This window comes from Pseudomonas fluorescens, from assembly GCF_001623525.1.
GTDB classification, from domain to species: Bacteria; Pseudomonadota; Gammaproteobacteria; order Pseudomonadales; family Pseudomonadaceae; genus Aquipseudomonas; species Aquipseudomonas fluorescens_Q.
In genome coordinates, this window is the sequence record NZ_CP015225.1 from 1 (window position 1) to 57,671 (window position 57,671).

General features: G+C 63.1%; 23 protein-coding genes and 2 pseudogenes (1 of these 25 running past the window's edge). 13 read left to right on the forward strand and 12 right to left on the reverse strand.

All coding sequences use genetic code 11. The features are described 5' to 3' along the window. Positions 1–89: 89 nt before the first annotated feature. On the reverse strand, positions 90–860 hold the full coding sequence (gene tam, locus TK06_RS00005) for a trans-aconitate 2-methyltransferase (RefSeq protein ID WP_063320261.1): 771 nt from the start codon (positions 858–860) through the stop codon (positions 90–92). Positions 861–1,005: 145 nt separating this feature from the next. On the opposite strand from tam, the gene TK06_RS00010 reads away from it, so the two are divergent. The 6 genes from TK06_RS00010 (at position 1,006) to TK06_RS00030 (ending at position 34,336) form a co-directional block, all read left to right on the forward strand. Next, on the forward strand, positions 1,006–1,740 hold the full coding sequence (locus tag TK06_RS00010) for a thioesterase II family protein (RefSeq protein ID WP_063320262.1): 735 nt from the start codon (positions 1,006–1,008) through the stop codon (positions 1,738–1,740). A gap of 273 nt (positions 1,741–2,013) precedes the next feature. After that, positions 2,014–14,454 carry a non-ribosomal peptide synthetase gene (locus tag TK06_RS00015; RefSeq protein WP_063320263.1) on the forward strand — a complete coding sequence of 4,147 codons (12,441 nt, stop codon included), beginning with the start codon at positions 2,014–2,016 and terminating at the stop codon, positions 14,452–14,454. Continuing rightward, complete coding sequence (locus TK06_RS33280; protein ID WP_428993584.1) at positions 14,454–20,954, forward strand: amino acid adenylation domain-containing protein; 6,501 nt, start codon at positions 14,454–14,456, stop codon at positions 20,952–20,954. The genes TK06_RS00015 and TK06_RS33280 overlap by 1 nt, the downstream gene beginning before the upstream one ends. Before the next feature lie 50 nt (positions 20,955–21,004). After that, on the forward strand, positions 21,005–27,997 hold the full coding sequence (locus TK06_RS33285; protein WP_428993590.1) for an amino acid adenylation domain-containing protein: 6,993 nt from the start codon (positions 21,005–21,007) through the stop codon (positions 27,995–27,997). Next, on the forward strand, positions 27,994–31,221 hold the full coding sequence (locus tag TK06_RS00025; RefSeq protein ID WP_063320264.1) for a non-ribosomal peptide synthetase: 3,228 nt from the start codon (positions 27,994–27,996) through the stop codon (positions 31,219–31,221). Before TK06_RS33285 ends, TK06_RS00025 begins: the two co-directional genes overlap by 4 nt. A 640-nt stretch (positions 31,222–31,861) precedes the next feature. Then, positions 31,862–34,336: a TonB-dependent siderophore receptor gene (locus TK06_RS00030; RefSeq protein ID WP_063320265.1), complete on the forward strand. Its 2,475-nt coding sequence runs from the start codon at positions 31,862–31,864 to the stop codon at positions 34,334–34,336. Positions 34,337–34,540: 204 nt separating this feature from the next. On the opposite strand, the gene TK06_RS00035 is transcribed toward TK06_RS00030, so the two are convergent. The 6 genes and pseudogenes from TK06_RS00035 to pvdM form a co-directional block, all read right to left on the reverse strand. Beyond that, positions 34,541–38,686: a non-ribosomal peptide synthetase gene (locus TK06_RS00035; RefSeq protein WP_063320266.1), complete on the reverse strand. Its 4,146-nt coding sequence runs from the start codon at positions 38,684–38,686 to the stop codon at positions 34,541–34,543. Between the two features lie 37 nt (positions 38,687–38,723). Further along, on the reverse strand, positions 38,724–40,382 hold the full coding sequence (locus TK06_RS00040) for a cyclic peptide export ABC transporter (RefSeq protein WP_063320267.1): 1,659 nt from the start codon (positions 40,380–40,382) through the stop codon (positions 38,724–38,726). A gap of 353 nt (positions 40,383–40,735) precedes the next feature. After that, a pseudogene (locus TK06_RS31380) lies at positions 40,736–40,867 on the reverse strand (formylglycine-generating enzyme family protein); the annotation flags it as partial. A gap of 165 nt (positions 40,868–41,032) precedes the next feature. Further along, positions 41,033–41,908 (reverse strand): formylglycine-generating enzyme family protein, encoded by an 876-nt coding sequence (locus TK06_RS00045; RefSeq protein WP_063320268.1) that lies wholly within the window; start codon positions 41,906–41,908, stop codon positions 41,033–41,035. 24 nt (positions 41,909–41,932) lie between these two features. After that, entirely contained in the window at positions 41,933–43,213 is a 1,281-nt protein-coding gene (locus TK06_RS00050; protein WP_063320269.1) for an aminotransferase class V-fold PLP-dependent enzyme, read from the reverse strand. Beyond that, positions 43,210–44,580, reverse strand: a complete 1,371-nt coding sequence (gene pvdM / locus TK06_RS00055) for a pyoverdine-tailoring dipeptidase-like protein PvdM (RefSeq protein WP_063320270.1) — start codon at positions 44,578–44,580, stop codon at positions 43,210–43,212. Before pvdM ends, TK06_RS00050 begins: the two co-directional genes overlap by 4 nt. Before the next feature lie 177 nt (positions 44,581–44,757). On the opposite strand from pvdM, the gene TK06_RS00060 reads away from it, so the two are divergent. After that, positions 44,758–46,380 carry a PvdJ/PvdD/PvdP-like protein gene (locus TK06_RS00060; RefSeq protein WP_153044813.1) on the forward strand — a complete coding sequence of 541 codons (1,623 nt, stop codon included), beginning with the start codon at positions 44,758–44,760 and terminating at the stop codon, positions 46,378–46,380. Positions 46,381–46,582: 202 nt separating this feature from the next. On the opposite strand, the gene TK06_RS00065 is transcribed toward TK06_RS00060, so the two are convergent. Further along, positions 46,583–46,909 carry a DUF6124 family protein gene (locus tag TK06_RS00065; protein ID WP_063320272.1) on the reverse strand — a complete coding sequence of 109 codons (327 nt, stop codon included), beginning with the start codon at positions 46,907–46,909 and terminating at the stop codon, positions 46,583–46,585. 559 nt (positions 46,910–47,468) lie between these two features. Here TK06_RS00065 and TK06_RS32340 point away from each other — a divergent pair. The 3 genes and pseudogenes from TK06_RS32340 to TK06_RS33290 form a co-directional block, all read left to right on the forward strand. Next, positions 47,469–47,729 (forward strand): hypothetical protein, encoded by a 261-nt coding sequence (locus TK06_RS32340; protein WP_139211689.1) that lies wholly within the window; start codon positions 47,469–47,471, stop codon positions 47,727–47,729. 188 nt (positions 47,730–47,917) lie between these two features. After that, the gene (locus TK06_RS00070; protein ID WP_063320273.1) at positions 47,918–48,544 is read left to right on the forward strand and encodes an immunity protein Imm33 domain-containing protein; all 627 of its coding nucleotides are present in this window, start codon (positions 47,918–47,920) and stop codon (positions 48,542–48,544) included. 742 nt (positions 48,545–49,286) lie between these two features. Further along, positions 49,287–49,465 (forward strand): annotated as a pseudogene (locus TK06_RS33290) (IS4 family transposase); the annotation flags it as partial. Positions 49,466–49,526: 61 nt separating this feature from the next. Here the strand turns inward: TK06_RS33290 and TK06_RS30420 are convergent. Beyond that, positions 49,527–49,730 carry a DUF6124 family protein gene (locus TK06_RS30420; RefSeq protein ID WP_086936534.1) on the reverse strand — a complete coding sequence of 68 codons (204 nt, stop codon included), beginning with the start codon at positions 49,728–49,730 and terminating at the stop codon, positions 49,527–49,529. Between the two features lie 661 nt (positions 49,731–50,391). Here TK06_RS30420 and TK06_RS32345 point away from each other — a divergent pair. Then, the gene (locus TK06_RS32345) at positions 50,392–50,781 is read left to right on the forward strand and encodes a hypothetical protein (protein ID WP_139211690.1); all 390 of its coding nucleotides are present in this window, start codon (positions 50,392–50,394) and stop codon (positions 50,779–50,781) included. Between the two features lie 293 nt (positions 50,782–51,074). Here TK06_RS32345 and TK06_RS00085 read toward each other — a convergent pair whose 3' ends face one another. From TK06_RS00085 to TK06_RS00095, 3 genes are read right to left on the reverse strand one after another with little or no spacing between them, the layout of a single operon-like run. After that, entirely contained in the window at positions 51,075–52,469 is a 1,395-nt protein-coding gene (locus tag TK06_RS00085) for an efflux transporter outer membrane subunit (protein ID WP_063320275.1), read from the reverse strand. A gap of 10 nt (positions 52,470–52,479) precedes the next feature. Then, the gene (locus tag TK06_RS00090) at positions 52,480–54,450 is read right to left on the reverse strand and encodes a MacB family efflux pump subunit (RefSeq protein ID WP_063320276.1); all 1,971 of its coding nucleotides are present in this window, start codon (positions 54,448–54,450) and stop codon (positions 52,480–52,482) included. After that, positions 54,451–55,602, reverse strand: a complete 1,152-nt coding sequence (locus tag TK06_RS00095; RefSeq protein ID WP_063320277.1) for an efflux RND transporter periplasmic adaptor subunit — start codon at positions 55,600–55,602, stop codon at positions 54,451–54,453. Between the two features lie 531 nt (positions 55,603–56,133). On the opposite strand from TK06_RS00095, the gene TK06_RS00100 reads away from it, so the two are divergent. Next, complete coding sequence (locus tag TK06_RS00100; RefSeq protein ID WP_058546861.1) at positions 56,134–56,616, forward strand: sigma-70 family RNA polymerase sigma factor; 483 nt, start codon at positions 56,134–56,136, stop codon at positions 56,614–56,616. A 145-nt stretch (positions 56,617–56,761) separates the two neighbouring features. Beyond that, a protein-coding gene (locus TK06_RS00105; protein ID WP_063320278.1) for a lysine N(6)-hydroxylase/L-ornithine N(5)-oxygenase family protein crosses the window boundary here: on the forward strand, positions 56,762–57,671 show its 5' portion. It continues 425 nt past the right edge of the window; only the first 910 of its 1,335 coding nucleotides appear in the window; the start codon lies at positions 56,762–56,764; the stop codon falls past the right edge of the window.

Consider the following 57,671-nt stretch of genomic DNA (forward strand, 5'->3'; position numbering starts at 1 on the left):
CGGTCACTCTTGCGGGTTTTTGGTCTTAGCAGGTAACGAGGGCCTGGAGCAGAAATTTAGCCCCCATCGCTGCGTCATCGACCGTCGCCCTAGCGCGTCGCGACCATGAACACCCGAGGAAACGGCAGCAGCACGGTGCCATCGTCCAGGGCGGGATAAGCCTGTTCGATCGCCTTGAGGTACTGCGCCAGATACTGCTCGCGTTGCGCCTCATCCAGCGGTTCGAGAAACGGGCGCAAGCCGCTGCCCTTGAACCACTCCACCACGCCTGCGGCGCCACCGGCCAAGGGGTGATGGTAGGTGGTGCGCCACACATCGACGCGGCTGCAGTGGGGCTTGAGAATCGCGTAATAGGTGCTGGCGTCCTCTACCTCGGTCCGTGAATCACCCGCCCCGGCCAGTTGACTGGCCCACGGGCCGTTGGCGGCGATTTCCCGCATCAGGCGGTGGGAGGGCTGGTGCAGGGTGTCGGGCATCTGGATCGCCAGGCTGCCACCGGGGGCGAGTTTGCCCACCAGCGAGGGTAGCAGGGTGGCGTGGTCGGGCAGCCATTGCAGCACGGCGTTGGCGAAGATCACGTCGAACGGCCCGGGTTCATCCCATTGGCTGATGTCGGCGGTGTCGAACGCCACGGCGGGCAGGCGTTTGCGTGCGGCCTCGACCATGTCGCTGGAACTGTCCAGGCCGCGCACCGTGGCACCGCTGAAATGTTCCACCAACAGTTCGGTGGAATTGCCCGGGCCACACCCCAGGTCGATCACCGAACGGGCCTGTGTGGGGGGAATGGCGGCGAGCAGGTCCCGGGACGGACGGGTGCGTTCCTGTTCGAAGGTGACGTATTGCTTGGCGGACCAGCCCATGGCGTTCTCCTGTGCGGCGCAGTGAGTCGAGGTGCCGCCAGTATAAGGTCGGGCGAAGACGATGTAGCGAACGTAACGGTTTTGACTAATTCTGTAGGTTACGATTTCGTTATCTTCCCTACACGACCGATCGGAGAAAACCGCAGTGACCCAACTGACCCTGCTGTGCCTGCCTTATTCCGGCGCCAGCGCGATGGTGTACAGCCGTTGGCGGCGCACATTGCCGCAGTGGCTGCATGTGCAACCGGTGGAACTGCCGGGGCGCGGGGCGCGCTTCGACGAGCCGCTGCACACCGACATGGGCCCGTTGGCGATGCAACTGGCGCGGGAGCTGTCCGCGACGCTCCAGGCCCCTTACGCCTTGTTCGGTCACAGCCTGGGCGCGCTGCTGGCCTGCGAAATCGCCCATGCCCTGCGTGAGCTCGGCTGCCCGGAGCCGGTGGCGCTGTTTGCGTCCGGCACCGCGGCACCGACGATGCGGGCCGACTACGACCGCGGTTTCGCCGAACCGAAAACCGACGCTGAACTGATCGAGCAACTGCGCACCCTCAACGGTACCAGCGAGGAAATATTGGCCAACGAAGAGCTGATGGCCCTGACCTTGCCGGTCCTGCGAGCCGACTTCCTGCTGTGCGGACGTTTCCAGCCGCGAATCCGACCGCCGCTCAACTGCCCGGTGCATGTGCTCGGTGGCGCCGCCGACAAGGCCACCACGGAGCAACTGATTGGCTGGCGCCGGGAAACCACGGGCAGCTTTTCGGTGGACATGCTGGCCGGTGGGCACTTCTTCATTCATGAGCACGAGGCCAAGGTGTTGCGGCTGATCAAGGATCAGTTGAGCGTGCATCATCGGCGGCATGGGTTGGCGATCAGCGCCTAATCCGCGAATTCACAAGCAACCTGCTTTTGTGGCGAGGGAGCTTGCTCCCGCTGGGTTGCGAAGCGACCCTCCCTGCCAGACCAGGCGCCCGTTCTTTCGAGGCTGGCAGATTTTGCGACTGCTGCGCAGCCGAGCGGGAGCAAGCTCCCTCGCCACGGTTACTCCTTCCCTCCTGATATCCATTCTCAAACGCTAATTTTTCCGGTCTGCATTCGTTTTATAGGGACGACTTGCCTTTGTGCCTTGTGCCCACTGATTCCGGATACCCCAGAAATGAATGCTGAAGACGCCTTGAAACTTGCTCGCCGGTTTATCGGGTTGCCCCTGGACAAGCGCCGGATGTTCCTCGCGGCGTTGGCCAAGGAGGGCGTGGAGTTCAGCGGTTTTCCTATCCCCCAGGGCGTCGAGGCCGAGGATCGCCAGGCGTTGTCCTATGCCCAGCAGCGCATGTGGTTCCTTTGGCAACTGGAGCCGGACAGTGGCGCTTACAACCTGCCCGGGGCGGTGCGGCTCAGCGGTGTGTTGAGCTTGCCGGCCCTGGAGCAAGCCTTCGCCAGTCTGGTGGCGCGGCATGAAACCCTGCGCACGGTGTTCCAGCGCCAGGCCGACGACCGTCTCCTGCAGGTGCCGGCCAGCGCGCCGCTGGTGATCGACCACGCGGACTTCAGTGCCATACCGGCCGACGAGCGCGAGCAGGCGGTTCGCCTGGCCGCCGAGGCCCAGTCGATGCGGCCCTTCGACCTGGCCTGCGGCCCGTTGCTGCGGGTCGAATTGCTCAAGCTCGATGAGCAGGAGCACGTGCTGCTGCTGACCCTGCACCACATCGTTTCCGATGGTTGGTCCATGAACGTGTTGATCGATGAGTTCATCCGTTTCTACGACGCCCATGAGGCGGGCGTTGCACCGCAGTTGGCCGACTTGCCGATCCAGTACAGCGACTACGCCCTGTGGCAACGCCGTTGGCTGGAGGCCGGCGAGCTGCAGCGGCAACTCGATTACTGGCAAGCGCAACTGGGCGACGAGCATCCGGTGTTGGAGCTGCCCCTCGACTACCCACGCCCGATGCTGCCGAGCTATCGCGGTCGTCGCCTGGAACAGGTGGTGGAGGCCGAGCTGGTCGAGCAACTGCGTGGCGTGGCCCGGCAACAGGGGGTGACCTTGTTCATGCTGTTGCTGGGTACCTTCAGTATCCTGCTGCACCGTTACACCGGACAAGACGACCTGCGGGTCGGGGTTCCGGTCGCCAACCGCAACCGCCAGGAAATCGAAGGGCTGATCGGTTTCTTCGTCAACACCCAGGTGTTGCGGGTGCAACTGGATGGCCAGGCCCGCCTTGGCGACCTGTTGCGTGACGTCAAGGAAACCGCCCTCGGCGCCCAGGCCCACCAGGACCTGCCCTTCGAGCGACTGGTCGAGGCGCTGAAGCTTGAGCGCAGCCTGAGCTACAACCCATTGTTCCAGGTGATGTACAACCACCAGCCGGAGGTGGCCGACGTCACCACGCTGAAAGTCGGCAGCGGTCTGGAGCTGGGCGTCATCGAATGGGAATCGCGCAGCACCCAGTTCGACTTGAGCCTGGACACCTACGAAAAGGGCGGCCAATTGCACGCGGCGTTCACCTACGCCAGTGACTTGTTCAACCCCGAAACCATCGAGCGCATGGCCCGGCACTGGACGCTGTTGTTGCGCAACATCGTCAACGACCCGCAGCAGCGTGTCGGTGAACTGGCGTTGTTGGCGCCGGCCGAGTATCGGCAGTTGGTCACCGAGTGGGCGCGCCACGACACGACCTGGCCGAGCGAGCGCCCGGTACACGAGCTGTTCGAGGCGCAAGCTGAACGCAGCCCGGACGTCATCGCCTTGATCTGCGACGGACAACGATTGACCTACGGCCAGCTCAACGCCCAATCCAATCGCCTGGCGCGCACGTTGGTGGCGGCGGGTGTCGGTCCTGATGTGCTGGTGGGCATTGCCGTCGACCGCAGCCTGGAACTGGTGGTCGCCATTCTTGCCGTGCTCAAGGCCGGTGGTGCGTACGTGCCGCTGGACCCTCAGTACCCGGTTGATCGCCTGCGGTTCATGATTCAAGACAGCGCCAGTCGCCTGCTCCTGACCCAAAGCCATTGGCTTGAACGCCTGCCTGTGCCCGAGGGCGTGCGTTGCTTGTGCCTGGATCAGAGCCCGTCTTGGGAAGACGCCGAGCCCGGCAATCTGCAACGCCAGGTGTGGGCCGACAGCCTGGCCTACGTCATGTTCACCTCCGGCTCGACCGGGCGCCCGAAAGGCGTCGGCATCAGCCACGGCGCGCTGAGCAAGCATGCGTTCGCCTCGCAGCACTATTACGGCTTGAGCAGTGCCGACTGCGTGCTGCAATTCGCCACGTTCAACTTCGATGCCTTTGGTGAGCAACTGTTCGGGCCGCTGACCTGCGGCGCCTCGGTGCTGCTGCGTGGCAACGAGGTGTGGGACAGCGAAACCCTGTACCGCCACATCGTCGAGCAGGGCATCACGGTCATGGACCTGACCACCGCCTACTGGAACATGATCGCCAAGGAGTTCGCCGCTGCCGGCCCGCGTGACTACGCGGCGCTGCGCCAGGTGCACAGCGGTGGCGAGGCGATGCCGCCCGAAGGCGTGCAGGCCTGGCGTCGGGCCGGGCTCGAGCGGGTCAAGCTGCTCAACACCTACGGCCCGACCGAAGCCACGGTCACCGCCACCACCCTTGATTGCAGCGACTACGTCTTCAATCGCCGGCCGCTGCCGCTGACCTTGCCCATTGGTCAACCGCTGCCAGGCCGGCATACCTATCTGCTCGATGGGCACCTCGAACCCACACCTGTGGGCGTGGTCGGCGAGTTGCTGATTGGCGGCGAGCTGCTGGCGCGCGGTTACTTCCAGCGTCCGGGTTTGACCGCCGAACGGTTCATTCCCGATCCGTTTTCCACCACCGGCGCGCGCCTGTATCGCACCGGCGACCTGACACGTTTCAACACCTTGGGCCAGATCGAATACGTCGGGCGCGTTGATCATCAAGTAAAGATCCGCGGTTTGCGCATCGAGCTGGGCGAAGTCGAAGCACGCCTGCTGGAATTGGACGCGGTAAACGCAGCCGTCGTGCTGGCGGTGCAGGGTGGCAGCAGCCTGCAACTGGTGGGCTACGTGGTGCCCCAGGATGCATCGCTGGTGTCGGCCTCGGCCGAGGTGCAGGGCGCGGCGCGGGACACCCTGAAGGCGCAGCTCAAGGAACACCTGCCGGATTACATGGTGCCCGCGCAATGGCTGTTCCTGGCGCAGTTGCCGCTGAGCCCCAACGGTAAGCTCGACCGCAAGGCCTTGCCTTCAGCCGATGCCAGCCAGTTGCAGCAAGCCTTCATCGCGCCCCGCAGTGAGCTGGAACGAGGCATCGCGGCCATCTGGCAAGACGTACTCAAGCTTGAGCAGGTCGGCCTGACCGACAACTTTTTCGAGCTGGGCGGCGACTCGATCATCTCGATCCAGGTGGTCAGCCGTTCGCGACAGGCGGGGATCCATTTCACCCCCCGTGACCTGTTCCAGCATCAAACCGTACAAGGCCTGGCGAGTGTCGCGCAGCAGGGCGGCAGTGGCCTGCAGATCGATCAAGGACCGGTCAGCGGCGAGCTGTCGTTGCTGCCTATCCAGCAGGTGTTTTTCGAGGACGTCATTGCCCAGCGTCACCACTGGAACCAGGCTGTCCTGTTGCGCAGCCACCTGCCGTTGCAGGCGCCAGCGCTGATGCAGGCCCTCAACGCCTTGGTGGCGCATCACGATGCCTTGCGTTCGCGCTTCACCGAAACCCCGACGGGCTGGCGTGCCGACGTGGCGCCAGTGGCGATCGACCCCGAGCTGCTGTGGACCGCAGACAACCTGAGCGCCGCTGAGCTGCAAGACCTCTGTGCCAAGGCCCAGCGCAGCCTCGACCTGCAAAAGGGCCCGCTGCTGCGTGGGGTACTGGCGAACATGGCCGATGGCAGCCAGCGTCTGTTACTGGCCGTGCACCACCTGGCCGTGGACGGCGTGTCGTGGCGCATCCTGCTGGAAGACCTGCAACGGGCTTATCAACAGGCCAGTGCCGGAGCCACCCTCCGGTTGCCGGCCAAGACCAGCGCCTACAAGGCCTGGGGCGAACATCTGCAGGCCTACGCGAGCACTGAAACGCTGCGCGCCGAATTGACCTTCTGGCAGCAACAACTGCAAGGCGCCGTGGTGGATCTGCCCTGGGACAACCCCCAAGGCAGCCGGCAAAGCCGATACGCAAAAGTGCTGCACAGCCGACTCGACAAAACCCTCACCCAGCAACTGCTGCAACAGGCCCCCGCGGCGTATCGCACCCAGGTCAACGACCTGCTGCTGACCGCCCTGGCGCGGGTGATCTGCCGCTGGACCGGGCATGCCGACACACTGATCCAACTGGAAGGCCATGGCCGCGAAGAGCTGTTCAGCGACGTCGATCTGACCCGCACGGTCGGCTGGTTCACCAGCCTGTTCCCGGTGCGGCTGACTCCTGCCGATAGCGTGGGCGCCGCGATCAAGCAGATCAAGGAGCAGTTGCGGGCGATCCCGAACAAGGGCATAGGTTTTGGTGTGCTGCGCTACCTGGGCGACGACGCGGCACAAGCCTGTCTCAAGGCCTTGCCATTGCCGTGCATCACCTTCAATTACCTCGGTCAGTTCGACGGCAGTTTCGATGCCAGCGAGGGTGCGCTGTTCAGCCCGGCGGGCGAAAGCGCCGGGCTCGAGCAGAGCCTCGATGCGCCGCTGGACAACGGGCTGGGCATCGAGGGCCAGGTCTACGACGGCGAGCTCGACTTGCGTTGGACGTTCAGCAGTGAGCAATTCAACGAGGCGACCATCGCCCGTCTGGCCGATGACTATGCCCGCGAACTGGAAGCGCTGATCGACCATTGTTGCCTGGCCGATGCCATGGGCGTCACGCCGTCGGATTTCCCGCTGGCGCGTATCACCCAGGCGCAGTTGGACGCGATCCCAGTGCCGGCTGCCGCTATCGAGGACATCTACCCGCTGTCGCCGATGCAGCAAGGCATGCTGTTCCACACCTTGTACGAGCAGGGCACCGGCACCTACATCAACCAACTATGCGTGGATGTCGATGGCCTCGACCCCGAGCGTTTCCGTGCCGCATGGCAGGCGACCCTGGACGCCCACGAGATCTTGCGCAGCGGCTTCATCTGGCAGGGTGAGTTGCAGGAGCAGTTGCAGATCATCCATCGCCGCCTGGCGCTGCCTTACACCCTGCTCGATTGGCGCGGGCGCAATGATGTTGCCCAGGCCCTCAAGGATTTCACCGCCGCCGACCTGGCCAAGGGGTTCGACCTGACTCAGGCCGGACTGCTGCGGGTCACGCTGATTCAGTTGAGCGATGAGCGTCATCACCTGATTTTCACCAACCATCACATTCTGATGGACGGCTGGAGTAGCGCGCAGATGCTTGGCGAAGTGCTGCAACGCTACGCCGGTCAACAGCCGCCGCGTCCGGTCAGCCGCTATGCCGATTACATCCAATGGTTGCAGCGCCAGGACACGGCCCTCAGCGAAACGTTCTGGCTGGGGCAACTGGCCGATCTCCAGGAGCCGACGCTGCTGGCGAACGCCGCCGCGGCGAGTGCTGAAGTGCGCAGCGAAAGCGCTCACGCGCTCAGGCATTACACGCTGGATGCGCCGCGCACGGGCCGTCTCAACGCATTCGCCCGCCAGCAGAAAGTCACGGTCAACACCTTGGTGCAAGCGGCGTGGTTGCTGCTGTTGCAGCGTTATACCGGCAGCGATTGCGTGGCGTTCGGCACCACCGTGGCCGGGCGACCGGCAGAACTGGTTGGCATCGAGCAACAGGTCGGCCTGTTCATCAACACCTTGCCGGTGATCGCAGGCTCGCGTCCGGACCAGACGGTCGCCGCCTGGTTGGCTGCCGTGCAGGCCCGGAACCTGAGCCTGCGCGAGTTCGAGCACACGCCGCTGGCAAACATCCAGCGCTGGGCCGGGCAGGGCGGGGGAGCGCTGTTCGACAGCCTGCTGGTGTTCGAAAACTTCCCGATCTCCGCGGCGTTGCAACGTGGCACCGCCCAAGGCGTGGTGTTCGGAGAGGTCGCCAACCAGGATCAGACGCACTACCCGCTGACCCTGGGCGTGACCTTGGGCGAGACGCTGGCGCTGCACATGAGTTTTGACCAGGCGCATTTCAGCGTCGCGACCATCGAGCGCTTGAGTGCGCAATTGCTGCACCTGCTGGAACGGTTTGCCGAATCCGCCGAGCGTCGCCTCGGCGAGATCGCCCTGGCCAGCGCTGAGGAACACCAGGCGCAACAGGCTGCCAACCACCCGCAACCGTACCCGACCGACATCGCCGTGCATCAACGCATCGCCCATCTGGCGGCGCTGAAACCGCACAGCACCGCGGTGATCTTCGATGGACAACGTTTCAGCTACGGCGACATCGACCGTCGGGCCAACCAATTGGCTCATGCACTGGTCGCCCGTGGCGTGGGCCCGGAAACCCGCGTCGGCGTCGCCCTACCGCGCAGCGAGGGGGTGATCGTCGCGCTGCTGGCGGTGCTCAAGGCCGGCGCTGCCTACGTGCCGCTGGACACCAGTTACCCCCGTGAACGCCTGGCGTACCTGATCGAGGATTCGGGGCTGGCGCTGTTGCTCACTGATTCCCGGGTGTCGGAGCAACTTCCCCTGGAAGCCGCCGCCCAGGTGCTGGAACTCGATCGCCTGGACCTGAGCCTGCAACCGGCGGATGCACCGTCGATCACCGTCGATCCACAGAACCTCGCCTACGTGATCTACACCTCCGGTTCCACCGGCAACCCCAAGGGCGTGAGCGTGGCCCATGGTCCGCTGGCGATGCACTGCCAGGCCATCGGCGAACGTTATGAAATGCAGAGCAGCGATTGCGAATTCCATTTCATGTCCTTCGCCTTCGACGGTGCCCATGAGCGCTGGCTCACCAGCCTGACCCATGGTGCCTCGCTGCTGATTCGTGACGACAGTCTGTGGACCCCGGAGCAGACCTATAACGCGATGCGCGAGCACGGCGTGACGGTGGTGGCGTTCCCGCCGGTGTACCTGCAACAACTGGCCGAACACGCCGAGCGCGAGGGCAACCCGCCCAAGGTGCGCATCTATTGCTTCGGCGGTGATGCGGTGCCCAACGCCAGTTTCGAACGGGTCAAGCGCGCCCTTGATCCGGACTTCATCATCAATGGCTACGGCCCGACCGAAACCGTGGTCACGCCGCTGATCTGGAAGGCCGGCCGTGACGTGACGTGCGGCGCCGCGTATGCGCCCATCGGCAGCCGCATCGGCGACCGCAGCGCCTACGTGCTGGATGCTGACTTGAACCTGCTGCCCCAAGGCATGGCCGGCGAGTTGTACCTGGGCGGCAGCGGCCTGGCCCGGGGCTACCTGAACCGCCCGGGGCTGACGGCCGAGCGGTTTGTCGCTGATCCATTCAGTGCTGAAGGCGGCTTGCTGTATCGCACGGGCGACCTGGTGCGCCAACGCGCCGACGGCACCTTCGATTACCTGGACCGTATCGACAACCAAGTGAAGATCCGCGGTTTCCGCATCGAACTGGGCGAAGTCGAGGCCAGCCTGCAAGCCCTGGATGGCGTGCGCGAAACGGTCGTCGTGGCTCAAGAAGGCCCGGCTGGTAGCGGCAAGCGCCTGGTGGCCTATGCGGTGGCCGATGAACCCGTGCGCAAGGATTTCGCCGAGCACCTGCGCGAACAGCTCAAGGCGACCCTTCCGGCGCACATGGTCCCGGCCTATCTGCTGCTGCTTGAACGCTTGCCGCTGACCCCCAACGGCAAGCTTGACCGCAAGAACCTGCCCAAGCCCGACGTCAGCCAGTTGCAGCAAAACTACATGGCCCCACGCAGCCCGTTGGAGCAGCAATTGGCCGCCATCTGGCAGGACGTGCTCAAGCTCGGGCAAGTCGGCCTGCAGGACAATTTCTTCGAATTGGGTGGCGATTCCATCGTCTCGATCCAGGTGGTCAGTCGCGCCCGCCAGGTCGGTATCCAATTCACGCCGAAGGATCTGTTCCAGCACCAGACCATCGAGGCCCTGGCCGCCGTGGTCCAGACCGGCGCACCGCTGCAACCGATCGACCAGCAACCCGTGACCGGCGAAACCGCACTGCTGCCGATCCATCAATGGTTCTTCGCCCAACCGATCCCCGACCGCCATCACTGGAACCAATCGGTGATGCTCAAGCCGACGCAGGCGCTGGATGCACAGGCGCTGGAGCAGGCCTTGGGCGCGCTGATCGAGCACCACGACAGCTTGCGCCTGGACTTTATCGAGCAGGGCGAAGGCTGGACCGCGCGTTACCGTGACGTCGAGGCGCAGGCCGCTGGCACGCTGCTGTGGCAGGCCGACGTCGCCGATCTTGCTGAGCTGGAAGTGCTGGGCAACCAGGCCCAGCGCAGCCTGCAACTGGACGGCGGCCCGCTGCTGCGCGCACTGCTGGCGAACCTCGCCGATGGCACGCAGCGGTTGTTGCTGATCGTGCATCACCTGGTGGTGGACGGGGTGTCCTGGCGGATTCTGTTCGAAGACCTGCAAAGCGCTTATCGGCAGATGCTCGCGGGCACGGCGGTGCAACTGCCGGCCAAGACCAGTGCGGTCCAAGCCTGGACCGCCGCGTTGCAGGACTACGCGGCCAGCGCACCCTTGCAGGCCGAACTGGGCTTTTGGCAGCAACAGTTGCAAGGCGCTTCGGTGGGGTTGCCGTGGGACAATCCCCAGGGCGGGCAGCAACACAGCCAAGCCGTGACGATCCGCTCGGCACTGGATAAAACCCTCACCCGGCAACTGTTGCAGCAGGCCCCGGCGGCCTACCGCACCCAGGTCAACGACCTGCTGCTGACCGCACTGGCGCGGGTGATGGTGCGCTGGACCGGCGACGACAGCGTGTGGGTGCAACTCGAAGGCCACGGCCGCGAAGAGTTGTTCGCCCACGTCGACCTGACTCGTACCGTCGGCTGGTTCACCAGCCTGTTCCCCGCGAAGCTGACCCCGGCTGCCGATCTCGGCGCCTCGCTGAAGCAGATCAAGGAGCAACTGCGCGCCATCCCCAACAAAGGCATTGGCTTCGGCGCCTTGGCGCACCTGGGCGATGACTCTGCGCGCCAAACCCTGCAAGCCTTGCCGAAACCGCAACTGACCTTCAACTACCTCGGCCAGTTTGACGGCAGCTTCGATGGGGCCGACGAGGCCTTGTTCGTGCCGACCACCGAGCGCGGCGGCGAAGAAGTGAACCTGCAAGGCCCGCTGGGCAGCCCGCTGGCCCTCGACGGCCAAGTGTTCGGCGGCGAGCTGGACTTGAGCTGGACCTTCAGCGGCGACAGGTTCGACGCCGCGACCATCCAGCGCCTGGCCGATGACTATGTACAGGAACTCACCGCGCTCATCGCCCATTGCTGCGACGACAACAGCCGTGGCGTGACGCCGTCGGATTTCCCCTTGGCGCGGCTGACCCAGGCGCAACTCGACACCCTGGTCCAACACCCCCAGGCCATCGACGACATCTACCCGCTGTCACCGATGCAGCAGGGCATGCTGTTTCATACCGTGCTCGAGCAGGGCAGTGGCGACTACATCAACCAGATGCGCCTCGACGTCGAGGGCATCGACCCACAGCGTTTCCGCGCCGCCTGGCAAGCCGTGGTCGATGCCCATGACATCCTGCGCAGCGGCTTCTTCTGGCAGGGCGACCTGGCGCAGCCGGTGCAGATCGTGCAGCGTCAGGTCGAGGTGCCGTTCCGTGTGCTCGACTGGAGCGGGCGCACTGATATTGATGATGCCCTGCAAACCCTCGCCGACGCAGAACGTGCCCAAGGCGTGGACCTGACCCGGGCGCCGCTGATGCGCCTGGTGCTGGTGCGCACCGCCTCCGACCGTCATCACCTGATCTACACCAACCATCACATCCTGATGGACGGCTGGAGCAGCGCGCAGTTGCTCGGCGAAGTCTTGCAGCATTACCGGGGTGACAGCGTGGCCCGTCCGGCCGGTCGTTATCGCGATTACATTGCCTGGCTGCAACGCCAGGACGAGGCCGCCAGCGAAGCGTTCTGGACGCCTGCGCTGCGACGCCTGGAGACCCCGACGCGCCTGGCCGACGTCATGGCGAAGCCGGCCCAGGCCCAGGCCGGTCATGGCGATCATGTCCAGGTGCTGGACGAAGCGCTGACCCGACGCCTGGAGGCCTTTGCCCGCGCCTCGAAAGTCACCGTCAACACCTTGGTGCAGGCGGCATGGTTGCTGCTGTTGCAGCGTTACACCGGTCGAGACACGGTGGCCTTCGGTGCGACGGTCGCCGGCCGCCCGGCGGATGTTCCCGGCATCGAGCAGCAGATCGGCCTGTTCATCAACACCTTGCCGGTGATCGCCAGCCCGCGGGCCGAGCAGTCCCTGGACAGTTGGTTGCAAACGGTGCAAGGGCAGAACCTGGCGCTGCGGGAGTTCGAGCACACCGCGTTGCTGGACATCCAGCGCTGGGCCGGGCAGGGCGGTGAAACGCTGTTCGACAGCCTGCTGGTGTTCGAGAACTACCCGATTGCCCAAGCCTTGGAGCAAGGCGCGCCGGACGGCCTGCGCTTCGGCCCGGTGGCCACCCAGGAGCAGACCAACTACCCGCTGACGCTGTTGGTGGGCCTCGATCGGCAGCTGTCAGTGCACATGAGCTACCAGCGGGCCAGTTTTGAGCCCGCCAGCGTGGCACGGCTGGCGGCGCACCTGGCTCAACTGTTGGGGCAGATGACCGCCCATGGCGAGCGCTGCCTGGGTGAACTGTCGATGCTTGAGTTCGATGAGCATCAGCGTCTGACCCATGACTGGAACCCGATGGACGCCCCGTTCGAGCAAACGCTGTGCATTCACCAGATGATCGCTCGTCAGGTCGAAGCCACGCCAGAGGCCCTGGCGGTGACTTTCGCCAACACCCGTCTGAGCTACCGCGAATTGGACGGCCAGGCCAATCGCCTGGCCCATAGACTCATCGAACTGGGTGTGGGCCCGGAAGTGCGAGTGGGCGTGGCAATGCCGCGTTCCGAGCAGTTGCTGATCGCCTTGCTGGCGGTGCTCAAGGCCGGTGGCGCCTACGTCCCGCTGGACCCGGACTATCCGGCCGAACGTGTGGCCTACATGCTCGACGATAGCGGCGCGCGGGTGCTGCTGACTGAGCAAGCGGTGGCGGCGACGCTGACCGTTGCGGCCGAGACCGCTGTGTTGATGCTGGATCAACTCGACCTGACGCACTACCCGCTGAGCACACCCCACACCCAGGTCATGCCAGACAACCTCGCCTACGTGATCTACACCTCCGGCTCCACCGGCCAGCCCAAGGGCGTGGCGATTGCCCATCGCAACGTGCTGGCGCTGATCGACTGGTCGAAATCGGTCTACAGCCGCGACGATATCCAAGGCGTGCTCGCATCGACTTCCGTGTGTTTCGACTTGTCGGTGTGGGAGCTGTTCGTGACCCTGGCCAATGGCGGCTCGCTGATCATCGCTCGTAACGCGTTGGAGTTGCCGCACTTGCCGGCCCGGGATCAGGTGCGCCTGGTCAACACCGTGCCGTCGGCCATTGGTGCGTTGCAGCGCAGCGGTGAAATCCCGGCCAGCGTGCGCATCATCAACCTGGCCGGTGAGCCGTTGAAGCAGAGCCTGGTGGAAGCGCTGTACCAGTGTGGGATTGAGCATGTCTACGACCTCTACGGCCCATCGGAAGACACCACCTATTCCACCTGGACCCGCCGCACTTCCGGCGGCACGGCAAACATCGGCCGACCCCTCAAGCACACCGCTAGCTACCTGCTGGACGCCGACCTGCAAGCCGTGCCCCAAGGCGTCTCAGCCGAGCTGTACCTGAGCGGCGCGGGCATCACCCGTGGCTACCTCGGCCGTGCCGCGATGACCGCCGAGAAGTACGTGCCCAACCCGTTTTCCAGAAACGGCGAACGCTTGTACCGCACCGGCGACCTGAGCCGTTATCGCGTCGATGGCGTGCTCGAATATCAGGGCCGGATTGACCATCAGGTGAAGATCCGCGGCTTCCGTATCGAGCTGGGGGAAATCGAAGCGCGGCTGTTGCAACAACCCGAGGTGCGGGAGGTGGCCGTCCTGGCCCAGGACGCGGCGGGAGGCCAGCAACTGGTGGCCTACGTGGTCGCCCCAGCGCTGAACCTGGACGCCACCGAAGCGCAGCGCGCCCTGCGCGACCAGCTCAAGGCCGGCCTCAGGGAACACCTACCCGACTACATGATTCCGACCCATCTGCTGTTCCTCGATCAACTGCCGCTGACCCCCAACGGCAAACTCGACCGCAAGGCCTTGCCGGCCCCGGAGACCGGCTTGCTGCAAACCGGTTATGTCGCGCCGGCCAGTGAACTCGAGCAGCAGGTCGCGGCGATTTGGGCCCAGGTGCTCACGGTGGAACGCGTGGGCCTGAACGATCACTTCTTCGAGCTGGGCGGCCATTCGCTGCTGGCGGTCAATGCCGTCTCGCGCCTGGCCCTCGAACTGGGGCTGACGCTGACCCCACAACTGATTTTCCAGCATCCCGTCCTGGGGGATTTTGTCGCGCAACTGGACACCGGGGACGGGCCAATCAACGAACAGAAACTGAACAAGCTGGAAGCCCTGCTTGATGAAATGGAGGAAGTCTGATGGATAAGAGTGTTGCTTTGAGGATTGCCAAGCGCTTTATCACTCTGCCGCTGGACAAACGCCGGCTGTACCTGGAAAAAATGCTTGAAGAAGGCGTCTCGCCGGCCAACCTGCCGATCCCCGAGGTGCGCTCCGGGTTCGAACACATCGCGCTGTCCTATGCCCAGGAACGTCAGTGGTTCCTGTGGCAGATGGACCCGCACAGCTCGGCCTATCACATCCCCAGTGCCTTGCGCCTCAAGGGGCCGTTGGACGTGGCCGCCCTGGAGCGCAGCTTCAACGCCCTGGTCGAGCGCCACGAGAGCTTGCGCACCACTTTCATCGAGCATGGCGAGCAGGCCGTGCAGGTCATCCACCCGCACATGCCGCTGCGTATTGCGGTCCACGCGTTGCCCGCCGGTTCGCCGGCCAGCCAGGACGACAGCATCAAGGCCTTCGTCGAGGCGCAAAGCGCGCGCCCATTCGATCTGCGCCAGGGGCCGCTGCTGCGGGTTTCACTGTTGCAAATCGCCGAAGACGACCATGTGCTGGCGCTGATCCAGCACCACATCATCTCCGATGGCTGGTCGATGCAGGTGCTGGTGGATGAACTGGTGCGCTACTACGCCGCCGACACTGCCGGCCAGCCACTGGAACTCCCGGAACTGACCGTGCAGTACGCCGACTACGCCATCTGGCAGCGCCACTGGCTCGAGGCCGGTGAGCGCGAGCGGCAACTGGCCTATTGGCTCCAGACCCTGGGTGGCGAACAACCAGTTTTAGAGCTGCCCCTCGATCACCCACGCCCACCCGTGCGGAGTTTTCGCGGTGCGCGCCTGGACCTGAACCTGTCGCCGGAACTGGGCGCGGCGCTCAAGCAACTGGCCCAGCGTGAAGGGGCCAGTCTGTTCATGGTGCTGCTGGCATCGTTCCAAGCGTTGCTGCACCGCTACAGTGGCCAGCCACAGATCCGCGTCGGCGTGCCCGTGGCCAACCGCAACCGGGTCGAGACCGAGGGCCTGATCGGCTTTTTCGTCAACACCCAGGTGCTCAGCGCCGATGTCGATGGGCAGTTGCCGTTCGATCGCTTACTCGCTCAGGTCAAGCAGTCGGCCATGGCCGCCCAGGCTCATCAGGACTTGCCCTTCGAGCAGTTGATCGAAGCCCTGCAACCGGAACGCAGCCTGAGCCACAGCCCGATCTTCCAGGTCATGTTCAACCACCAGACAGCCAGTGATACCCAGGACCGGCAGTTGCAGCTGCCACGGCTGAGCATCGAGGACCTGGTGTGGGAAGGGCGCACCGCCCAGTTCGACCTGACCCTGGGCACCTATGAAACCGAGCAGGGTGTTGCCGCCGAGCTGACCTACGCCACCGACCTTTTCGAAGCGCAGACCATCGAACGCCTGGCCCATCACTGGCAGAACCTGCTGCAAGGCATTGTCGAGACGCCGCAACAACGTATCGGTGAGTTGCCGTTGCTTGACGCCGCCCAGCAGCGCCTGACGCAGCAAGACTGGTACCGCGTGGCCGACCACGGTGCCGGAACCGGATGCGTGCACTGGCGCATCGCCGAACAAGCGCGCCAGACCCCCGACGCGCTGGCGCTGACCATCGATGGACAGACCCTGACCCATGGGCAACTGGACGCGCGCGCCAACCAGCTCGCCCACCGCTTGATGGCCCTGGGCGTGACGCCTGACCAGCCAGTGGGCATCGCGGTGGAGCGCAGCGTCGAGATGATCGTCGGCCTGCTGGCGATCCTCAAGGCCGGTGGCGCCTACGTGCCCCTGGACCCGGCGTATCCCGAGGATCGCCTGGCCTACATGATCGAGGACAGCGGCATCGAACTGCTGTTGACCCAGGCCCGTTTGCAGGCGCTGCTGCCGATTCCGGCCACCCTGCAGACCCTGTTGCTGGACCAGCCCGACGCCGCGCTGCAGGCCGCACCGCGCAGCTGTCCGGTGGTGCCACTGACCGCCGAGCATCTGGCCTACGTCATCTACACCTCCGGTTCCACCGGCAAACCCAAGGGCGTGATGGTACGCCACGGTGCGCTGAGCAATTTCGTCGTCAGCATGATCGCCCAGCCAGGCCTTGTGGCCAGCGATCGCATGCTTTCCCTGACGACGTTTTCCTTCGACATTTTTGGCCTGGAAATCTACGGCCCGTTGTCGGCCGGGGCCAGCATCGTACTGACCGGCCAGAACGTCCACCAGGATCCGCAAGCGGTGCTGGCGCTGATCGAGCGCCATGACGTGACCGTATTGCAAGCCACCCCTTCGAGCTGGCGCATGCTGCTGGATCACGAGCAGTCTGCGCTGTTGGCCGGGCGCACGTTCCTGTGTGGCGGCGAGGCGTTGCCCCTGGAACTGGCGCAACGCTTGTTGGCCCTTTCGCCGAAGGTCTGGAACCTCTACGGCCCGACCGAAACCACGATCTGGTCGGCGGTGCACCCCTTGAGCCCGGAAAGCAGCCGTCCGTTCCTGGGCAAACCCCTGGACAACACCGCGCTGTACATCGTTGGCAGCGACCTGACGCTCAACCCACCCGGTGCGCCGGGTGAGCTGCTGATTGGCGGTGAAGGCCTGGCCCGCGGCTATTTCCAACGCCCGGCCCTGACCGCCGAACGTTTCGTGCCCGATCCGTTTTCGCGCACGGGCGAGCGGCTGTACCGCACTGGCGACTTGACCCGTTATCGGGCCGAAGGCGTGGTCGAGTACATCGGCCGTATCGACCATCAAGTGAAGATCCGTGGCTTGCGGATCGAACTGGGGGAAATCGAAGCGGCGTTGCTGGCCCAGACGAGCGTGCGTGAAACCGTGGTGGTGGCCCATGAAGGCCCGACCGGGGCGCAACTGGTGGGCTACGTCGTACCCGCCACGGCTGAAGTGCTGGGCGCCGAGGCCGAGGCCGAGGCCGCGTTGCGCGCCTCGCTGAAAACCGCGCTCAAGGCGCAGCTACCCGAGTACATGGTTCCGGCGCACCTGTTGTTCCTGGCGCAACTACCGCTGACGCCCAACGGCAAGGTCGATCGCAAGGCGTTGCCGGCCCCGGATGCCAGCGAGTTGCAACGTGCCTACGTGGCGCCTCGCAGCCAGCGCGAGCAGCAAGTGGCGCAGATCTGGCAGGAGGTCCTCAAGCTTGAGCGCGTGGGGCTGCACGACAACTTTTTCGAGTTGGGCGGGCACTCGTTGCTGGTGACCCAGGTGGTTTCGCGGGTCCGTCGGCTGCTGGATATCGAGGTGCCGCTGCGCAGCCTGTTCGAATACAGCACGTTGCAGGATTTTGTCGCGGCCCTCGACGCCGGGTCGGGCCCGCAGCCGCAGGCCATGGTCGCCGTGGCGCGGGACCAGCCGCTGGCGCTGTCGTTTGCCCAGGAGCGCCAGTGGTTCCTGTGGAAAATGGACCCGGACAGTGCCGCCTACAACATTCCCACGGCGCTGCGATTGCGCGGCACCTTGGACAAAATCGCCCTGCGCCGCAGCTTTGAAGCGCTGGTGCAACGGCATGAAAGCTTACGCACCGTGTTCGTGGAAGACGATGGACGCACCTGCCAGGTGATTCGCCCGCAGGGGCACGTCAGCTTCGTCGAACAACGGCTGAGCGCAGCGGATGAGGCCAGCATTCAGGCCTTCCTCGAAGAGCAGACACAACGCCCGTTCGATCTCTTGAACGATGCGCTGCTGCGCGTGGCATTGCTGGAACTGGGTGAGCAGGACCACGTCCTGGCGCTGACCCTGCACCACATCGCTTCCGACGCCTGGTCGTTGCAGGTGATGGTCGATGATCTGATGAGCCTGTATTCGGCGTTCACCCAGGGGCTGCCCGCGCAGTTACCCGTGCTGGAAGTGCAATACGCCGACTATGCCGTCTGGCAGCGCCAATGGATGGCCGCCGGCGAACAGGATCGGCAACTGGCCTACTGGACCGCGCAACTGGGCAGCGAGCAACCCCTGCTGGAACTGCCCACCGACCATCCGCGCCCGGCCCAGCAAAGCCTGCGCGGGGCGCGGCTGCCGATTGTGCTGGATCCTGCGTTGAGCGATGCCCTCAAGGCCCTGGCCCGGCGGGAAAACGTCACGCTGTTCGTGCTGTTGCTCGGTTCCTTCCAGGCCCTGCTGCACCGCTACAGCGGCCAGGCCGACATCCGCGTCGGGGTGCCGATTGCCAACCGTCAACGCCTGGAAACCGAACGGTTGATCGGTTTCTTCGTCAATACCCAGGTGCTGCGCGCCGAGTTCCACAGCGATCTGACCGGTGCCGATTTGCTGCAACAACTCAAGCAGACGGCCATGGCGGCGCAGATGCATCAGGACCTGCCGTTCGAGCAATTGGTCGATGCCTTGCAGCCCCAGCGTAACCTGAGCCACAGCCCGTTGTTCCAGGCCATGTTCAACCACCGCAACGAAACCGCCTCGGTCTTTGAAGACGCATTGCCGGGCCTGGCGGTCGAACCCCTTGGCTGGGCGCAGCGCACCGCGCAGTTCGACCTGAGCCTGGAGACCACCGACAGCCCGCAGGGCCTGCACGCTGCGTTGATCTACGCGACGGACCTGTTCGAGCCGGCCACTCTCGAACGCATGGGCCAGCATTGGCTCAACCTGTTGCACGGCTTGGTGCAGGACCTGCATCGCCCGGTTGCGCAGTGGACGTTGCTGGACGCTGTCGAGCGTCGGCGCCTGCTCGTCGACTGGAACGCGACGGCGGTTGCGTACCCGCTCGATCGCAGTGTCCAGGGGTTGATCGAAGAACAGGTACGCCGGACGCCGGATGCCCCGGCGCTGGTGTTCGGCGAGCAACGCCTGAGCTACGGCGAGCTCAACGCCCGGGCCAATCGCCTGGCTCACACCTTGATTGAGCATGGCGTCGGCCCGGATGTGTTGGTGGGCATCGCCGTGGAACGTTCGGTGGAAATGGTTCTGGGGCTGTTGGCGATTCTCAAGGCCGGTGGTGCCTATGTGCCGCTGGACCCGGAATACCCACGGGATCGCCTGGCCTACATGTTCGAGGACAGCGGCATTGGTTTGCTGCTGACCCAGCAGCATTTGCTCGATCAGTTGCCGATTCCGCAAGGGATCGACAGCCTGGTGCTGGACCTGCCTGATGACGGGGTGTACGCAGGTCGCGACACAAATCCGGACGTGGTGGTCGACGGCGAGAACCTGGCCTATGTGATCTACACCTCCGGTTCCACCGGCAAGCCCAAGGGCGCGGGCAACCGGCATTCGGCGCTGGTCAACCGGCTGTGCTGGATGCAGCAGGCCTACGGGCTCGATGCCACCGACAGCGTGCTGCAAAAAACGCCGTTCAGTTTCGACGTGTCGGTGTGGGAATTCTTCTGGCCGCTGCTGACCGGCGCGACGCTGGTGATGGCCGCGCCGGGGGCGCATCGTGACCCGGCGCAACTGATCGAGTTGATCACCGCACAGCGCATCACCACGCTGCACTTCGTGCCATCGATGTTGCAGGCTTTTGTGCAAGACCCCCACGTGGCCGAATGCACCAGCCTCAAACGCATCGTTTGCAGCGGTGAAGCCCTGCCGGTGGACGCGCAGCAGCAGGTGTTCGCCAAACTGCCGAACGCCGGCCTGTACAACCTCTATGGCCCGACCGAGGCGGCCATCGACGTGACTCATTGGACCTGTGTCGAGGAAGGTCGCGACAGCGTGCCGATCGGCCAGCCGATCGCCAACCTGGGCACCTACATCCTGGATGACGAGCTTTCGCCGGTTCCGGTGGGCGTGATCGGCGAACTGTACCTGGCGGGCGAGGGACTGGCCCGTGGATACCACCGCCGCGCCGCGCTGACGGCCGAGCGGTTCGTGACCGGCCCCTTTGGCCACGGCCAGCGGCTGTACCGCACTGGCGACCTGGCGCGCTACCGCACCGACGGTGTGATCGAATACGCCGGGCGCATGGACCATCAGGTGAAAATCCGTGGCCTGCGCATCGAACTGGGGGAAATCGAAGCGCGCCTGGCCGAGCACGATGACGTGCGCGAAACCGTGGTGATCGCCCAGGGCGGTAGCCTGCTGGTGGCCTACGTGGTGCCGACACACGCTGAATTACTGAGCGCCGAAGAGGCCGTGCGCCAGGCGCTGCAAGGCCGGCTCAAGGCGCATTTGAGCCAGTCCTTGCCCGACTACATGGTGCCGCAGCACTGGTTATGGCTGGAAAAAATGCCGGTCAGCCCCAACGGCAAATTGGAGCGCAAGGCGCTGCCCCCCAGCCGATCTCAGCGCCAGCCCCAAGGCTTACGTCGCAGCGCATACCGCCATGGAACAGGCGCTGGCCGGTATCTGGCAAAGCGTGCTCGGGCAAGCGCAAGTGGGTGTCAGCGACAACTTCTTCGAACTGGGGGGGCGATTCGATCATCTCCATCCAGGTGGTCAGCCGGGCCCGTCAGGCCGGGATCCATTTCAGCCCCAAGGATTTGTTCGTCCACCAGACCATCCAAGGTCTCGCCAGCGTGGCGACCCTGGATGACAGCCGCCCCGGCATCGACCAGGGCCCGGTGACGGGGAACGCGGTGTTGCTGCCGTTCCAGCAATTGTTTTTCGAACAGGACATGGCCGAGCCTCATCACTGGAACCAGTCGGTACTGCTCAAGGGCCTGCGACCGATCCACGGCGGGCACCTGGAGCAGGCGCTCCAGGCCTTGGTGATCCACCATGATGCCTTGCGCCTGGCCTTCAAGTGCGAAAATGGCAGCTGGACCGCGCACCATCAAACCCTCGCCGAGCAGCAGGCGGCTTGGCAACGTTCACCCCTGTTATGGACCGCCGAAGTGGCCGACGCCCCGGCGCTCGAACGCTTGGCCGAACAAGCCCAGCGCAGCCTGGCACTGGAAAGCGGCGAGTTGCTGCGTGGGGTATTGGCTAACCTCGCCGACGGCAGTCAACGGCTGTTGCTGGTGATTCATCACTTGGTGGTGGACGGTGTGTCCTGGCGCATTCTGCTGGAAGACCTGCAACAGGTTTACCAGCAGTTGCAAGCCGGCCAGCCCCTGAAACTGCCGGCCAAGACCAGTGCCACGCAGGCCTGGGCGCAACGCTTGAAGCTGCACGCCGACAGTGCGGCGTTGCAGGTGCAGATGGCTTACTGGCAAGCGCAACTGGAGGGCGCTCGTCACGATCTGCCTTGCGACCGGCCTCAGGGCGAATTGCGCAGGTGCGATGGGATGCAGGTTCAGACGCGACTGGACAAAGACCAGACCCGCCGGCTCTTGCAGCAAGCGCCAGCGGCCTATCGGACCCAGGTCAACGATCTGCTGTTGACGGCCCTGGCCCGGGTCATCGGTCGATGGACCACCGACGGCTCGACCTTGATTCAACTGGAAGGCCATGGCCGTGAAGCGCTGTTCGATGACGTGGACCTGAGCCGCAGCGTTGGCTGGTTCACCAGTCTGTTCCCGGTGCGTTTGACACCGGCAGCGACCGCTGGGGAATCGATCAAGGCCATCAAGGAGCAGTTGCGGGCGATCCCCGACAAAGGCCTCGGATTCGGTGTGTTGCGCTACCTGGGCGATGAGCAGACGCGGCGTACCCTTGAGGCGCTGCCGAAGCCGCGGATCACCTTCAACTACCTGGGCCAGTTCGACAGCGGTTTTGCCGAGGAGGCCGACGGGCTGTTCAGCCCGGCCAGTGAAGCGGCAGGCGAGCCGCAGAGTCCCCTGGCGCCGCTGGACAACTGGTTGACGCTCAACGGCAGTGTCTACGCCGGCGAGCTGAGCATCGACTGGACATTCAGCGCGCAGATGTTCGACGCCTCGACGATCCAGGCGCTGGCGGTGGACTACGGTCAAGAGTTGCAAGCGCTGATCGAGCACTGCTGCCAGGCGCAACACCAGGGCTTCACACCGTCGGACTTCCCCCTGGCCGGGTTGACCCAGGCGCAACTGGACGCCTTGGCGCTGGCGCCGCGACAGGTCGAGGACATCTATCCGTTGTCGCCCATGCAGCAGGGCATGTTGTTCCACACGTTGCTTGAGCAACAGGCCGGCAACTACATCAATCAGTTGCGGGTAGATGTCGAAGGCTTGGACGTCGAGCGCTTCCGCCAGGCCTGGCAGGCGGCCATGGACGCCCATGACGTGCTGCGCAGCAGTTTTGTCTGGGAAGGCGAATTCAAGCGCGCCTTGCAGGTGGTGCACAAACGCTTGGACGTTGCGTTTGTGTCCCATGACTGGCGCGCCAGGACGGATTTGTCACAGGATCTTGAAGCCCTTGCATGGGCGCAGCGCCAGGGCTTTGAACTGGATGCGGCGCCGTTGCTGCGACTGGTGGTGGCGCGCGTGGCAGAGGACCGCTATCACTTGATCTACACCAGCCATCACATCCTGATGGATGGCTGGAGCAACTCGCAGTTGCTCGGCGAAGTGCTGCAACGCTACAGCGGCCAGGTCCTGGCCCGGCCATCCGGACGCTACCGCGACTACATCGAGTGGCTGTCGGCTCAAGACCCACGGGCCAACGAGCAATTCTGGCAGGCGCAACTGGCCGAACTGGACGAGCCGACGCTGCTGGCGGGGGCTTTTGCCCGGGACAACCGCACCGATGCCCGCCATGGCCACGGTGAACACGAGCAGTTGCTCGATGCCCAAGTCACGGCGCGGCTGCAGCGCTTTGCCCGTGAGCAGAAAGTCACGGTCAACACGCTGGTGCAAGCGGCCTGGCAGTTGTTGCTGCAACGCTGTACCGGACATTCCACCGTTGCCTTCGGCGCCACCGTGGCCGGGCGTCCGGCACAGATTCCCGGCGTGGAGCAGCAGATCGGGCTGTTCATCAACACCTTGCCGGTCATTGGCCAGCCACGGGCCGAGCAGAGCGTCGGCCAATGGTTGCAGGAGGTCCAGGGGCGCAACCTGAGCCTGCGCGAACACGAACACACGCCGCTGTTCGATATCCAGCGCTGGGCCGGGCAGGGCGGTGCGGCGCTGTTCGACACGCTGCTGGTGTTCGAGAACTACCCGGTTGCCCAGGCGTTGCAAGAGGGGGCGCCGGCCACGTTGCGCTTCGGCGAGGTGGCCAATCACGAACAAACCAACTACCCGCTGACCCTGGCGGTGAACCTGGGGGAAACGCTGTCGTTGCTCTTGAGTTACAGCCACGACAGCTTCACGCCGGCCGACGTGAGTCGTATCGGCGGGCACCTGCGCCATCTGCTGGAGCAACTGACCCTGGGCGGCGAGCGCCCGGTCGGGCAATTGGCATTGCTCGATGCCGAACAGCAACAGGTCCAGCAGGGTTGGAACGCCACCGCGATGGATTACCCCCTCGATTGCAGTGTGCATCGACTGATTGAAGCGCAGGTGGCTAAAACCCCCGATGCCTGTGCCCTGGTTTTTGCCTCTCAACGGCTGAGTTATGCCGACCTCAATGCCCAGGCCAACCGCCTGGCCCATGTGCTGATCGAGCACGGCGTCGGCCCGGATGTGCTGGTGGGCATCGCCGTGGAGCGCTCGGTGGAAATGGTGGTCGGCCTGTTGGCGATCCTCAAGGCCGGCGGCGCCTACGTGCCGCTGGACCCGGAGTATCCCCAGGATCGCCTGGCCTACATGTTCGACGACAGCGGCATTGGCTTGCTGCTGACCCAACATCATTTGCTGGAACGCTTGCCGGTGCCGTCGGGCCTGCGCAGCCTGGTGCTGGATCAGCCCGGCGACTGGCTGGCCGGTCGCAGCGACAGCAATCCAGCGGTCGTGGTCGATGCTGAAAACCTCGCCTACGTGATCTACACGTCGGGCTCCACCGGCAAACCCAAGGGCGCGGGTAACCGTCACTCGGCGCTGGCCAACCGATTGTTCTGGATGCAGGACGCCTATGGGCTGGAGGCGAGCGACCGGGTGCTGCAAAAAACCCCGTTCAGTTTCGACGTGTCGGTCTGGGAGTTCTTCTGGCCATTGTTGACCGGTTCGACCCTGGTCATGGCGCCGCCCGGCGCCCACCGCGACCCGGCGCAGATGATCGAGCTGATCAGCGCGCAGCAGATCACCACCTTGCACTTCGTCCCGTCGATGTTGCAGGTGTTCATGCAAGACCCGGCGGTGGGTCGTTGCCAGAGCCTGAAACGGATCATTTGCAGTGGCGAAGCCTTGCCGGTGGATGCCCAGTTGCAGGTGTTCGCCAAACTGCCCGCCGCCGGCCTGTACAACCTGTACGGCCCCACCGAAGCGGCCATCGACGTGACGCATTGGACCTGTGTCGACGAAGGCCGGGACGCGGTGCCGATTGGCCAACCGATCGCCAACCTGAGTACGTTTATCCTCGACCCGGACCTGTCGCCGTTGCCGGTGGGGGTCACCGGCGAGCTGTACCTGGGGGGCGAAGGCCTGGCGCGGGGTTACCACCGTCGCCCGGCGTTGACCGCCGAGCGCTTCGTCACCAGCCCGTTTGGTGACGGCGCGCGCCTGTACCGGACCGGCGATCTGGCGCGCTACCGGGCCGACGGTGTGATCGAGTACGCCGGGCGCCTGGATCATCAGGTGAAAATCCGTGGCCTGCGCATTGAACTGGGCGAGATCGAGGCGCGCCTGGCCGAACATGCCGAGGTCCGCGACAGCGTCGTGATCGCCCAGGACGGCACGTTGCTGGTGGGCTATGTGGTGCCGCAATCCTCGGCGCTGTTGAATGCCGAGGCCAGTATCGGCCTTGCCTTCGAGCAGGCCTTGAAGACCCACCTGGGCCAGCACCTGCCGGACTACATGGTCCCGCAGCATTGGGTATGGCTTGAGCGCATGCCGGTGAGCCCGAACGGCAAACTGGAGCGCAAGGCGCTGCCCCGATTCGACGCCAACCAGTCGCAGCAAGGCTTCGTGCCGCCCGAGGGTGAGCTGGAGCAACGGATTGCCTGCATCTGGCAAGAAGTACTGGAGGTAGAGCAGATCGGGCGCAACGATCATTTCTTCGAACGCGGCGGCCATTCGTTGCTGGCCACCCAGGCCGTCTCACGACTGCGCAAGCTGACGGACTATCCGCTGAGCCTGCGGGACCTGTTCAATCATCCGCAGCTCAAGGCGCTGGCGGCCCTGATGGCTGGGAGTGCGGATGGAGCGGTTCGGGCGGGCGACTCCAGTGGAATCCGGCTCAAGGCCCATGGGCCGCGACGTTCGGCTCCGTTGTCGCTGGTGCAGCGGCGCCTGTGGATCGCCGAACAATTGTCCGGCGGCACCTCGGCCTATGGCATGCCCCTGGCGTTGCGCTTGTCTGGCGAGTTGTCGGTGGAACACCTGTTGAGCAGCTTCGCCGAAGTGGTCCGCCGCCATGACGTGCTGCGCACGGCGTATACCCAGGACGACGAAGGCGATCCGCTGGCGCTGATTGCCGATGAGATCGAAGGGGACTTCCCGGTGATCGATTTGTCGGGCCTCTCGCCCAGCGCCCAGCAAGAACAGGTGGCCCGGGCGACGCTGGAAAACGCGCGCACGCCGATTGACCTGCAACAGGCTCCGCTGTGGCGCGGGCGGATCCTGCACCTGGGACCGACCGAGCATGTGTTGTTGTATGCCATGCACCACATCATCTCCGATGGCTGGTCGATGGGGCTGTTGATCAACGAACTGGTGCAAGTTTACGAAGCGTCCCTCAACGGCCAACCGATGCCGCTGCCGCCCCTGGACGTTCAGTACTACGACTTCGCGTTGTGGCAGCAGGCGCTGGAAGACCAGGGCGTGCTGGCGCGTCAGGCCGACTACTGGAAACACCGGCTCAGTGGCTATGACGGTCGCCTGAGCCTGCCACTGGAAAACCCGCGGGGGCTGACAGCGTCCTATGACGGCGATGCGTTGCAATTCCACCTTTCCCCCGGGTTGACGGCGGCATTGCGGCGCTTGTCGAGTGAGGCCGGTGTCACGCTGTACAGCACGCTGCTGGCGTCGTTCCAGGTGTTGTTGCACCGGGTCTGCGCGGCGCAAGACATCGTCGTGGGTGCCGACGTGGCCGGTCGTGAACAGCCTGAGCTTGAGCGCCTGATCGGTTTCTTCGTCAACGTGTTGCCTCTGCGTTCGCGTTTTGACGCCGAACTCACGTTTGCGGCGTTCCTGGCCCACACCCAGGACAACCTGCTCGGTGCGCTGGAGCATCAGGACCTGCCATTCGACCAGATTGTCGAAGCGTCGGGCGTACCGCGACACAAGGGGATGAATCCGTTGCTCCAGGTGTTGTTCGTGATGAACAACGTACCGGTACGCAGCCGAACCGTGGCCGGATTGAACGTGGAAGCCCTGCCAGCCCTCGAGACCCATTCTAAATTCGACATGGCGTTGTTCGTTGACGAAGAAGAAGGGCAACTGCGCGGTAATTGGCAGTTCGCCACAACCTTGTTCGGACATGAGCGCATTCAGCACCTGATTCAGGCCTGGACAGCCCTGTTGGAACAGATCGTCGCTGATCAGGACATTCAATTGGGAGCTATCCGCATGCCAGTCAACCACTCGGCAGCAGCCGCCAGGCCTGCCACCGTCCCGGGGCCCAAGGCCGATAAACTGGGCAAGTTTCTCAAGCGTTCCGCGACCCCGGTCGCCAGGCCCCGGCCAACACGGGTGCGCGAATCTCTGGTGGCGGCGCCGCAGCGATTCCCGCTGATGCTGGAGCCGGGCGAGCCCCATCTGGATGTCATCGAGTGGATCCAGCAGAACCGGGCGTTCATCGAACAGAAGCTGGCCGAGCATGCGGGCATCCTGTTTCGCGGTTTCCAGCTGGACGGCATCCAGGGCTTTGAAGCGTTCGCCGAAGCGATCCAACCGGGCCTTTATGGTCAGTACGGCGACCTGCCCAAGAAGGAGGGGGGCAAGAACACCTACCGTTCCACGCCGTACCCCGAGCGCAAGATGATCCTGTTCCACAACGAGAGCTCCCATCAGGACCGCTGGCCGCGCAAGCAGATGTTCTATTGCGAGCAAGCCGCGCCCGTGGGCGGCGCGACCCCGGTGGTGGATTGCCGCTTGATGTACGAAAAGCTGCCGGCGGACCTTCGTGAAAAGTTCGAGGACAAAGGCCTGCTCTACGTGCGCACCTTCACCGACAAACTCGACGTGTCGTGGCAGCACTTCTTCAAGACCGAAGACCGCGGCGAAGTGGAGGCCCGCTGCCGGGCGGGTGGCATCCAGTGGCGCTGGCTCGATAACGACGAGTTGCAAACCCGCACGCCGGGCCCGGCGATCATCACCCACCCGATCACCGGCGAGAAGTCGTTCTTCAACCAGGTGCAGTTGCACCACATCTACTGGCTGGAGCCGGATGTACGGGAAGACCTGCTGTCGATGTTCGGCCTCGAACGCATGCCACGGCAGGTGTATTACGGCGATGGGACACCGATTGAGGATGAGGTGATGGCGCGTATCGGTGAGCTGTACGAAGCCTGTGCGGTGCGTTTCGACTGGCAGAAAGGTGATGTGATCCTGCTGGACAACATGCTGGTGGCCCACGCCCGCGACCCGTTCGAGGGGCCGCGCAAGATCGTGGTGGCCATGGGCGATATGTATGACCACAGCAGTCTTGAGCACCGGCCTGCCGCCGGGCAAACCACCCAGGGCGCACTCAACACCGAGGAAAGCGGAGCATGAACGAGGTCACGATGGACGCGCACGATTCAGGTTTCGCCCTGACGCCCGAGCAACAAACCGTGCTTGAGCAACTGTCGACCACGGCGACCTGTGGCGACGCCTTGCGCTGGCTGAACGTGGTCATTGACGGCGACCTCGATCCGCAGCGCTTGCAGGTGGCGTTCGATACGCTACTGGCGCAGCAGCCGATGCTGCTGGCGCAACTGGGCAAAGTCGCCGGGTTCCACGGTTTGCGTCAGGCCGCCGCTGGTGCCGGGCGCTTCCCACTGACGGTGCAGGCCGGTGAGCAACGGGCCGAGGAAGTCCAGGCGCAGATTAAGGAATCGATGGGCCGCGCGTTTGTGCCTGGCGAATCGGCCAGCGTCCAGGCCGTGCTATATCGCTTGGGGCCCCAGCAATGGCAACTGCGGCTGGGCATTGCCCGCTTCAGTGCCGATGGGCAATCGCTGAATCTGCTGCTTGAGCAAGTACAGCAGGCGTACGCCGGGGGTCTGGCATCGGAAGACGAAGCACCGGGCGAGTTTGCCCAGTACCTGGAGTGGCGCAGTGAAGTGGTGCTGGATGAGGATGCCGCCAGCGCACGCAGCTACTGGCAGCAACACCTGCAAGGCCAGCAGACGGACATCGCCACGCCATGGTTGGCCGGCCGCAGCGCCAGCCGCGAGACCCGCGCCGCCGACGCCTGCGTGGCCCTGACACTGGAGCCTGCCCAGCGTGAGGCTTTGCAACGTCTGGCCACGCAGCTCGGGCAGCCGCTTGCCACGCTGCTGCAAGGCGCCTGGTGGGTGTTGCTGGGCCGTTTGAGTGGGCGTGAGCAGGCGCTGGTCGGTGTGCGCCATGACAGCCGCAGCGACTACGAATACTTCGCCAGTGCCGTGGGCGTGTTCGAGAAAACCTTGCCGCTGTGCGTTTCGTTGCCCGCCACCCAGTCGTTCAATGAGTGGCTGGTGGCGCTGGCGGCTCGTCTCGAAGAACACCGCACCTGGCAGGAATACTGGACGCCGGAACTGAGCCCTGACGCGGCGCGCCCGGCCTACGGTTTTACGGTGGCTCAGGCGAGTCGTGCCCAGGACAGCAGCGGTCTGCACTGGGCTCCAGTGTCGGTGCCTGTGCGGGCCGATGGGTTCGAGTGCTTGTTGCAGGTGCAATTGAACGGTGCCGAGCAGCTTGCCGGGGTTGATCTGTACTACGCCAGCGCGCTGTATTCGCCAGCCTCGGCCAATGCCGTGCTGGAGCAGTACGGCGTGCTATTGGCGTCGATCCTTGCGGCCGGGCACACCCCACTGGCGCAGCTCAGCCTGCTGAGTCGCGCCGAAGAACAGCGCTTGCGAGCGATCAACCCGCCGATGCAGGCCTTGGTCGATGGACGTTATCTGCCCCGGCGCATCGCCGATTGGGCGACTCATACGCCGGATGCCATCGCCCTGACGGACGCCCATCAGTCATTGAGCTATGGCCAGTTGCAAACCCGGGTCGACAGCCTGGCCCAGGGCTTCAAGCAACAAGGCCTGGGCAAGGGTTCGATTGTCGCGCTGGCGTTGCCGCGCTCGGCGGAGCTGGTGATTGCAATGCTGGCGAGCTGGCGCGTGGGGGCGGCGTATCTGCCCCTTGATGTGCAATGGCCCCAGGCGCGCCAGGCGCTGATGCTGGAGCAGGCTGGCGCGGCTATGTTGCTGACCGATGCGGCGCATCTGCCGGCCTGGCAGGATCAGCCGTACACGGCGCTGACCGTGGCGCAGCTGAGTCAGTCGGCGGGGGCATTGCCAGACCTGGTCACTCAGGGCAACGACATGGCCTATGTGTTGTTTACATCCGGCTCCACCGGGGTGCCCAAAGGCGTGGTGATCGAGCATCGGCAATTGCTCAACTACACCGCCCAGGCCAGCCAGGCCCTGGGACTTGAGCAATGCAAGGACGTCGGTTTCACGTCCACTGTGGCGGCGGACCTGGGCAACACGACGTTGTTTGGCGCGTTGTTCAATGGCGCGACCCTGCATGTGGCCAGCGATGAGCAGATGCAGGACGGCGCGTTGTTTGCCGGGTACCTGCAGCAGTACCGGATCGACTGCCTGAAAATCGTGCCATCGCACCTTGCGGCGCTGCTCGACAGTGAGCACGCGACCCTGCCGCGTACGCTGGTACTGGGTGGCGAGCCGATTCCGCCGCCGTTGATCGAGCGCATCGCCCGGTTGCGCAGCGATTGCCGGGTGTTCAACCACTATGGGCCGACCGAAGCCACGGTGGGGGTGATGATCCATCCGTTGTCGCTGCACGGCACGGTCGACGATTGTTCGGCGCTGACTCAGGTGCTGGGCAACAACCAGGTTTACGTGCTGGACGCCGATCTGCGCTTGGCGCCGGTGGGCGTGCTGGGTGAGGTGTACCTGGGCGGCGCGCAGTTGTGCCGGGGTTATCTGAATGCCAAGGCGGATGAGCAAACGTTCATCCAGAGCCCGTTCGATCCGGCCCAGCGCTTGTATCGCAGCGGCGACCTGGCGCGTTACCGCGCGGACGGGGCGATCCAGTTGCACGGTCGGCGTGATCAGCAGGTCAAGGTGCGTGGGTTCCGTATTGAGTTGGCGGAGATCGAGGCCGAGCTGCTGCGTGTGCCGCAAGTGGCCGAAGCATTGGTGCTGCCGGCAACGTCGGCCGAGCAGGGACTGTTGGCCTTTGTCGTGGCGCAGCAGGGCAGGTCGGCGGGTCTGCTGGACGCCGTCCGTGCTGAGCTGAGCGCTCGCCTGCCCAGTGTGATGGTGCCGCAGCAGTTGCAACTGATCGAACGGTTCCCGCGTCTGGCGAACGGCAAGATCGATCGCAAGACGTTGCAACAGTGGGCGGGTGCGGCGATGGCGGACGAAGACGCGGCCCCACGGGATGCACTGGAGCAATTGCTTGCCGCGCGCATGGCGCAATTGCTTGGGCTTGAGCGATTGGGCATCGATCGCGACTTCTTTGCCGCCGGTGGTCATTCGTTGCTGGTGATCAAGCTGGTGGCCGGTATTCGCAAGTTGTTGCAGTGCGACATCCACCCGGGGCTGGTCTTCGATCATCCGACCGTGGCGTCGTTGGCACTGGCCCTGCGGGCAGTGGAAAGCAGTCCGGGGCAGCTGGAAAAAATCGCCCAGGTGCGCCTGCGCATGGAAGCGATGAGCCCCGAGGAAAAGGCCCTCCTGACCGAACAGGCCCGCCAGCTACAAGCTGCCAGGACGGCGCCGCTGGGCTGATTCCGGGGCGGATCAAATCTTAAAAACCGAGCAGAACCCTGTGGTGAGGGGGATTTATCCCCTCGCCACAAAGGCCGAGTTGCCAATGAATAGGTCTGCCCGACGCTGACGAATCCGAATAACCCACCATCAATCCCGCCATACACCAACCCCCGTGGCGAGGGAGCTTGCTCCCGCTGGACTGCGTAGCAGTCCTGAAACAGGCTGCCGCTATTTGTCTGGCTCACCGCGTGAGGGCTTTTGGGGCTGCTGCGCAGCCCAGCGGGAGCAAGCTCCCTCGCCACATTTGTGTTCACAGCTTTGGTATTGGCGGTGTTCATTAAAAAAGCCGGCGCCCATCAGCGTCGGCCTTTTTTTAACTTTTTGCGCGAATGATAAATAAACTCATTCCGGTTTTTGGCAGGTGCTGCGTCTTACTTAGGTATGTGGGCAAATCGGGTCGGGCAGGACGCCCAGGCACCGGGTTTGTCCAGTAAAGATTTCGCCGTCGTCCAGCCAGATGACCGTGCCCGGGGAGGGGCCGGTCGGCCACGCACTGACATTGCCTTGGGGCAATCGACCGTGCGGGCTCACGTGTGCTGGCGAGCGGCGGGCCCTTCGGCCCCATGGACTTTCACTTCTACCAATAATAGAGAGCACGATGTCATCCATTCATGAGTTGAAACCTCTGTTCAAGGCACTCGTCATGTCCCGCGGCCTGCGTTCGCGGCGGGTGTTGGCCGGTCTGGGGCTGGTCTGCGTACTGCCCCTCAGCGCTCAGGTGATGGCGGAAGACGTCAGCATCAACATTCCTGCGCAATCGCTGCCGCAGGCACTGCAAGCGTTCGGTCAGCAGACCAACCAGCAAGTGATCTACAACGCTGCTGACATGGCCGACCTGAAGAGCACCCGCGTCAGCGGCAAGATGAGCCCGCAGGCGGCCATCGCCGAACTGCTCAAGGGCACTGGTGTGCGCTACAGCCTCGAGGGCAATACTCTGATGCTGATGCGCGGCCCTGCCACCGGAGGCCTCGAGCTGGGCGCGACCACCGTCAAGGCAACGGCCCTGGACGCGACGACCGAAGGCAGCCAGGCCTACACCAGTAACGCGGTGACCATCGGCAAGGGCACCCACACCCTCAAGGAAATTCCCCAGTCGATCACCGTGATGACGCGCAAGCAGATGGATGACCAGAACCTGGTCAGTCTCAAGGACGCGGTCAACCAGACCACCGGTATCGTTGGCCTGCAGGGCGTCGGCCAAGGCATGATCCTGTCGTCCCGCGGCTTCCAGATCGACGACTGGCAGTACGACGGTGTGCCGATCCTGCGGAACAACTATTCGCTGGGCAACTGGGCGACCCAGGACCTGATCTTCTTCGACCGCCTGGAAATCATGCGCGGTGCCGCCGGCCTGCTGCAAGGCACTGGCAGCCCCGGCGGTGCCGTCAACCTGGTGCGCAAGCGTGGCCAGAGCGCTCCGACCGTGACCCTGACCGGCAAGGCCGGCTCGTGGGATCACTACGGCCTGCAACTGGACGCTGGCGGCCCGCTGAATGACGCCGGCAACATCCGCGGCCGTATCGTCGCCGACGAAGACCAGAGCAATTCCTTCGTCGACCATGCGTGGAGCAAGACCCATTCGCTGTACGGCGCGCTGGACATCGACCTGAGCGAAGACACCACCTTGGGCTTCGCCGTCAGCCAATCCAACGGTGAATCGCGCGGCAACATCCGTGGCTTGCCACGCTACGCCGACGGCTCGATGCCCGACGTGTCGCGTTCGACCTACACCGGCGCGCGCTGGAACCGTTCCGACATCGATGTCACCACCTACTACACCGACCTGGAGCATCGCTTCAACGAGGACTGGGCGCTCAAGGTGGGGGCCGTGTACATGACTGAAGACAACCAGGCGAAAAACCAGCGGACGCAAAATGGCGGTGTCGGTCTCAATCCTGATGGTACTGGTGTGCAATATGCCGACTTCGTGACCGATTTCCAGTCCACGAAGTCTGGTCTGGACATGAACCTGAACGGCAAGTTCGAAGCCTTGTCGATGGAGCAGGAAGTCATGCTGGGGGGCAACTTTTCGCAGTTGGAGACCGATGATAAATTCGCCCGGACTTTCAACAACAGCAGCAGCGACACGATCTTCGACTTGAACAACAACCGTCCGGACATCAGCTACGATGGCCTGATCAATAGCCCGGGGGGGCGAGGCACCCTCAGCAAATACGATATCCGCCAGAAGGGTGTGTACGGCACCTGGCGCGTCAAGCCGGTCGATGACCTGACGCTGGTGCTGGGTTCCCGTGTCAGTTGGTATGACTTCAGCTACAAGTCGAAAACCGAAACCGCGGCCAACGGTATCACGCCCAACGCCCCAAGCACCGGAACCGAAACCGGGGTGGTCACGCCCTACGCCGGCATCATCTATGACCTGAGCCGTGAGTGGGCGGTGTACGCCAGCTACACCGATGTGTTCCAGCCGCAGACCGAGGTCGATCCCAGCGGTTCCGTGCTCAAACCCATCGTCGGCACCAACTACGAAGTTGGCCTCAAGGGTGAGTTGATGGACGGTCGGGTCAATACCTCCCTGGCTGTCTTCCGTTACGACCACGAGAACCGTGCCGTCTCCATCGATGGCTGTACTGACGTGAACTGCTCCAGTGCCTCGGGGAAAGTGCGCAGCCAGGGCATCGATGCCGAAATCAGTGGTGAAGTGGTGGACAACCTGCAGTTGTTCGCGGGCTACACCTACAACACCACCAAGTATCTGGAGGACCCGGACAATGAAGGCAAGGTCTTCAGTACCTGGACGCCGAAACACATGCTGCGCGTGTGGGGTAACTACCAGTTCACCGGTGACTGGAGCCGTGTCAGCACCGGCTTGGGCTTCACCACCCAAAGCCACACGATGGTTTACGACTATGACCGCGAAATCCCGGGTTACACCGTATGGAATGCCCGCGTTGGCTACCAGCTGACGCCGGAAATCGCTTTGGCGGTCAACGCCAACAACCTGTTCGACAAGACGTATTTGACGTCCGCTTACAACCAGCTCAATGGCAACAACAACTTCGGTGACCCACGCAACCTGATGTTCACCGTGAAGTACACCCCGCAGTTCTGATTCACGCGCGCAGAAAAAACCGACCCGCCTTGTGCGGGTCGGTTTTTTTATGGGGTTTGCCAGGCCGTCCAGCCAGTTTTCAGGGGAATGCAAAACCTGTGGCGAGGGAGCTTGCTCCCGCTTGAGTGCGAAGCGCTCACAAAAAAGGGCTGCTGCGCAGCCCAGCGGGAGCAAGCTCCCTCGCCACAATGATCGCGCTTGACCCTACTTATCGTGTGTCGTGCTGCTCAGAAAAGCCTCGATCAGCGAATCGAGCAACGTCTCATCAAAGATCATGCTGCGATGGCGCAGCGGGGAATACACCGAGCAATGCAGCTCCCCAGTTAGGCTATAACCCTTGATCAAACTCTCGCAGAAGGCCAGTTCTTCCGGCGTTTTTTCCGCCTGGGTCCACCAGCAGCTAGGGCGTACCCGTACCGGTTTGAAGGTGAATGCGTCAAACGCTTCCAGCAACCGATCATGCACCGAGAACGCCTGGGCGTTCATGACTTCATCCTTGACGCTCTGCACGATTGACAACAAGTCGCCTCGCCCCGGCTCGATCTGGCTGGCGGCCCATTCGTGGAATGCCTGAACCGAGCTGTCGGGGTGCTCTTGCCGGTAAGCCGCCGTGCGGTCGGTGAGGGTTGGAAACAGCAGGTCGAAGTATTCGATGGCCCCAAGCAGATCCTGGGAGGCCGGGTCGGTTTGCCCATCGCCTGGCAAATGCCGATGACGCGATAGGGTTGCCGGGTACAGGTGTTCCGGAATCGTGCTGTCCACCAGGCCAAGGAAACTCACCGTATGGCCCTGGCTTTCCAGCGTCGCCGCAATGTCCAGGGCGATGGTCCCGCCCAAGGACCAGCCCATCAGGTAATACGGGCCCTGGGGCTGGGCGTTGACGATTTCCTGGCTGTAATCGGCGATCATCTCGCGCCAGGCTTCAGGGCTCGCATGGGGCTCGCTGAAGCCACGGTGCATGATGCCAAAGGTGCGCGCCCGGTGTTGGAGTTTGCGCGCCAGTGGCTGATAGCAGAAGACGATGCCCCCACTGGGATGCAGGCAAAATAACTGCGGTGCGCTGGCGGGGGCGTTGTTCAATTCCACAAGGCATGGGGTCTGCTCCCGATGTTTTTGCGAAATGAACAGGGCCAACTCGGCGATGCTCGGGTGGGCCAGCAGCTCTTGCAGCCGCACCGTGATATTCAGGCGGGCCTTGAGGTTGGCGATCAGCTCGATGGCCAGGATCGAATGCCCGCCCAGTTCAAAGAAGCTGTCGTTGACACCCACGCGCTCAACCTTGAGGGACTGTTGCCAGAGCTGCGCCAGGGCCTCTTCCAACTGAGTGCGGGGCGCTACGTAGTTCGAATGCCGGAGGCTGGCGTCAGGCTCCGGCAAGACCTTGCGGTCGAGTTTGCCGTTGGCGTTGAGAGGGAACCGGTCGATGAACAGCAGGTGGCTGGGCACCATGTAGTCCGGCAGCTGCGCTTTGAGCGCGCTCAACAAACCTTCGCGTAACTCGGCGCTGGGCGGTTGCGTGGCAATCACGTAGGCGACCAGTTGCAGGCCGGTCGGGCCGTCATGGGTCAGCACCACACAATCCTGGACCTCCGGCAGCGTTTGCAAACGTGCCTGGATTTCGCCCAATTCAATGCGGAATCCGCGGATCTTGACCTGATGATCCAGGCGCCCGATGTACTCGATGCTGCCGTCGGTGCGGTAGCGCGCCAGGTCGCCGGTGCGATACAGGCGGCTACCCGGCAGCGGATCGAACGGGTCGGGGATAAACCGGCTGGCGGTCAGGTCGGCGCGCTGGTGGTAGCCACGAGCCAGGCCGGCCCGGCCGACATACAGCTCACCGATGCACCCCTTGGGAACCGGGTTCAGGTGCGCGTCGAGCAAGTACCAGGACAGGTCGACGATAGGCTGGCCGATCGGGCTCGCGGTCTCGCTGTGCAAGTCGTCGATCGACAGCGGTCGCCAGGTGACATGGACCGTGGTTTCCGTGATGCCATACATATTGATCAATTGCGGCGATTGGTCGCCGAAACGTTCGAACCAGGGGCGCAGGCTCTGCACGTCAATCGCTTCGCCGCCAAAAATGACTTGGCGCAACCGGTGACCAAGCGGCTGGTGAGCTTCGCAGGCGACCTGCAACAACGACTTGAACGCCGAAGGTGTCTGGTTGAGTACCGTAACGTTTTCCTGGCACAGCAGGGCGTAGAATTCCTGCGGCGAACGGCTCACGGCGTGGGGCACGATGACCAGTCGGCCGCCGTGCAGCAACGCGCCGAAAATCTCCCACACGGAAAAGTCGAAGGCATAGGAATGAAACAGGCACCAGACGTCCTGGTGATCGAAGCTGAACCAGTGCTCCGTGGCCTGGAACAGTCGGCTGACGTTGTGATGCGCCAGCAGTGCGCCCTTGGGCTTGCCGGTCGAGCCTGAGGTGTAGATCACGTACGCCAGGTTATCCGGGTGTATCGGCACATCCGGATTGTGCTCGGGATAGGCGCTATCGGCGTCGACCGAATCCAGCAACAGGCAGCCTATGCCAGCGGGCAGCGCCAGCGACTCACGCAGATGAGTCTGGGTCAGGATCTGCGTCACGCCACTGTCCTCGATCATGTACGCCAGGCGGTCAGCCGGGTAGGCCGGGTCCAGTGGCACGTAGGCGCCACCGGCCTTGAGAGTCGCCAGCAGGCCGATGAGCATCTGCGGCGACCGCTCGGCGGCGATGCCGACCAGCACGTCAGGCCCGACGCCTTGCTCGATCAGCCGATGGGCCAATGAGTTGGCTTGTCGGTTGAGCTCGGCATAGCTCATGTGCTGCCCTTCAAAGGTCAGGGCGATGGCGTCGCCCGTGGTGGCGGCATGGCTTTCGATCACCTGGTGCAGGCAACGCTCACGGGGCAGTTGGGTCGGCTGACGGTTCCAGTCGTGCAGGGTTTGCTGGTGTTCATCTGCGCCGAGCAGGTGCAGTTCGCCGAGTGCGCGTTCAGGTGTCTCGATCAAGGCCCACAACAGGTTCTGCCAGTGCTCGGCCATGCGCTCGATGGTGTCAGTGCGATAGAGATCACGGCTGTATTCGAAGGTCGCCACTATCTGCTGTTGTGAATAGTCGACATCCAGCGACAGGTCGAACTTGGCCTGGCTGTCGCCTGTGTCGAGAAATTCCAGGGCCAGTTCGCCTCTGGGTGAGATCGGCAGGGCCGGTGAGCCGGTGCGCCAGTTGAACAAGACCTGGAACAAGCCCTGTGCGCCGGGGCGTTGCAGTTGATCGAGGATCAGCTCCAACGGGTAGTCGGCATGTTCCAGCGCGGCGAGGGCCTGGGCGCGCAGGTCCCGAAGATAATCCTGCCCGCTGCGGCTCGAGTCGATTCGCGTGCGATACACCTGGCTGCTGACGAAAAAACCTACCAGGTCTTGGCTTTCATGGCTGTTGCGGTTGGCGTTGGGGACGCCGACGGTGAAATCGTCCTGGTTGCTGTACCGGCCCAGCAACATTTGCCAGGCCCCCAGCGCCACCACGAAAGGCGTCAGCCCCTGGCGTTGGCAGAACGTGTCCAGGGCCCGGGCCATTGCGGGGGCAAGTGACAGATGTACGCGTCCGGCCATATGTTGCTGGCCCGTGGCGCGGGGGAAATCCTGGGGCAGCTCCAACGTGGGCAGGTCATGGCCCAGGTAGCGACTCCAGTATTCGCCACTGTGCTGGCAGGCCATGCTTTGCAAGTACTCGCCTCGCTGGCGGGTCGCGTAGTCGGCGTATTGCATGGGTAACGACGGCAGCGGCGTCGGATCGCCCATCAAGGCCCGGGCATAGGCCTGGGTCATGTCCTGCATGAGGATCGTGTTGGACCAGGCATCGGAGACGATGTGATGCATGTTGAGCAACAGCACATGTTCGTCGCTGTCCAGCCTCAGGAGCGTGGCCCGCATCAGCGGCGCGCGGCTGAGGTCGAACGGTTGCCCGGCGTGCAGCTTGATGCGCTGTGAGAGTGCCGTGGCCCGCTCTGGTGGGGCGAGGGCGCCGAGGTCTTCCCGGTGCAGGACGAGGCAGGCGTCGCGCTCGACGACCTGGACCGGCGCGCCGTCGATGTCATTGAACGCGGTACGCAGGATGTCGTGTCGGTCGATGACGCGATTCAGGGCCTGTTCCAGGGCCTCGGCATCGAGCTCACCGCTCAGGCGCAGGGCCCGTGGCAGGTTGTAGGCCGAACGGGTCGGGTCACGCTGGTGTTCCAGCCACAGGCGTTGCTGGGCGAAGGATAAGGGCGCGCGGTCCAGCCGGCTGCCGGACCGGGTTTGCACGTCGCGAGCGACATCCTCCAGCAGCAGCGTCAGCAGATCATCATCTAGCAGTTCGTTCATGGTGTTCTCGCGGTAAACAGCATTGCGTCGGGCGGGTTCAGGCAAACGCCGCCGGAGCTTTTTCACTGACCACCTGACCGGCCTGCATCCGGACCAGTTGATCGGCGATGTCGAAATAGCGGTCGTCGTGGGAAATGACGATGATGGTTTTGCCCAGCGCCTTCAGTTCCGGCAGCAGTTCGGTATAGAACACGCGGCGGAACAGCGGATCCTGGTCGGCGGCCCATTCATCGAACACCAGCACTGGGCGCTCCTCGAGCCAGGCGTTGAGCAACGCCAGCCGTTTGCGCTGGCCGGTGGAGAGGTCGGTGGTGCTGAAGGCACCGTCGCGGATGCTGACCTTGTGGGCGATTTCCAGGCGCTCCAGGTAGCGGTTGGCGTCCTTGGGCACCTGTTGATCGCCCTGGACCAGCTCATCGAACAGGTAGTAGTCGGCAAAAATCGTGGTGAACAACTGGCGATAATCGTCCCGTTGAGCGGCCCCTACCGGCGCGCCGTCGAGAAGAATTTCGCCGCCCTGGGGGAAATAGAGGCCCAGCAGCAGTTTGATCAGTGTGGTCTTGCCTCCACCGTTTTCGCCGACGATGAACACGATGTCACCTTGGGCGATGGACAGGTTGACCGGTCCCAGGGCGAAGGGTTGGCTGCCTTCGACCACTGGGAAGGCGTAGTGCACATCACGCAGTTCCAGCTGTTGGATCGTGGGCTTGCGCAGGTGTTTGTCGTTGAGCAACAGGTGCGGTTCGGGTGAGGAGAATTGCTCGGCCAGTTCGGCGATGCGCTTGAAGGCGATGTTCGCCCGGCTGATCACCGGCAAGGTCATCACCAGGTATTCCAGCGGGCCCTTCATGTACAACAGCACCAGCACGAAGCCGCTGAGCACGGTTTTGTCGATGCCCAGCCACAGAGATTGCAGGGCCAGGACCAGGCCAATGACCACAAAAAACAGCATCGAGCCGAAGGTCTTGGCCACCACGAACGTGTTGACCGAGCGGATGTTGGTCGCGCAGATGTAGTCGGCGGTCGCTTCGATGCGCTGGCTGAACATGCGCTGGCGGCGTGGGCGATGAATGCGCAGTTCCTTGGCCCCGGCGGCGATGGCGCCGTAGTGTTTCTGCAGCGCATCCTCGGCCTCACGGGCCGCTTCGAAACCGCGGATGCCACGGGCACGCGCCAGGTATTGCACGACCGTGCCGATCACCAGCGCCACCAGCAGCAGGAAAAACATCGGCAGTGACAAGTAGGCCAGGTAACCCAGGCAACCGAGGGTGACCGTGAAGGCGATGGCCAGCGGCGCGAAGGAAAACGCGAAGTCGCTGACGGTGTTGACGTCGTGGGTCAAGACCGGAATGAGCCGATGGCTGCGATAGCGTTCGATCTGTTCGATGGGCGCCAGCAGGACTTTCTTGCCCAGGGACTTACGCAGCTCGGCGATGATGTTCTGGCCGACATGGTTGGTGCCGATGTCCGACAGAATCGAGGCCAGCAGCGCCGCCGCGCAAAGCCCGGCGAACGTCGCCAGCAGCCGGGGCGTGGGCGTTGTGGCGGCGTTCAGGGCGTCGTTGATGGTCGCCAGCAGGGCGGTGATGCTCAGGCCGCCCAGCATGCCCAAGAGGATGGAACCTACGACAATCAGCCGGAAGGGTTTGAGCAGGCTGAACATTTCATTGATCACCCCGCGTGTTGGTTGGCTCATGGAGGTTTCCCTGCTTGATGAAAAGGGCGAAGGCCAGCGCGGGCATTCACCGCATGGGCTGGAGGACGGCGGCACACCGGTTGGGGCGCGCCCACCTGTAGAACGATTGGTGGGGGAGGGGATTTAACGAGGAATCGTCTGACACACATTATTGTGGCCAGGGCTTCAACGAGGAGTCGCCTGACACACATTATTGTGGCGAGGGAGCTTGCTCCCGCTGGACTGCGCAGCAGTCCTGAAACCGGCTGCCGCTATTTGTCTGGCTCACCGCGTGAGGGCTTTTGGGGCCGCTACGCAGCCCAGCGGGAGCAAGCTCCCTCGCCACAAAAGCGGATCTTCAGGCGGGCAGTTGATTACATATCCCGCGCCACCCGAAAACCAATCCAATCGCCGCGATCGCTGGGCACCAATGCGTTGCGGTTGCCGGAGCGGGAGAACACCGGGGCTTCGCCCCAGTCGTTGCCACGGATCCGCTTGAACTCGCACTTTTGTGGCAGGGGATTCAACGAGGAATCGTCTGACACACATTATTGTGGCGAGGGAGCTTGCTCCCGCTGGGCTGCGAAGCGGCCCCAGGATTTTGCGGTCGCTGCGCAACCGAGCGGGAGCAATCTCTGGCCACAAAAGCGGGTCTTCAGGCGGGCAGTTGATTACATATCCCGCGCCACCCGAAAACCAATCCAGTCCCCCCGATCGCTGGGCACCAATGCGTTGCGGTTGCCCGAGCGGGAGAACACCGGCGCTTCGCCCCAGTCGTTGCCACGGATGCGCTTGAACTCGCACTTGCCGGTCAGCCAGGCGCTGCCGTCGCTCGGTGCGCCGACGTAGCTGTCGTTGTAGCAATCGGCCGTCCACTCGTAGACGTTGCCGTGCATGTCGTACACGCCGAAGGCATTGGGCGCGTAGCTGCCGGCCGGTGCGGTGAAGTTGTAGCCGTCCGCCGCGCCGTAGGTGTTGGCGTGTTGGGCGATGCTGTATTCCTTGCCTGCGTCGAACGGGAAGGGGAACGGGCCGGTGCTGCCGCCGCGTGCCGCGTACTCGCGCAGGGATTCGCTGACCAGCCGGTACTGTTTGCCGGTTTTTTTCGACAGCCAGGCCACGTAAGCATTGGCCTCGGCGAAGTCCATGCACACCGCCGGGTGTCGGTCGGTGTATTGCTTGCGTGGGTCGCTGCCCTGGTAATCCGGAATGCCCGCCTTACAGGCGCGACCGGGGCGCTTATCGCCGTCGGGCATCGTGTAGCCGGTGTCGCGCAGGTAGGCGAACCATTCGCCCTTGAGCACCTGGAAGCGGCTGATCGCCAGCGGTTTGGCGAAGGTCACCGGGTGCATCGGACCTTCGTCGGGCTCGCGACCCACTTCGTCTTCCGGGGTGCCCATCTGAAAGGTGCCGGTGGGCAGCACGACCATTTCCGGGCAGTCCTTGCAGTCACGGAACACCTGCTCTGGTTGCGAGGCCTGGGCGCCGGAGGGCAGCAGGGCGGCGAGGGTCAATGCCGGGAGTAGCTTCAACGAAAAACTGTTCATCCATTTCTCTCGATAACGTCAGGTTCAGAGTGTCTTGCTCAGCAAGCCCATGAAGCGATCGATCTCGGCTTCGCTGTTGAGCAACCCCGGCGCGGTACGGACCACCGGCCCCGCATCGCGGTGCACGGCGTCGGCGATCACGCGGTTCTTCATCAGGTAGCCGGCGATCTCATCGCTGTCGCGGCCCTTGACCCGGAAGAAGGTGAAACCGGCTGACAGGTCCGGGCTCAGGGGCGTGACCAGCTCGATCTGCGGCAATGCCACCAGCTGTTTTTTCAGGTAGCTGTTGAGGGCGTGAATGCGCGCCTGCACCTCGGCCTTGCCCAGTTGCAGGTGCAGCTTGAAGGCTTCGTCCGCCGCCCAGCGATGCTCGAAGGCGTGGTAGCCGCCCGGCGTCATGGTGGTGGAAAACGCCGTGGCTTCGGAGAAGGTCGGGATGATCGGCGTGACGTACTTGAGCTCTTCGCTGCGGCTGCACACCAGGCCCGTGCCGCGCGGGCCGAACATCCACTTGTGGGTCCCGGCGATGAAAAAGTCGCAATTCATCTTGGGGAAACTGAGGTCTTCGACGCCGAAACCGTGCACGCCATCCACCACATAAATGATCCGCTGCTCGTCGCTGCGGCCCTGGTTGTGCTTGTCCACCAGGGCGCCGATCTTGTCGATCGGCAGCTTCACGCCGCTGCCCGAATGCACCCAGGTCATGCCCAGCACCCGGGTCTCGGGGCGGATGTTGCGGTCGATGGCTGCGAGGATTTGTTCGTGGCTGGCGTCGTGGGCGTTGTCGAACAGCTTGATCTTGCGCACCCGGGTGCCGCTGCGTTGGGTGCGCAGGTCGAGAATGGTGTGGGTGGCGTAGTGTTCGTGGACCGTGGTGAGGATTTCCTGGTCGGCCGCCACGTGGACGCCGCCATAGATGATCGACAGGCCTTCGGTGGTGCTGCCGGTGAGGGCGATCTGCTTCGGGCTGGCTTGCAGGTAACGGCCGGCCCAGATGCGCACGTTTTCCTCACGCTCTTCGGTGACGCCCAGGTCCCAGTCCATCAACAGCCCCGGGTTTTTATCCAGGGCCGCGCGGTGCTTTTCAATGGCCTCGCGCACCGGGCGTGGGTGAGTGGTGACCAGGAAATTGGAGAAGTGCAGGTAGTCCGGGTCCTGGTCGAACAGCGAGCGCAGTTGTGCCCATTTATTCTTGGGCAGTGGCGGCAGAGGATCGGCACTGGCCGTGGCGGACAGGCTGGTGGCCAGGGGCAGGCCGGCGGCGAGGATCCCGGCCTGCTTCAGGAAGGTGCGACGTTCATTCATGGCTGGACGGTCTTCTGGGTCGAGGCGATGGCGGGGCGTGCGGCTTTCTGGACCTGATCCCAGACCCGCAGGAAATTGCCGCCCCACAGTTTGGCGATGTCGGCTTCGGAGTAGCCGCGGGTCAGCAGTTCGGCGGTGACGTTGCGGATGTCGCCAACGTTCTCCCAGCCCCTTACACCGCCGCCCTCGTTGAAGTCCGAACTGATGCCGACGTGGTCAATGCCGATCTTGCGCACGGTGTAGTCGATGGCATCCCCCAGGTCCTTGAGGCTGGCCTTGGGTTCTTCTTCCAGGATGGCGTAGAGCTGGCTGGCGTATTCGCCAAACTTCTGCTCCGGCCAGGCGGCGATGATCGGGTCGCCGGGCATCAGTGCCATTGCCAGGTTGGGCAGCGGTTGCAGACCAAAACGCTCGCGCAAGGCATTGAGTTTGTCCTGGGTTTTTTGTGTCAGCGGGCGCAGGTATTGGGAGAAGCCGACGATCTGCACCACGCCGCCGCTGGCCTTGATCAGTTGCATTTCCTTGTCGCTGAGGTTGCGCGGAATGTCCACCATCGCCCGTGGCGCGGAGTGAGAGGCCACCAGCGGCGTACGGCTCAGTTGCGCGACTTGCTCCAGGGCCAGGGTCGACATCTGCGACACGTCGATGATCACGCCCAGGTCGTTCAGGCGCGACACCGCTTGCTTGCCGATGTCCGACAGGCCGCCGAGGGCATCGGGCGAGTCGTTGAAGAATGGCAGCGGTCGCGAGGAGTCGGCCCAGTCGTTATTGCCGATGTAGCTGAAGCCGAACATGCGCATGCCCCGCGCCGTCCACAGGTCCAGCAGGCTCAGGTCGTGGCCCAGGGGATAGGCGTTGAGCATGCTGATGAAAATCGCGAACTTGCCTTCGCCGTGCAGGCGGCGGAAATCATCCGGGGTGTAGGCAATGGCGACCTGGTTGGGAAAGTCCCGGACCAGGCCGGTGATGATCTTGTAGCGCACTTCCTGTTGGTTGCGCGCTTCCTCGACGAAACCGGCAGTAGGCTTGTGCGGCGCGTTGTCACCGTTCCACAGCTCGGGCCAGCCGAACACCGTCAGGGCCGCGCCGGACAGCTGCCCGCGGTTGGCTTTGACCAGGTCGAACTGACCGTTGCCGTCCTTGTCGGCTTCGTTACCAGCAGTGCCGAAATCCAGCGGCACGGTGATGTGGCTGTCGAAGGACAGCAGGCGTTCGTGCAGTTCCCGGGCTTCTTTCATCACCTTGACCGGGTAGCCGGGATTGTCCCGCCACCAGTGGTCCCAGGCTGCCAGACCGCCACCGACGGCCAGCGCCAGGGCCAATGGCAGGCCGATGAAAAGAGCCTTTTTCGAACGTCGTGTTGTCATTGCCGATCTCAGTCAGGTTCGCCTTGGAAGGACAGGCGCGGGGGCCTTTGCTATCTGGGGAGAACGAGTGATCGGTGGGGAAATTTAGGCGGCTTCGAGGGCCTCTATAAATTTGTTGGCCCACCCATCGTTCTAGCTTGGATAAAGCCCGTTCCAGGGCTGGACACAGGTAAGGCAATGACGATTTCTCGACGATGGTTCATGGCAGGCCTGGCGCTGACCGGTGCCGCCGTGCCTGCGGTGTATTACGGGCATCGCGAACTGACCCGACCAGACCCCACCATCACCCCCGGCGAAGCCTCGTTCGATGTGGCGGATGTGGCGGGCCAGCGCCGGGCCGATACGTTGCGGGGCATCTGGACGATCCGCTTCACCGGTCGCGACGCTGGCCTCGATGGCTTGCCCCAGGACGATCTCCAGGTGTTCCTCGATATCGGCCACAAGGGCCGTGGCCTGGTGGGTTACCTCGACACCGCCGAGCGGCTACGCGCCGGGGACGAACCGCGTTATCGGGTGTTGGGCGATTTGGCCGGCACCGACCCCAAGCAACTGAGCTGGCGACTGATCGGCGCCCAGGCCCCGGGCGGCGCGCCGGACTATGAATTCACCATGACCCTGGACGAGGTCTGGGCCGGCTTCGGCAATGCCGGCTCCGCGACGCTCAGCGGTCGTGTGTTGCGGTTGGATCGTCCGCTGGGCCTGCTGGAACTCGACAATCAATTCATCGCCCACAAGCAACCATTCCCCGAAGCCCGCGAACGTACACCGCTGAGCCCGGCGTTGTTGGCCTGGCTGGTGTCGCCAGAACATCGGCTGTTCCACCAGCTCTGGCATGCCTCGCGGGACAAATGGCACACCCTGGACGAAGACAAGCGTAACGCCCTGCGCGGCATCGGTTGGCAGCCCGGCCCACGAGATCAGGAGCGCGACGCCCGCGGCCCGCGCAAGGATCGCAACGGCTCGGGCATCGACTTCTTCTTCATGCACCGGCACATGCTCGGCACCGCACGTTCGTTCCAGCCACTGCCATCATGGCCGCGCTTCCCCTTGCCACAACCGGAGCTGGAGCGTGATCGCCTTGGCTTCGCCCGCTATTTCGACAACCACGACGGCACGGCCTTGCCGCCGACCTGGCTGGCTGACGGCGACGATCAATACGCGCAATGGGTCAGCGACATCAAGACCGCCGAGACCTACCACAGCAATTTCCAGGTCTGGGAATCGCGCTACCGCGACCCGCGCTACCTGGCGAAACTGACCCTGGGCCAGTTCGGCTCAGAAGTGGAACTGGGCCTGCACGACTGGCTGCACATGCGCTGGGCCTCGGTGCCACGGGACCCGTCCAACGGCTACCCGGTACCGTTCGCCCGCGACCCGGACGACTTCGCCCAGCGCTGGTACGCGCCGGAAAACGACTTCCTCGGCGATCCGTTTTCCTCCCACGTGAACCCGGTGTTCTGGGCCTTCCACGGCTGGATTGACGACCGCCTCGAAGACTGGTTCCGTGCCCATGAGCGTTTCCACCCGGGCGAAGTGAGCCGGCTTGAAGTCAACGGCGTACCATGGTTCGCCCCCGGCCGCTGGGTGGAAATCGCCGACCCCTGGCTGGGGCCGGACACCCACGGTTGCAGCACCACCCCTGGGCTGCAGGCCGGACGCTCGGTGGAAATGGACCCGGAAACCATGAAATTGGCGCTGCGCATTACCTTCGGCAGTGACGACAAAAAGCTTTCCGAACTGTTCCGCCGCGTGCCGCAACGGCCGTGGTATGCGCGCAATCTCAAGAGCAAGCCGGTGTAATCCCGCCGTCCCAAAAAACTAAAGTGAACGCAGTTGTGGCGAGGGATCTTGCTCCCGCTTGGCTGCGAAGCAGCCCCCAAACCAGCCCCCTCAAAAACATCTGACCCACCGAGGTGCCGGCCATTGGGGCTGCTGCGCAGCCCAGCGGGAGCAAGCTCCCTCGCCACAGGTGTCACTTGGCTTGAAATTGTTGTGAAGGTTTTTAGCGCGGCACGGCGATGTCCAGGGCGCGGTTCGCCAGCAGTTCTGCCAACTCGATCATTTGCTGGATGCCCAGCGCAAAATGGCGCCGCGAGCCGTCCAGTTCAAAGGCCTGCTCGCTTGCCATGACGTTGACCGAAGCGAGGGTTTCGCTGAGGTTGGCCAGAAGGCATTCCATGTCCGCGCCTTCTGCAACCGTGAACAGCTGGCCCGGTGGCGGATTGGGTTTTTCAGGCTTGGGATCGAGGTAAAAGGCGAGGGCGCGGTCGGCGGCTTCGTTGAGTTTTTTCGAATCGTCTGCGGGGGGATTGGGGGTGATCTTGAACATGGTGTAACTCCTAGTATTAGTTTCAGGAGCCGACACTATCGCTACCAAACGATGGGGTGGCGGCCGTACGCGGGTTGGTAGACCGGAGCACTAGGAACCCGGCGCGCCCGAAGACGCCCTGCGCACGGCCACCATGAAACAGACGCCGAGAAAGCATCTGTAGGAGGTGGCGCTTGCGCCTAGTTAACTCGCGGGCTACCAAACCCGATCGCTGAAATCAGCGACCCGGAAACAGTAAAAGCCACGAGCCAGGCGCACAAGCCGGCGGATTCTGGCGCAGTTGTAGGCAATGGCGCAAGGCAGCGTAGCCTCGCTCGGGAGTCCTACATGGCCGGATAAACAGAGCCAGAGCCGAGCACCATTACTGATCTAATAGGATTGTTGAAGGAGGGCGTCACTATGTTGATAACGGTACGGGACGCAATATTAACGTCAAGAGGAATAAAGTGGTAATTGCTGGTAGTAGAGGGAATACTGTATCGCAGCTTAAGCAATCGTGCAGATACTAATCGATCGGTTGCTAGCGGTAAGTGGGGCCCAACAGATTAATGGAGGAGAAATGTTAAGATCTCATGAAGTATGGAAAGCCATGGATTCACATACTCTTGCTATTTATTTTTGCTTCGAAAATTTAAATAGTGGCGAGTATTGCGTTCAAAATGTTGAATTCTTCCGTCTGCCTTTGGCGCATGAGTATCAGTTAAATGCCCTGAGAAATACGATAGGGCTTTTTATGGAGGAGAGTCCTTTATCTCGCTGCCAATGGCGGCCCTCTCTAGAAGAGGCGATAAAGCTACATGACAAAACTTTTGAGAATTGAATGAAAAATTAACACGCCTGTCATACTTGCGCAAAACTGATCCAGGCACTAAAAGCGGCAACTACATACCTGATTATCAACCGGCCATGGGCTGAACCCGGCTGGGGGTGAGCAGCGACTTTACCCGCACTGTCTGGGCTGCAGTTGTATCCAGGGGGGGCAAGTGCATGGTGCTACGAGTGTAATCAATGAAAATCAGCAGTATCGAAGCAGGCTCGGGTCTGACATTGAAAACCGAGGGACTTGCGGAGCGGTTTGACTATGAGGTCAGCGTCATGGTCGATGACGCTGGTCTGAAAGAAGGTGCCATCGACTTCATCGACCTCGTCGTTCGCTATGTTGAGGCGGGTTATAGGGTCGCTCCAGATGAAACCTTGGAGTATGGATGTTGGGTCACGAAGATGCATCTGAACGACAAACGAGAGTTGGTGTTTTTTGAGCAGTCACCGATAACTGGGGTTTATGTACAAGGCATCAGTACCACGCTGAGACTCTGGGCCGAACAGCATGCGGTGTGTGAGAAGGCCGGCGTGGACTACGCCGCACCGACGTTCGACCAGATGATTGTGATCTCAGATGGCATCCAGGAAGGCGATCCTGCTGAAGGAGTACGCTACCCCTCTCCCGAGCATATGTCAGGGTGGTGGCTCACCACGGACAGATTTGATGGGGATATAAAAAATCTGAAGACGGTTCATGCCCAGCATGTCTCGGTAAGTCGACCAGACTTGGTGAGGTTTTTAGCGCTACCGTTCGGCTACCGATTCCACGCTCCTACGAATGACGTCTGGCTGGATGAAAAAATAAACAACTGATACTGCCTAAATGAGGAGCCCGCCCAGCCGGGCGGGCTCCTGACTTTAACGCGCTGCTTGCTCTGGCGAGCGCGCTGACAGTGGACGCAATGCTTAATGGCAACGGTGGAAAATCGGGTGATGGTTTTAGCCTTGGGAGTTCTTCAGGGTCTGACATAGGTAATCCCAGCTCTTGGTCCAGCAGGCGGGTTCACAACGAGCAGGATAGTACGAACAGCGGAGACGGCGCGAAAACAGGCGACAACACAAATCCATACAAAGGACCTGTGGATCAGCCCGTTGTAGTTGTTGACGAACACGGAAATGCAACTCCTGTTAATCTTGGGGAGTATGTGGAGGGATCTCCTGGCTGCGAATACCAGCAGGTTCTCGGACCGGGTGTTAATCCTGCCGGTGATTGCTTGGACAGAGGAGGACACAGGAATCAAAATGATCCTCGTGCTCAGGAACCACACGGTCATCGGCTAGGTGTTGCAACGCCCGATGGTAACCCTCACCTTCCGATCTATCATTGATATGACTAAGTTCACTTACGACGACATGGTAAAAGTGGTAGCGCACGCACCGGAGGCGCTCAGGCCAGGTAAGCAAGCATGGATCGTCGGCGTCTTTGATGACCGGCCGGGCAGCTACTTTGACAAATTTCCACCTGGTACCGTCTACTCGATTGAGTTTGAAGATGGATCCTCACTGGAAATTCATGAATCTGACTTAGAGCCCGCCAGTTAGAGGGTGCAAGCAGAGGGGGGAGCCTGCGCTGCTGTGTGCCTTGGTCACTGGCAGCGCCTGGCACCGACGATTGAAGAAATGAGCTGCTCGGCCATTTTGTCTGGCTGGCAACAGCGTGTTGTTGACGGCAATTACCAGCCTTGCTCCCGCTGGTTGCGCAGCAACCGCAAAATCTTGGGACCGCTTCGTAGACCAGCGGAGCAAACTCCATCGCCACGGGTGCCACTTGGCTTGAGGGTTGTGGTGCGGGCCTCTATCGCGGCGCGGAGATGTCCAGGGCGCGGTTTGCCAGCAGCTCACTCAACTCGACCATCTGCTGGATCCCCAGGGCAAAACTCCGCCTCGCGCCCTCCAAATCAAATGCCAGCTCGTTGGCCATGACATTGACCGAGGCGAGGGTTTCGCTGAGGTTGGCTAGCAGGCATTCCAGGTCCGCGCCTTCCGCTACGGTGAACAACTGGCCCGGTGGCGGATTGGGTGTTTCAGGTTTGGGATCGAGATAAAAGGCGAGAGCGCGGCGGCTTTGTTGAGTTTTTTGGACTCGTCTTCGGGGGGATTGGGGGGATCTTGAACATTGTGCAGCTCCTGGTTATTTATGAGGCGCTGCCAGGCATCACTTGCAGATGATGGGTGGCAGCTATGCGCGGGTCTGCAAGACCGGGAAACCAGGAACCCGGCAGACCCGAAGGTCTCCCGCACACAGCTGCCATTGAGCGACACGGGTGTGTCGATTGGCTTGTGGCTATGCGCCTGGTATTTCGTCGGTCTTGCAGACCCGATCACTGATGGGCTGTGACGGGAAGCAAGTTATCGATGGGGTGCCAAGCGCACAAGCCGGCGGACTCTGGCGCAGTTGTAGGCAACGACGCAAGGCGACGTAGCCTCGCTCGGGAGTCCTACATGGCCCGATAAACAGAGCCCAAGCCGAGCACCATTGCTGATCATTCCCACTTCGCGTGGGAATACAGCCAGGGACACTCCGCGTCCCAGAGAGCCGAACGCAGAGCGTCCGTAGAGACATTCCCACGCGGAGCGTGGGAACGATCGAACCATTGAAATATAGCGACCGGATGCTAAGCGAGTCGCGATAAGATACGTTACGACTAATGGATGCTGATATGAATACACAAACTTTTCGACCGTGGAACGTACCAGGCTTACCTGCTTCCGGTCGGGTGACTCTCGAGCGCATTACATATGGGAGTGGTATGCGGATTCACCTTAGAGAGGCGGGGGAGGCAGGTAGACGTCTATATTTGGACTTCCCTGAACTTCCTACCGCTATGCGTATAACAAACGAAAGTATGAGACTTGCCTCGTTACCGTTGGTGCCAAAAGAAATCGAAAATTCATTCTTTTTAGTCGAGAATTCGGAATTTTTAGCGTGGTTGAATGGCAACTCGCTTGATATTTATAAAGATGATCCGATTTTTCATTTGGCAATTGTTACTGAGGAGTGGATAGATGTTATTTGCAACGAGAATCCAGTTGTGGTTTTTGAAAGTTGACGGGGTGTGAGTCTCTCGGGTGATTAGAGAGGCTTGGTGTGGTGACATTGTAAAATGTCTTGGCTAGCGTACTAGACGAGTTCCATCCAAGTCATCGGGCTCGGATGGACGTCGTTTTTTGAAAATCGATTTGGATACGTACTTCTTAGTGTCTTAACTGCTCTAATGGATGCTTTGACAGTAACCCCGATATTGAACGGTGGCCAATCTAGTGATAATGCTGGGCTGCGCAGCCCAGCGGGGATAAATCCCCTCGCCACAAATGTCACTTGGCTTGAATGTGTATTCGAGGCTTACATCACCCGCCAATCCCCACCCAACGCCCTGTACAACGCCACGCTCGCCTGTACCCGCGCCAGCCTTAACTGCACGTTCATATCCTGGGCAGCGTACAGCGTGCGTTGGGTTTCCAGCACGGTAAGCAGGTCTTCAGCACCGGCCTGGTAGCGACGCTGGGCGATGTCGAAGGCGGTTTGGGCCTGCTGCAGTTCTTCGGTTTGCCACTGCCGCTGTTGATCCAGGCCGTTAATGCTGTTCAGGGCTTTTTCGACGTCGGCGAAGCCGTTGATGATGGCGGCGCGGTAGAGCTCCAGCAGTTCCTCCTGGCGCGCGGTGGTCCTGTCTCGTTCGGCCCGCAGACGACCGTTGTTGAAGATCGGCGCGGCCAAACCGGCGGTGAGGTTGTAGACGTTGTTGCGCAGCAACTGGTCGGCGATGTCGGCGCCGGTGCCCAGGCTCAGGCCCAGGGTGACGGAGGGTAGCATGGCGGCGCGGGCCACGGTGATGTCGGCCTGGGCAGCGGTGAGGCGCGCTTCGGCGGCGGCGATGTCCGGGCGGCGGCGGAGCAGGTCGCTGGGCACCCCGGCGTCGATGGAAGGCCACTGCAGGTGTTCGAACTGTTCATCGTCGAGCCTGACCGCCTGCACCGGTTGCCCCAGCAGCGCCGCCAAGGTAATCAGCGCTTCCTTGGCCTGCTGCTGCACTTGGGGCAAGCGGCGTTGTTGGGCCGCTACCAGGCTTTTTTGCTGGGACAGTTCCAGGGCCGTGGCGCTGCCGGCGTCGTAGCGGGTCTGCACCAGGTCGAGTACGCGTTGGGCGTTGTGCAGGTTCTGTTCGGCGATGCGCTGTTGCTCGCGCAGGGACAACGCCTGGGTGTAGCTGTTGGCGACGCCACTGAGCAGGGTCAACTCCACGGTCGCCCGGTCGAACTGGCTGGCCGACAGCGTGCTCAGCGCACTGTCCCGGGCCGCCCGCTTGCCGCCCCAGAAGTCCAGCTCATAGGTGGCGCTGAGGTTGGCGTCGTAGTAGTCGATGGTGCGGTTGTCCCGGTCGACGTCCAGTTGGCTGTAGCCTTTGCCGCGCAACAATTCCTGGCGATTGCCGTTGAGCCCGGCCCGGATTTCCGGCAGCAGTGGGGCCCCGGCGATCACCGCTCTGGCCTGGGCCTGGCGCACCCGGGCCATGGCGGCGGCGAGGTCGTGGCTGTCCAGGCGCGCCTGTTCGATCAGCCGGTCCAACTGTGGGCTGCCGAACTGCGTCCACCATTGCTGGTTATCGGCGCGAGCGCTGGGCGTGTCGAGGTTTTGCCAGGCCGGTGGCGGCTGGATGCCGCTGTCCGAAGGCGACAACGGGCTGGCGCAGGCCGCCAGTAACAGGCTGGCGGCCAGGAGGGTCAGGGGCGCTTTCATGGGATGAGGTTCATTCACTGGTGAGGGCCGCGACCGGGTCGAGGCGGGCGGCCTTGCGGGCCGGCATGAAACCGAAGACGACGCCGGTGACCAGGGCGCAGCCGAAGGCGCCGAACACTGCCAGCCATTCGAAGGCCACGGCGATCTTGCCCAGCAGCAAGGCGCCGCCCACCAGCAGGGCCAGGCCGATACCCGCCAGCCCGCCGACCACCGAGAGCATCACCGCTTCGGTGAGGAACTGGCGCAGGATGTCGCGCTGGCGAGCGCCGGTGGCCATGCGGATGCCGATCTCGCGGGTGCGTTCGCGCACGGTCATGAGCATGATGTTCATCACGCCGATGCCGCCCACCAACAGCGAAATCGCCGCGATGGCGCCGAGCATCAGCGACAGCGTGCCCTGGGTGCGGGCTTCGGCCTGGATCATCGCGGCGTTGTTGGTCAGTTCGAAATCCTTCTTGCCGTCATGCAGGCGCAGCAGCGTTCGGGAGACGGCTTGCTCGGCTTCCTTGACCTTGCCCGCGTCCTTGGCGGCGATCACCACGTACTCGGGATGACGACTGCCGAACAGCCGTACGCTGGCGGCGGAGTAGGGCACGGCGACGCGGTCGTCGGCGTCCGAATCCCCGGAGCTGGCGCCTTTTTCGGCCAGCACGCCGACCACCTGGAACGGCATGTTCTCGATCAGGATGTAGCGGCCGACGGGGTCGGCGACGTCCTTGAACAGTTTCTGCCGGACCCGGTAGCCGATCACCGCGACTGCGGCAGCGCTACGCTCATCGGCCTCGCTGAAGTAACTGCCCTGGGCCACCGGCCAATTGAAGATGATCGGGAAATTCGTGTCATTGCCGCCGACGTAGCTGGTGTGGTCGAGGTTACCAAAACGCACGCTGGCGTCGGCGCCGTTGACCGGCATGATCCGCTGCACTTCGGGCAGGGCGGCGAGGGCGGCCAGGTCGTATTCGCTGATGATGCCCTTGGCCGCGCGCGGGCTGGGTGCGCTGCCGTTGAGGTAGATGATGTTGGAGCCGAAGGCGCCCATCTGGGCCATGACCTGGCGCTTGCTGCCTTCGCCCACGGCCAGCATCACCACCACCGAGGCCACGCCGATGATGATGCCGAGCAAGGTCAGGGCGGTGCGGAAACGGTTGATCCACATCACCCGCCACGCGGCCTGCACGGCGTCGAGCAACTCGCCTTTCCAGGCGCCGTTGTGTTCGCTGCCGGCACTCAGGCGCTGGCGCAGGTCCACGGCTTGCAGGGCCTTGGGGTTGGCGTGCACTTCGTGTGGCGAAGAGGGCGCGTTGTCACTGATGATCAGCCCATCGCGGATTTCGATGATGCGCTTGGCCCGGGCCGCCACTTCGCGGTCATGGGTGATCAGGATCACCACGTGGCCCTGGCTTGCCAGTTCGTCGAGCAAGGCCATGACCTCAATGCCACTCTGGCTGTCGAGGGCACCGGTGGGTTCGTCGGCGAGGATGATGTGACCGCCATTCATCAAGGCCCGGGCAATCGACACTCGTTGTTGCTGGCCGCCGGACAATTGATGGGGACGGTTGCCAGTGCGGCTGGCCAGGCCCAGGCGGTCGAGCAGGGCGCTGGCGCGGGCGTGGCGCTCGGCGGCCGAGGTGCCGGCGTAGATGGCCGGCATTTCGACGTTTTCCTGGGCGGTGCCGGACGGAATCAGGTGATAGCCCTGGAACACGAAGCCGAACGCTTCGCGCCGTAGCCAGGCCAGCTCGTCGCTGCCCAGATTGGCGACGTCTTCGCCGGCAAAACGGTACTCGCCGCTGGTGGGGCGGTCGAGGCAGCCGAGGATGTTCATCAAGGTGGATTTGCCGGAGCCCGACGCGCCGACAATCGCCAGGAACTCCCCAGCGTGAATAGACAAGTCGATGCCGCGCAGCACCTCCACCCGAGGGCTGTCGCCACCGCCGTAGGCCTTGCGAATGTCCCGCAGTTCGATCAGGGGCGTGTTCATTCAGTCTCCGCTGCCGGTGGTCGGGCCGATCAGCACCTGTTCGCCCTCGCTCAGGCCGTCGACGATCTGGATGCGCAGGCGATCGCTGACGCCGGTGCGCACGGTCCTCGACTGGACATCGCCATTGTCGGCCAGCACCCGCACCTGGCCGGCGTTGTCCTGTAACGCAGCGGTGGGCACGGTCAGCACGTTCTGGGCCTGGGCCGCGACGAAAAATACTTGGGCGGTCATGTCGGTCATCAGGCTGCGGTCGGCGTTGTCTACGTCGAGCAGCACGGTGTAGAGCACCACCCGTTCGCTGCCACTGCGCCCGCCGGTCGGGCTGCCGCCCTGGCTGGCTTCCAGCGGGCGTGGTGGCACCGGGAGGATCTGGCGCACGGTGCTGCTCCAGCGACGGCTGCCGCCGGCCAGGGTGGTGAAGTAGGCGGTCATGCCCGGCTTGACGTGGCCGATGTCGGCCTCCGAGACTTCGGCCCAGACCGTCATCGGCGACAGCCGGGCGATGCGCAGGATCAGCGGGGTTTGCTGCTGGGCATTGAGGGTCTGGCCTTCCCGGGCACCGACGGCGACCACGGTGCCGCTCATCGGCGCATAGATCCGCGTGTAGCCCAGCTCGGCCTCGTCGCTGCGCAGGCTGGCCTGGGCCTGGCGGATCTGGGCCTGGAACATGTCGATGCGCGCCTGGGTCGCCCGCACCTCGGCCTGGGCGGTCTGGACGTCTTCCTCACGGGTGGCGCCGCCGGCCTTGAGTTGCTGCTGCCGGTGGAATTTCTGCTGGGCCAGGTCGTGTTGGGCGCGCTGTTCCTGGAGCTGGGCCTTGAGGTTCTCGATCGAAAAACGCCCGGCGTCGAGCCTGGCTTTTTGCGTTGACGGGTCGATCTCCACCAGCAGTTGGCCTTCGCGCACCTCGTCGCCGGCCTCCACGTGAATCTTCTGGATCTGCCCGGACGCCTGGGCGCCGACGTCGACATAACGCCGCGGTTGCAGGGTGCCCAGGGTGGTGACGCTGTTTTCGATATCGCCACGGGTGACGGGCGCGGTGACCAGGGGCGCCCGGCTTGGCGCGACCGCTTGCCACGCGGCGAAGGCCACGGCCGGAAGCAGGGCGAAAGTGAGAAGCCAGGCGCGTCGGGTAGGGCGGGGACGTTTCATGCGGGGTTCCGGCCGGTGATATCGGGCCCGTCGCAGGCAGGGCAGGGACGGGAGGCTGTTTTGGTAAACGAGCGCTTGGGGGCGGGAATTTACTGGGTTGAAACACTTGGTAGCAGGTTGAGGGGAAGGCAACTCGGCAGCCAAGCCATGTGATGTTGTAGTGATGGATTTATTTGTGGTGAGGGGATTTATCCCCGCTGGGCTGCGAAGCGGCCCCAAACCAGCCCACTCAATACACCTGATACACAGAGGTGCTGCTTTGGGGGGGGGGGCTGCTGCGCAGCCCAGCGGGGATAAATCCCCTCGCCACAGATAAATCCCCTCGCCACAGATACATCACCTAACCAACAAAAGCCGTGCTCCGCCAGGGTTGAGATGAACGAATCAGCCCTGATACAAACCAAAGCTTTAAATCTATATGAGAATTACTATAAATTACGCGATTGAATCTGCCACTATCGTGCCATTGCCTTTCCCGGGCATGCCGAGTGGGCACAGGGATAGCTGGCGCAGCCATTGCGCACGGGAGTCATGTTGGAAAACTACTATCGCGAGCTGGTGTGTTTCCTGAACGCCAGGCTAGGCAACCGCCAGGCGGCCGAGGATGTGGTGCATGACGCCTATGTGCGGGTGCTGGAGCGCGCCAGCGACACGCCCATCGAACAGCCCCGGGCGTTCCTGTATCGCACGGCATTGAACCTGGTGATCGACGGGCATCGGCGCAATACCTTGCGCCAGGTCGAATCCCTGGAGGTGCTGGACAGCGAAGAGCGCTTCTTCACCCCGTCGCCCCAGACCAGCCTCGACCACGGCCAGCGCCTGGACATGCTCCAGCGTGCCCTGGCCGAGCTGCCACCGCTGTGCCGCGAGAGCTTCCTGTTGCGCAAGCTCGAAGGCCTGTCCCACCCGCAAATCGCCGAGCGCCTGGGCATTTCCCGGGCACTGGTGGAAAAACACATCGTCAACGCCATGAAGCACTGCCGCGTTCGCGTGCGGCAGTGGGACGCGCATTAATCTGCCTACGCCGGTCGCCTCGTGGTAAATTTTTTTTCATTGTCCTCGTTCCTCTCAACACACGACTTGTTGGCCCCCTAAACGCTGGGCAGGTCACCCCAGGCTTTTCGCGCCCTGTTGAGGGCTTTTCCAGAGGACACTGGACATGACACAGGCAATTGCATCGCCCATCGTTCACGACTTGATCGGCATCGGTTTCGGCCCCTCGAACCTGGCGCTGGCCATCGCATTGCGGGAGCGCGGGCCGGTCCAGGGTGAACTGGACGTGCTGTTCCTCGACAAGCAGGCCGACTACCGCTGGCACGGCAACACCCTGGTGACCCAGAGCGAGTTGCAGATTTCTTTTCTCAAGGACCTGGTGACCCTGCGCAACCCCACCAGCCCCTATTCGTTCGTCAATTACCTCAAGCACCATGGCCGCCTGGTGGACTTCATCAACCTCGGCACCTTCTACCCGTGCCGCATGGAGTTCAATGACTACCTGCGCTGGGTGGCCGGGCATTTCACCGAACAGAGTCGCTATGGCGAAGAAGTGCTGCGCATCGAACCGCTGCTGCACAATCAGCAGGTCGAAGCCCTGCGGGTGATTTCCCGCGGCCGCCAGGGCGAAGAATTCGTACGTACCACCCGTTCGGTGGTGGTCAGTGCCGGTGGTACGCCGCGGATTCCCGAGGCGTTCAAGGTGTTCAAGGACGACGCGCGGGTGTTCCACCATTCCCAGTACCTGGAGCGCATGGCGGGCCAGCCGTGCGTGAAGGGCCAGCCGATGAAGATCGCGATCATCGGCGGAGGGCAAAGTGCGGCGGAGGCCTTCATCGACCTCAACGACAGCTTCCCTTCGGTGCAGGTCGACATGATCCTGCGCGGCTCGGCCCTCAAGCCTGCGGACGACAGCCCATTCGTCAACGAAGTGTTCTCGCCGGAGTTCACCGACCTGGTGTTCCAGCAACCCCACAGCGAGCGCGAGCGCCTGGTCAACGAGTACCACAACACCAACTATTCGGTGGTGGACATCGACCTGATCGAGCGCATCTACGGGATTTTCTATCGCCAGA

Bases quoted from the DNA above. Each gene is read 5' to 3' on its own strand.
- TK06_RS00100 (WP_058546861.1), top strand. From the start codon at position 56,134: ATGTTGGAAAACTACTATCGCGAGCTGGTGTGTTTCCTGAACGCCAGG.
- TK06_RS00045 (WP_063320268.1), bottom strand. From the start codon at position 41,908: ATGAACAGTTTTTCGTTGAAGCTACTCCCGGCATTGACCCTCGCCGCC.
- TK06_RS33280 (WP_428993584.1), top strand. From the start codon at position 14,454: ATGGATAAGAGTGTTGCTTTGAGGATTGCCAAGCGCTTTATCACTCTG.
- TK06_RS00035 (WP_063320266.1), bottom strand. From the start codon at position 38,686: ATGAACGAACTGCTAGATGATGATCTGCTGACGCTGCTGCTGGAGGAT.
- TK06_RS32340 (WP_139211689.1), top strand. From the start codon at position 47,469: ATGTTAAGATCTCATGAAGTATGGAAAGCCATGGATTCACATACTCTT.
- TK06_RS00070 (WP_063320273.1), top strand. From the start codon at position 47,918: ATGAAAATCAGCAGTATCGAAGCAGGCTCGGGTCTGACATTGAAAACC.
- TK06_RS00015 (WP_063320263.1), top strand. From the start codon at position 2,014: ATGAATGCTGAAGACGCCTTGAAACTTGCTCGCCGGTTTATCGGGTTG.
- TK06_RS00095 (WP_063320277.1), bottom strand. From the start codon at position 55,602: ATGAAACGTCCCCGCCCTACCCGACGCGCCTGGCTTCTCACTTTCGCC.
- TK06_RS33285 (WP_428993590.1), top strand. From the start codon at position 21,005: ATGGCCGAGCCTCATCACTGGAACCAGTCGGTACTGCTCAAGGGCCTG.
- tam (WP_063320261.1), bottom strand. From the start codon at position 860: ATGGGCTGGTCCGCCAAGCAATACGTCACCTTCGAACAGGAACGCACC.
- pvdM (WP_063320270.1), bottom strand. From the start codon at position 44,580: ATGACAACACGACGTTCGAAAAAGGCTCTTTTCATCGGCCTGCCATTG.
- TK06_RS00060 (WP_153044813.1), top strand. From the start codon at position 44,758: ATGACGATTTCTCGACGATGGTTCATGGCAGGCCTGGCGCTGACCGGT.
- TK06_RS00090 (WP_063320276.1), bottom strand. From the start codon at position 54,450: ATGAACACGCCCCTGATCGAACTGCGGGACATTCGCAAGGCCTACGGC.
- TK06_RS32345 (WP_139211690.1), top strand. From the start codon at position 50,392: ATGAATACACAAACTTTTCGACCGTGGAACGTACCAGGCTTACCTGCT.
- TK06_RS00065 (WP_063320272.1), bottom strand. From the start codon at position 46,909: ATGTTCAAGATCACCCCCAATCCCCCCGCAGACGATTCGAAAAAACTC.
- TK06_RS00040 (WP_063320267.1), bottom strand. From the start codon at position 40,382: ATGAGCCAACCAACACGCGGGGTGATCAATGAAATGTTCAGCCTGCTC.
- TK06_RS00050 (WP_063320269.1), bottom strand. From the start codon at position 43,213: ATGAATGAACGTCGCACCTTCCTGAAGCAGGCCGGGATCCTCGCCGCC.
- TK06_RS00025 (WP_063320264.1), top strand. From the start codon at position 27,994: ATGAACGAGGTCACGATGGACGCGCACGATTCAGGTTTCGCCCTGACG.
- TK06_RS00030 (WP_063320265.1), top strand. From the start codon at position 31,862: ATGTCATCCATTCATGAGTTGAAACCTCTGTTCAAGGCACTCGTCATG.
- TK06_RS00085 (WP_063320275.1), bottom strand. From the start codon at position 52,469: ATGAAAGCGCCCCTGACCCTCCTGGCCGCCAGCCTGTTACTGGCGGCC.